The organism is Psychroflexus salis (genome assembly GCF_014640175.1).
Taxonomy (GTDB): domain Bacteria; phylum Bacteroidota; class Bacteroidia; order Flavobacteriales; family Flavobacteriaceae; genus Psychroflexus; species Psychroflexus salis.
In genome coordinates this window covers 1-57,671 of sequence record NZ_BMGL01000015.1, presented here as the reverse complement: position 1 = coordinate 57,671, position 57,671 = coordinate 1, and the positions used below count along the sequence as shown (strand labels likewise).

Sequence of the window (57,671 nt, the reverse complement as noted above, 5' to 3'; positions counted from 1 at the left end):
ACCTACGGACACCCATCTTTTGTTTTGTGGTTTACCGGTCTTTCGGGTTCTGGTAAATCGACCATTGCCAATCAAGTAGAAAAAGTACTTTTTGAAAGTGGAAAAAAATGCTATTCCTTAGATGGCGATAATATTCGAACGGGTTTAAACAAAGGCCTGGGTTTTACTGAAACCGATCGAAGAGAAAATTTACGTAGAATTGCAGAAGTGGCTAAATTATTTGTCAATGCAGGAAACATTTGTATTGCTGCATTTGTTTCTCCATTAATCGAAGACCGAAAACAGGTTGAAGAAATTATAGGTACAACAGATTTTTATGAAATATTTGTAGATACGCACTTAGAAGAATGTGAAAAACGCGACGTGAAAGGCTTATACAAAAAGGCTCGCGCTGGTGAAATTAGAAACTTTACAGGCATTTCCGCTCCATATGAAGCGCCAAAACATCCAGCATTACATATACAAACTAAAAACAAAAAAATAACCGAATCAGTTCAAGAAGTATTGAACTTTTTAAACGATAAACTACAATAATTATGAGTCAGTATTATTTAAATTACTTAGACGAATTAGAGTCTGAAGCCATTTATATTCTTAGAGAAGTTTGGGCACAGTTTCAAAACCCTGTGATTTTATTTTCAGGTGGAAAAGATTCTATTTTAGTAACCCATTTAGCGAAAAAGGCTTTTTATCCTTCTAAAATTCCTTTTGCATTAATGCATGTAGATACGGGCCATAACTTTCCTGAAGCACTTCAGTTTAGAGATGATTTAGCTAAAAAATTAGGAGTAAAATTAATTGTAGGTTCGGTTCAAAAATCAATCGACACAGGACGAGTTGCAGAAGAAAAAGGAAAAAATGCAACCCGAAATGCTTTGCAGATCACCACGCTTTTAGATGCCATTGAAGAACATAAAGTAGATTGTGCTATAGGCGGTGGTAGACGTGATGAAGAAAAAGCCAGAGCCAAAGAACGTTTCTTTTCGCATCGAGATGATTTTGGACAATGGGATCCAAAAAACCAACGCCCAGAATTATGGAATTTACTAAACGGAAAGCATTTTGAAGGCGAACACTTCCGTGCATTCCCTATTAGTAATTGGACCGAGATGGATGTTTGGAATTACTTAACTCGAGAAAAAATTGAAATCCCTTCTTTGTATTTAGCGCACGAACGAGAAGTAATTTGGCGAAACGATACTTGGATTCCAAATTCTGAATTTTTGAAGTTGGAGCCGAATGAAAAAATTGAAAGCAAAAAAATTCGCTTTAGAACTTTAGGAGATATTACCATTACTGGCGGAATCGAATCGGATGCCGATACCATGGAGAAAATTGTTGAAGAAGTTTCTACTATGCGTCAAACTGAACGCGGAAATCGCTCAGACGATAAACGTTCTGAAACCGCTATGGAAGACCGTAAAAAAGAAGGTTACTTCTAGGCTAAAATTCAATTTTAAAAATTTTCAATTACATTAAAAATCTAAAATTCATTATGCAAATCGATAAAAATCAATTATTAAGATTCACCACTGCAGGAAGTGTAGATGATGGAAAAAGTACTTTAATCGGTCGTTTACTATACGATTCTAAATCTATTTTTGATGATCAACTCTCTGCCGTAGAAAACACTAGCAAACAAAAAGGTATTGAAGGTGTAGATTTAGCCCTTTTTACAGATGGTTTAAAGGATGAACGCGAACAAGGTATCACCATTGATGTGGCTTACCGTTATTTTACTACACCCAAACGAAAGTTTATTATTGCAGATACGCCTGGTCATGTACAATATACAAGAAATATGGTTACAGGAGCTTCAACAGCTAATGCAGCCATTTTGCTTATCGATGCAAGAAATGGTGTAATCGAGCAAACTAAACGCCATGCGTATATTGCTTCACTACTTCAAATTCCACATATCATTGTATGCATTAACAAAATGGATTTAGTAGATTACAAAGAGGAAGTGTTTACTAGTATTATTTCTCAATTTGAAGAATTTTCTTCAAAATTATACATCAAAGATGTGCGTTATGTACCGATTAGCGCTTTAGAAGGCGACAATGTGGTAAACCGTTCAACAAATATGGATTGGTATCAAGGTGCGCCACTATTAAATTTATTAGAAACGCTTCATATTAGTAGTGATATCAATAAAATTGATGCACGTTTTCCTGTGCAAACCGTTTTACGACCTCAACGAGATGAGTTTAGAGATTACCGTGGCTATGCTGGCAGAATAGCCAGTGGAGTTTACCGCGTAGGTGACGAAGTTGTAGTTTTACCATCAGGATTTTCTTCTACAATTAAAAGTATAAATGCTGGTGAAAAACAAGTTGAAGAAGCTTTTGCTCCTATGTCTATTTCGATGACATTAGAAGATGACATCGATATTAGTCGTGGTGATATGATTTTACGCAAAAACAATCAACCCGATGCTAGCCAAGAATTTGATGTAATGATGTGTTGGTTAAACGACACGCCTGCTCAAGATCGAGCAAAATACACTATTATGCACACTAGCAACGAACAAAAAGCCATGATTAAAGAAGTGGTTTACAAGGTAGATATAAATACATACAGTCGTATTAAAGAAGATAAAATTCTAAAACGAAACGACATTTTTAGAGCCAAAATCAGAACCACAAAGCCTTTAATGATCGATTCTTACAAAACCAATAGAAATACAGGGAGTATAATCTTAATTAACGATCAAACCAAAGAAACAGTAGCTGCTGGTATGGTGATTTAAAATTTATGCTTTAATATTAGGAAAATAGTATCAATTTAAATTTTAAATGTGGATAATATATCTAAAACGGCCAATAATGCATGAATTGTAATTTGTATTTTCCTTCTACAAGCAGGTGTAATTGGTAGCTTTTGTATGTATTATCGAAGGATTTTTATTGAACACGACCAAGTTTAAAACTTCATAAGAGATTGAACTGCTGAAGTTTTTATTTTTTCTCGTCCGTTTAAAAATTCCAACTCGATTAAAAAATTGCTTTCAATCAAATTGCCACCCAATTTACGAATCAGTTTAATTGCTGCTTCTGCTGTTCCGCCAGTGGCTAATACATCATCGTGTAGCAACACATTTTCACCTGGTAAAATAGCATCTTGATGAATTTCTAATTGATTGGTACCATATTCTAAATCGTATGTTTCTGTATACACTTTATAAGGAAGCTTTCCCGGTTTACGAATAGGCACAAAACCTGCATTTAAACGTTCTGCTAACAATGTAGCCATAAAAAAACCACGAGACTCGATACCTACTACTTTGTCTATTTTTTGATGCTGAAGCCCTTCAAATAAAGCATCGGCAGCTGCTTTCATAACATCGATATTAGCTAAAAGTGGAGAAATATCTTTGTAAATAATTCCTTTTTTAGGAAAATCTTTTATGTCTCTAATGTAATTTTTAAAATCCATTTTATTCTGTTTTTTGTACTTCTTTAAGTTTCAGTAAATTTAAGGGATTTATACCCAATCCTTGTATATTTTTATGCGTAAACCGAACTACTTCATCGTAATACAAAACCACAAATGGCGCTTCTTCAATTAAAATTGAATCCATCTTTTGATACATATGAGTTCGTTTTTTAGTTTCAGAAATGGCTAAAGATTTTATGTACAAACTGTCGAAAGTAGCATTCTTAAAATGGGTGTAATTTGGTCCGTTGGGTGAAAAATTGCGGCTATAAAACAAGCTTAAGTAGTTTTCTGCATCAGGATAATCGGCAATCCAACTGCTTCTAAAAACAGGTAATTGTCCAGCAGAGCGCTGTTGCAATAAAGTAGATGGCGGCATTACATCTATAGCAACATCTACACCAAGTTGTTGCAATTCTTTTTGAACAAACTCCACTAAATCTAAATACGAAGCATTTGTAGCTAAAGTAATACTTGGCTTTTTTATACCCGATTCTTGCTTAAATTCTTGGATTAATTGCTTGGCTAATTCGGGTTGATAAGTATATTTTTTATGATTAGTAAAACCAGGCAAACCTTTAGGAATAAAGCCATTCTCTCCAGGTACACCAATATTATTTCGCAAATAAGCAATCATGTCTTTTCGGTTAATTCCGAAATTGATAGCTTGCCTGAACTTTTTAGATTGCAAGGCTGAATTTTTACCTTCTTTAAAAATACCTAAATACTCTGTATTCAAATAAGGAGATTTTTGCATCTGCAATCGATTTTCATACTTCGCATTCAGTTGTCCGTTTGGCGAAAGCAATTCATCTTTATACGAAGCATCTAAGCCACTTAAAAAATCTAAATTTCCTTGAGCAAATTGCATAAATTCGCTTTGTTTATCAGGTAAAAAAGTAATGGCTACTGCTTTTAAATAGGGTAATTGTACTCCGTTTTTGTCAGTTTCAAAATACAACGGATTTTTTCGAAGCACTAATTTTTCATTATCAATCCATCGCTTCATATAAAACGGACCACTTCCTATAGGTGAAGTTCTAAAATCGAGTTGTTCCATTTCAACAGGTATAATGGATGCATATTGCATAGAAAGCAAACTTAAGAAAGCAGGAAAAGCAGTTTTTAATTTAATTTGAACTACAAATTCATCAATGGCTTTTATCTGTTTTACTTTTTGCAAAACCCAGCTTCCGGGTGAAGCGACTTCTGGATTAGTTAGTCGATTTAAACTATAACTAACATCTGCAGCATTTAAAAGTCTGGTAGAATCCTTCCCAAAAACCTTATGTGAGTGAAAATAAATATCAGAACGCAATTGAAATGTATAAGTTAATCCATCTTCGCTTATAACCCAAGATTTTGCAGCATCGGCTTTTACGTCCAAATTTTGATCTAATTGAACCAAGGTATTGTAAATTTGATGGCAAGCCCAAATATTGCGTTGATCTTTTGCAAAAGCAGGATCTAAAGAAGTAATATTTGCATGTTCGTTATATCGAAATACCGTATGATTTGGAATTTCTGTTGAAGAAGTTGAGCAACCCCAAATAATAAGGAGTAGGAAGAAAATAAAACTAAAGCGGACTGTAAATTGCAAATTGTTCAATTTTAAGAAGCAAATATAAGTTAGTATCTTTGCAAATCTATTAAAGCTTATCTAAGTTAAATATTTTCAAATTAAAATATTAATTATTAGAAAAAAATATTATTGGAATGCCAAACCCTAAAGTAGCTTTTTACACCTTAGGTTGTAAACTAAATTTTTCTGAAACTTCGACCATTTCAAGAAGTTTTGAAAACGATGGTTATGAAAAAGTGGAGTTTCACGAAACAGCAGATGTTTACGTGATTAACACCTGTAGCGTTACAGAAAATGCAGACAAACGTTTTAAAAGTATTGTAAAACAAGCCCAAAAAACTAACGAAGATGCATTTGTTATCGGTATTGGTTGTTATGCCCAATTACAACCTGAAGAATTAGCTGCAGTTGATGGTGTAGACTTAGTTCTAGGTGCAACAGAAAAATTTAAGGTAACACAATACATCAACGATTTAAGCAAAAATGAAACAAGCGAGGTACATTCTTGCGAAATTGATGAAGCTAATTTTTATGTTGGCTCCTACTCTATTGGCGACCGTACTCGCGCATTTTTAAAAGTACAAGATGGTTGCGATTATAAATGTACCTATTGCACTATACCTTTGGCTCGTGGCATTTCTAGGTCGGATACATTAAAAAATGTATTAAAAAATGCTGCAGAAATAGCCGCTCAAGATATTAAAGAAATAGTACTTACTGGAGTAAACATTGGCGATTATGGAAAAGGTGAATTTGGCAACAAAAAACACGAACATACGTTTTTAGAATTGGTAAAAGCTCTAGATGAAGTGGAAGGAATTGAACGTCTTCGAATCTCATCGATAGAACCCAATTTACTAAAAAATGAAACCATTGATTTTGTAGGAGACAGCAAATGTTTTGTACCACATTTTCATATTCCTTTACAGAGTGGAAGCAACGAAATGTTGAAATTAATGCGTCGCCGTTATCAACGAGAATTGTACGTAGACCGTGTACAACAAATTAAAAAACAAATGCCAGATGCTTGCATTGGTGTAGATGTTATTGTTGGTTTTCCAGGTGAAACTGAAGCTCACTTTTTAGAAACTTACCAATTTTTAAATGAATTGAATATTTCTTATTTACACGTATTTACCTATTCAGAAAGACCAAATACGCTTGCTGCAGAAATGAATGGAGTAGTTTCTAAAAAACAACGTAAAAAACGTAGCAAATTACTACGTGGACTTTCAGCTAAAAAAAGAAGAGCTTTTTATGAAAGCCAATTAGGTAAAACTAAAACAGTTTTGTTTGAAGCAGAGAACAAAGAAGGATACATTCACGGTTTTACTAAGAATTACGTTAAAGTAATACATCCTTGGAATCCAAATTTTGTTAATCAACTACTAGATGTTAAGTTAGAAGAGATTGATGAAACTGGAATGGTGAAAGCAAAAATTTTATCTCAAGTAACTGAATTGGTTTAATTGTACTTTTAAAGTGCAATTCCTACAGGCAACATACTTTGATACAAAAATTTATTCCTTCTAATAAAACTTTTCACTTCTTTACAAGTAGGAACGACCTTTACTTCTTCTTCTTTTAAAAGATCAAGAACACTTTTAATCATTTTTTCTTTATAGCCATCTTCAATTAGGTGATCACTAATAACCATTTTAGTAAGAAACATTTTTCGCTCTTGTTCAGCAAATTCAATCGTAATTAATTCGTTATCTACTAAAGCTTCAAATTGTCTTAAAAATTCATTTTTCTTTATTTCGAGTAATTCTTCCATCATCTTCGTTCTTAAAATCATTAAACAAATACAAATTTACAACGCAATGATGTAGTTAATTATTACGTTTGCAAACATTTATTAAAATAGTATTAATAAGACTCCATTAAGTTGCTTTGGTTTAATCTATTTTTTGACTTAATATGAAACAAGATTCAGTACTTCATGTATATTTTATGCCAGGCATGGCTGCTAATCCAAGTATTTTTGAATACATCAACTTAACAGAAGATGAATTTAAAATTCACTTGCTCTCCTGGAAAATTCCACTTGCTAATGAAAGTTTATCTGCTTATGCTGAGCGAATGCTCAATGAAGTTAAACATACAGATTTTGCTTTAATAGGTGTTTCTTTTGGTGGTGTTTTGGTTCAAGAAATGGCGAAAATTAAAAAACCAAAAAAATTAATTATTATATCGAGTGTAAAATCTAGTGAAGAATTGCCCCCACATATGCGTTTTGCTTCCAAAACAAAAGCTTATAAAGTCTTACCTTTGGGTTTGTTGAATTATATGGATCAAATTGAAAAACTTCCTGTGGGTAATTTCATAAAAAAAAGAGTGCAATTATACAGGCAATATTTATCTGTAAATGAAAAAACATATTTAGAATGGGCAATTGAACATATGGTTTGCTGGAATCAAACAGAGGTTATACCAAATATCATTCATATTCATGGTACTGCAGATCAAGTTTTCCCAGCTAAATTAATCAAAGATTTCATACCTTTGAAAGACGGTACCCATATTATGATTTTAAACAAATATCGTTGGTTTAACAAACACTTACCCAACTTATTAAGAGAAGGAAAATTAGCAGATTAATTATGAAAAAAAATATTTTAGTTGTATCAAATTTGGTATTTATAGGTTTAAGCGTCTATTTATTACTTTCAGCATTTGGAATAAATACAGAAACCAAAAATAAGAATACTAACAAAAAAGAAAGTAACAACAGTAAAAGTATTGTTTATGCTTTAGATTTACCTAGCAATTTAAATTTTGCTGGTGAAGTGGTTCCATTAGGAGATCCAGAAGTAAAAGAAAGACTAGATCGTGAACTTTTAGTAAATAATTATTGGCAATCTAATGCCGTGTTACTCATTAAAAGAGCCCACAAGTACTTTCCTATTATTGAGCCTATACTAAAAGAAAATGGCGTTCCAGACGATTTTAAATATTTAGCTTTAGCAGAAAGTGGCTTTATGAATGTTGTTTCTCCAGCAGGAGCAACAGGCTTTTGGCAAATTATGAAAGCAACTGGACGCGAATATGGACTAGAAATTAACGACAATATAGACGAGCGCTATCATGTTGAAAAAGCAACACGAGTGGCTTGCCAGTATTTTTTAAATTCAAAAGAACGCTTTGGTAGTTGGACACTTGCAGCTGCAGCTTACAATGCTGGTAATGCTGGAATAAACAAACAATTAGAAAAACAAGAAGTTACAGATTACTACGATTTGTTGTTGGTAGAAGAAACCTCACGATATGTCTTTCGAATTTTAGCTCTTAAAGAAATTATTGGTAATTATGAAGCTTATGGTTTTAAAATAAACAAAACCCAAATGTACCAATTAGCTAAAACCAAATCTGTAGATATAGATACTAACATTACAAATTTAGCTCATTTTGCTCAAGATTTTGGTATTAGCTACAAAACTTTAAAACGCTACAATCCTTGGCTACGTGATAAGAATTTACAGAACAATTCGGGTAGATTGTATCAAATTAATGTTCCAGATTCGACAGCTTATATTTTTAAATCTAAACAAATCACAAAATAATGAATGTAGGTATTTTTGTAAGTTTAATACTTATTGGGCTTTTAGCTGGATTTTTAAGCGGAATGATGGGCGTTGGTGGCGGTGTAGTTATGGTTCCACTTATGGTTTTTTTATTGGGTTTTTCGCAACATGAAGCACAAGGCACAAGCCTTGGTGTGTTGGCTATTCCTGTAACTTTTTTTGCTGCTTACAACTACTATAAAGATGGTAGTTTAAATTGGAAGTTTGCCTTAATTATGGCTATATCATTTATTATTGGTGGTTATTTAGGCTCAAAATTAGCCATTAGTATAGATGAAAGATTACTAAAAAAAATATTTGGAATTTTAATGCTGGCTATTTCAGTAAAATTAATTTTTGAAAAATAAGTTTAATCCAAAGAAGTATCTGCAATAATTTTATCTTCAAAAAGCTGAATCTGCTCTACTAAACTATTAAATTCATCTATGCTATTTTTAATTGCTTCATCGTCTGCTAAATTCCAGTCGTTTTGTGGATTTGATTTAATTTGTAATATTTTTTTATTACTTCCCAGCACATAAATTGTTGGAAAGCCTAAGCTATGTTTTAGCATCTTTACTGTGTAAGCATCTTTATTTTTTAGTTCATCTACGTATAAAATCTCAATGTATTTATTATATATTTTTGCTGCTTCAATAGCATCTTTTTTTTCATCCCAAAAAATCACAGCAAAATCAACCTGATCTTTGTATTTCTTAGCCAAATTATTTAAAGCTGGAACTTCTCCTTTAGTGGGTACATTCCATGATGCGTAAGTAAGTAAAATTAAGGGTTTTTGAAAATCTTGGATTTGACAATTTGAATTCGATAAACAGGTAGCATTAAAATTATCCATATAGCTGCCTACTAAATGCTCATCTATTAACTGTTTGTAATAAAAATAAGCTTCTTGTCTTTTACCTAAACTAAATGCTCGATTGCTTTTTTCTTTAAACTCAGAATAGTATCGATAAATTTGTTCTGAAAAATACCGTTTCTCAGATTCTTCCACCCCAAAATTTTCATCTTGAGCAAAGGCATCAAAATGGGTTAATATCATAAAAAATATAATGAATAAAAATTTCATTAAAATATTTTTTATGAAATTACAAAAAAATTACATAATTAATTAAGACTAATATATTTTTTTAGGTATCAGGTAGTTTCACTTCTACAACTTTTAACAAAAAAAAGACTTCTCAAAAAATGAAAAGTCCTATAAATAAATGTGAGTAAGAGCAATTAAATCTTCTTCATTTGTTGCTTCATCATTCTAATTTGGTCTTTCAGCATGCCTTGCTTGTCTAAATCTTTTGCTTCTTTTAAAAGTTTCTGAGCTTCTCGCTTTCTTCTTTTGGTCATAGCAATTCCAGCCAAGTTTAATTTAGCCATCGCTATGTCTTGCTTCATCGATAAGCCTAACTGCAAAGCTTTTTTAAAATATTTTTCAGACTGATTCATGTTGGTTTGCGCCGTCATTAAACCGTGCAGGTAATTAAAATAACCCTGCTGTTTCTGAGTTAAGTTAGTTTTGGGATTTCCTATTTTATCTAACCATTTTTTGGCACCCTCAAAATCTTGTTTACGTAAATTCCAGAATGAAAGTAAAATCATTTCATTTTTAAAATACAATAAAACAAATATGCTCGAAAATAGAACAAGGGCAATTCCGTTACCAATGTGTCCGCCTGTAAATTGATAAACTGCAAATGCTACTATTAAGAAGGCAATTACTAGTTTTAAATTTTTATTAAACATGTATAAGTATTTAAGGTGGCAAATTTACATAAACTTGAATAAAAAACCTGTAGATTATTTGTTGCATTACTCAAAACTTATCGTATATTTGCACGCAATAAAAAATAGAAATTCAACGCATTAAATATACATTGAAATGAAAAGAACCTTTCAGCCTTCAAAAAGAAAAAGAAAAAACAAGCATGGCTTTAGAGACCGCATGTCTAGCGTAAACGGAAGAAAAGTTTTGGCTAGAAGAAGAGCCAAAGGAAGAAAGAAATTAAGTGTTTCATCTGAAGCAAGCTTAAGAAGAAAATAAATGATTAATTTTATATAACAACTCAAAGGTGTTACTTTTATTAGTAACACCTTTTTTTATATCTACCGCTTATGCCACTCAACAAAAACCTAAAATGCATCTTAATTATCGGCTCTGGCCCTATTGTAATTGGGCAAGCATGCGAATTTGATTACGCTGGTTCACAATCATTGCGATCACTTCGCGAAGAAGGAATTAAAACCATCCTAATTAACTCGAATCCTGCAACAATTATGACGGATCCTGTTATGGCAGACCATATTTACTTAAAACCACTAACCGCTAAATCTATTATCGATATACTAAAAAAGCATCCAGAAATTGATGCTGTTTTACCAACTATGGGTGGACAAACTGCTTTAAATCTTTGTATTGAAGCAGACGATAAAGGCATTTGGCAGGATTTTAATGTAGAGTTGATAGGTGTAGATATCGATGCAATAAATATTACTGAAGATCGAGAAAAATTTCGCTTATTAATGCAAAAAATTGGTGTTGCCGTTGCACCATCTAAAACGGTCACTTCCTTTTTAAAAGGAAAAGAAGTTGCCCAAGAATTTGGTTTTCCGCTGGTAATTCGAGCTTCGTTTACACTAGGTGGAACAGGTGCTTCAATTGTGTATAAAGAAGAAGATTTTGATGAATTGCTAACTCGTGGTTTAGAAGCATCACCTATTCACGAAGTCATTATCGATAAAGCTTTAATTGGGTGGAAAGAATACGAATTAGAGTTGTTGCGCGATGCGAACGATAATGTAACCATAATTTGTAGTATCGAAAATATGGATCCAATGGGAATTCATACTGGCGACTCGATTACTGTTGCTCCTGCTATGACGCTAAGCGATAGAACTTATCAACGCATGCGAGATATGGCCATTAAAATGATGCGTAGTATTGGAGATTTTGCTGGTGGCTGTAATGTACAATTTGCCGTAAGTCCAGATGAAAAAGAAGATATTATTGCTATTGAAATTAATCCACGGGTTTCGCGTTCTTCAGCTTTAGCATCTAAAGCAACTGGATATCCCATCGCCAAAATCGCAAGTAAATTGGCTATTGGTTACCATTTAACAGAACTAAAAAACCAAATAACTAAAACTACTTCGGCTTATTTTGAACCAACATTAGACTACGTTATTGTAAAAATTCCTCGTTGGAATTTCGATAAATTTGAAGGTTCAGATCGCACTTTAGGATTACAAATGAAGTCGGTTGGTGAAGTAATGGGAATTGGTCGTTCTTTTCAAGAAGCTTTACATAAAGCAACTCAATCTTTAGAAATTAAACGCAATGGATTGGGTGCAGATGGTAAAGGTTACACCAATTACGATCAAATTATACAAAAACTTACTTACGCAAGCTGGGATCGTGTATTTACTATTTACGATGCTATTCAAATGGGAATTCCATTAAGTAGAATTCATGAAATTACAAAAATAGACATGTGGTTTTTAAAACAATATGAAGAACTCCATTTCTTAGAAAAAGAAATTAGCAAGTTTACTATAGACACTATTCAAAAAGATTTACTATTAGAAGCTAAGCAAAAAGGATTTGCCGATCGACAAATTGCTCATATGCTATCTTGTTTAGAAAGCCAGGTTTACAACAAACGTATAGAGCTTTCTATAAATCGAGTGTATAAATTGGTAGATACCTGTGCAGCAGAATTTGAAGCAAAAACACCCTACTACTACTCTACTTTTGAAGCAGAACACCAATTAAAAGGTGAAAAACCAACTGTAAAAAACGAAAGTATTGTAACCAATAAAAAGAAAATTGTAGTTCTAGGTTCGGGGCCAAACCGCATTGGCCAAGGTATTGAATTTGATTATTGTTGTGTGCACGGTGTTATGGCTGCAGCCGAATGTGGTTACGAAACCATTATGATTAATTGCAACCCTGAAACAGTTTCTACAGATTTTGACACTGCCGATAAATTGTATTTTGAACCTGTATTTTGGGAACACATTTATGATATAATTCGCCATGAAAATCCTGAAGGTGTAATTGTTCAATTGGGTGGGCAAACTGCTTTAAAATTAGCTGAGAAATTAGATCGCTACGGTATCAAAATATTGGGTACAAGCTTTAAATCTTTAGATTTAGCTGAAGATCGAGGAAGTTTTTCAACTTTATTAAAAGATTTAGAAATTCCTTATCCCGATTTTGGTGTAGCTGAAACGGCAGATGAAGCTTTAGCTTTAGCAGATGAATTAGATTTTCCAATCTTGGTTAGACCATCTTATGTATTAGGTGGACAAGGAATGAAAATTGTAATTAACAAACAAGATTTAGAAGCTCACGTAATTGACCTACTCCGTAAAATACCAAACAACAAACTTTTATTGGACCACTATTTAGACGGCGCGATTGAAGCTGAAGCCGATGCAATTTGCGATGGCGAAAATGTATACATTATCGGAATAATGGAACACATTGAGCCTTGTGGAATTCATTCGGGAGATTCCAACGCTACTTTACCTCCATTTAATTTGGGCGATTTGGTAATTGAACAAATTAAAGACCATACTAAAAAAATTGCTTTAGCCTTAAATACGGTTGGGTTAATCAATATTCAATTTGCGATTAAAGACGACCAAGTTTATATTATTGAAGCTAATCCAAGGGCTTCACGAACCGTTCCATTTATAGCAAAAGCGTACGGAGAACCTTATGTTAATTATGCTACCAAAGTGATGCTTGGAGAAAATAAATTGACCGATTTCGAATTCAATCCGAAATTAGATGGATACGCTATTAAACAACCAGTATTTTCATTCGATAAGTTTCACAATGTAAACAAGCAGTTGGGACCAGAAATGAAAAGTACAGGAGAAAGTATTTTGTTCATAGACAGTCTTCGAGATGATGACTTTTATGAATTATACACCCGAAGAAAAATGTACTTGAGCAAATAACAGCTGCTTTAAAATTTATATATTAAAACTCGTTAGATGAATAAGTCTAACGAGTTTTTAGCTTAACAGGATTTGTTTAAAATCAATTAATAAACTAGGCAAAGCTATTTAATTTATCTGAAGGTGTGAGACTCTGCAAAAGCTTAATTTATAGTATAAATACATAATTAATGTCTTTAAAGCAGCAACATAAAAGTTTTATTTTCTTAAAATTTAAAAAAATAGTTAGCAGTATAATAATTGGTTTTGTTTTGATTTTTATGTGTGTAAAAGGCTTGGAATGGTGGATAGAAACCAATTTTCAATCTACACTAAATGCAGATCCTAAACGAGCATATAACATTACTTACAAAGAGTTAGATTTAAGTACTTTTTTTAATGGAATTCAGCTTGAAAATGTTGAAGTTATTCCCTTAGATTTACATAATCAAACAAGCATAAATGCCATATTAAACAATGCGCACTTAGAAGGCTTAAATCTATATGGGCTTTTATTTGAGAAGAGGTTAAGTATTAATAGCATTACATTTATTCAACCCAAGTTTAAAATTAGCCTAAGCCCTGATCGTGTACAAAAAGAAAGCCGAAGAAGTATTCAATCCATGTTTAGTGATGTCTTAACACGAGTAGATATTACAAATTTCAATCTTATCGATGGTTCTGTTTTACTGTCCGAATCTAATTCGAACAGCACAATAGGAAGCATAAGCAATATTAATATCAAAGCCAGTAAGATTAATACAAACTCCTTAAAATTTTCGAACATTATTCCTTTTGAAATGGATAACTTAACTATCAGTTTCGATAGTCTTCATTTTAGTTTGAATGAATTTTCAAACATACATGTAAGTCATTTTCATTATCAATTAAAAGAAAAGGAAGCAAGTTTAAAAGGTATTTCTTTTGAAAATTCTTTGGATTGGTTGAAAGTAAGCCAAGATATTCCATACCAGAAGGATATAATGCAATTTGGTGCAAAAGAAATCAGCATTCATCAATTTGAAACTTCTAGCGAATTTTATTCTCATTTAGATCTTGTTGCTCAAAAAGTTAGCATAGACCAATTCGATTTACAAATAGGAAAAAACAAAAACAGACCACCGCCACCAATCAAAATTAAACCAACATTTCAAGAAATGCTTAAGCTTATTCCATTTAAGATGAAAGTAGATACAATCAACATTTTGAATAGCTCATTAGCATACAGTGAATTAGGTGCCGGTAAAAATCAATATGGCACAATTGATATTCAAAAAATGAATGGTTTTGTTTATGGAGTTACAAACATGCTAGAAAAACAAAATAATTTTGAGCAAATGTTTGCTGAACTAAAAGGCAAATTAATGGGCCAAGCCGATATTGGTTTTAAATTGAATATTCCTTATCAGAGCAATAATTTTAGCGCTACTATAGAAGCTAAAGCCATCGAATTAAGTAAGCTAAACAATATAATTGAACCTTTAGTACATTTAGAAATCGATTCTGGAAAGGCAAATAGAATTCATTATACCATGAATTATAATGGATATTAATCGAACAACCAATTGATTTTAGATTACAAAAATTTACATTTAAAAATTGTAAATGAACATAAAGCAAAGAAAAACAAATTATTAAGCTTTATTCTTCAAGGAGCAATTGAAGAAAATAATTTACCACACGAAAAGAAATATGTTGTAGTAGAATACACCACAGAAAGAAACAATCATCGTTCAATATTCAATTATATTATACAAAGTTTAATTCAAGGTGCAAAAAGAATAATCCCGAAAAAAATTATTCAAAGTCAGCTTCTGTAAGCTTATGTGTTGCCTTAAAATAGTATATAAAAAAGCTACAAATGAATATGAACATTTGTAGCTTTTTTTATTATTCTAAATTCGTTGTGCCTAAATTATTTCACTAAAATTTGGTACCCCCAAGCTGGGTAAATAATAGTATTATCTTTATTAAAAGAATCGGCTTCACCACTCATGTAGTCTGTAAAATCTCCTTCTAATTCTACATTAAACTCAACTTCTGTGTCCGACATATTTGCGATAAAAATAATTTCTTTGTCTTCTTTTAATCGTTTAAAAGCCAATATTTTCTCATCTTCAGTTGTAGCTATTCGTATGTAGTCTGCTGCTTTTTTTGCTCCATTTAAAGCTGGATTTGAAGATTTTAACTGACCTAATTTTTCTAGTAATGGCCACATTTCTCCTTTCTCTTTAGGAATGCTGTCTTTTTCAAAAAACTTTAATCGGTGACTCATATCGTATTCTTGACCACTATAAATTAACGGCATCCCAGGAATGGTGTACGAAAATGCAGTCATTAATTCGGCTGCATCGCCCATGCGTTCTTCAATGGTACCGTTCCAAGAATTTTCGTCGTGGTTAGTAACAAAATTCATTAAGTAGTCGTCTTTTTGGTAAGTAGAATCTATTTTTACCATGTATTCATCCCAGGCTTTTACTGTTTTTTTACCTTGCGCTAGTTCATTTTTTAAATGATGTCCTTCCCAATTGTAACCCATATCGAATGCTTCATGAAACAAATCTTTTTTCTCACTTTCAGCCAACATAAAAACAGGTTTAATTTGCTTTAATTCCTTAACTGTATTTTCCCAAAAGACAGTAGGTACTTCGCCAGCTACATCGCATCGAAAACCGTCGATGTTTTTTTCTTCTACCCAAAATTTCATCTCGTTTTTCATGGCTTCATGCAAATCTGGATTATCGTACTCCAAGTGCGCTGTATCGGTCCAACCCCAAGTTTCACCTGTTTCTTTGTTCATCGGGTCGGTAATTTCTCCAGCTGCATTTTTTACGTAATATTCAGGATGTTCATCAATCCAATGATGATCCCACCCCGTGTGGTTGGCTACCCAATCTAAAATTACATACATATCGTTTTCATGCGCGGTTTCTACTAATTTCTCTAAATCTTGCATACTACCAAATTCTGGGTTTACCGCAGTATAATCTGAAATAGCGTAATAACTTCCTAAATATTTTTTCTTTTCTTCTTCGTCTTCAATATCTTCTACAGAAAGCTCTGGTGTTGCTTTTCGGTTGGTCATCGAAATGGGATAAATCGGCATCAACCAAATTACTTTTACACCTAATTCTTTCAGCTGCGGAATGTCCTTGGTAAAAGCTTCAAAAGTACCTTCAGGTGAATATTGGCGAATATTTGCTTCGTAAATTAGCGCCGATTCTAAAGCTTCATTAGTTACTATTAATTCTTTAGGCTGATCTTGATTTTTAAGTGGTTTTCGGGCTTCTTCTTTTTTCTCATTTGCACAAGATGCCAGTAGCATCATACAAATTGCTGAACTCACTAATTTTCTCATAATTTTCTATATTTAATGTCTAATTAATACTTGTGTTTTTTCTTCGCTAATGGAAATTTTTTTAAGGAATAGTGTATGATTTTCATATTCAAATGAAATAGTTTTTCCATTGACTTGAACAGAAATCGGTCTTTTTTTCCAATTGATAAATTCCAAATGAATTTCATCTAAATCGGTTGTATAATTTTTTTCAACTTGATGTTCAATTTGAAGCTCACTTATTTCGTTAAAATGTTCAATCTTAAAATGAAGCATTTCGTATGCATCATCTTCAAAAGACTTGGCAGTTTTTCCATCATCATTATAAAAACTCCGTTGTGAAGCTTCAACCTTTTCATCAAAATAATACTTAAAGGTAATATTGTTGAATTGATAATCTTCGGTAGTTTGATGAATTTCAGCTAAAGGAATAAATGCACCACCACGAACATATGTGGGAATGGATTCCTTTTGGGTTTGTACATAAGCAAATTGACCGCCTTCATATTTTTCGTGGGTATAAAAATCAAACCAATTGTTTGTTGAAGGAAAATAAACCTTTTTTAGCGTTTGCTTAGCTTCTAAAATAGGAGAAATTAAAAAATCATTTCCCCACAAATAGGTTTTACTAATGCCATACAACAGAAAATTATTAGGTTCTTCCATAAACAAAGGTCGCATAAGCGGTAAAGCTTTGGTTGAATTTTGAAATGCTAAGTGATAATTATAAGGCAGTAATTGATAACGCAACTCAATAGCCTTCTTAGCTAAGTTTTTAGCATCCTTACTTCTAAAAACAGGCTCAGCCGCTACATCTTCTTGTGCGTGTGGACGGTAAATGGGTTGAAAAACGCCATATTGTAACCAACGTACATATAATTCATCATCCAACAAATCGCCAGCAAAACCTCCTAAATCTGAATGCATATAAGCTAAACCTTGCATACCCATTTGCAACGAAATTTCAGGCTGGGATTGCAATCCGCCCCAGGATCGGTTTACATCTCCAGACCAAGGCATCATTCCGTATTTTTGTGCACCTGAGTAGCCTGCTCGCATCAAAATAAAAGGCCGTTCTTTCGGAAATTCATTTTGGTAATTTTCAAAAATTAATTTTGCCCATTCTGTTCCATAAATATTATGGACTTCGTAGGCTTTTTGGTTTCCATAATGCAGTAAATGTTCTGGATGTACTTCCGGTTCGCCTAAGTCGCCCCACCAACCAGTCGCGCCTTGCTTCTTTAATCCTTTATAAATATTCCAAAACCAATTTTTTGCTATCGGATTAAATACATCAATAAGTGCTGTATTTCCAAAAAAGAAATCGTAAGTAGCTGCATTTCCTGTGGAATCTTTTACTAAAACATCGGCTTGTACAGACTCATCCCACCGATTTGAACTGGTTAACATAAACGGTTCAGTAATTAAAACTGTTTTTATACCTTTATCTTTAAAACGCTTCATCATGCGTTCGGGATTGGGAAAAGAATCTTTTTCAAATTTTAAATTCCCCATGGTACCCATTACTTCGTTTCCAAACCAATACAAATCTAAAATTACCGCATCTAAAGGAATTTGCTCTTCCTTAAATTTAGCTACCGTCATTTCTGTTTCTTCTTGTGAATGATAGCCAAATCGACTAGCAAAATTTCCTAAAGTCCAACGGGCTGGCAAAGCTTGTTTTCCTGTTAAATCAGTGTAATTTTCAAGAATTGTTTCCCAATCATCAGCTGCAATTAGCTGAAAACGCTTGGCTCCAGAAGAAGCTTCATAAACAAGTGTATTGTTAAATTGCGAATCTAAATCTAAGCTTCCTGTTGTGGGATTATCAAAATGAAGCAAGTACTTTTTAGATGAAAAAACTATGGGTAAGGAAAAATTCATTTGTTCGGAACGGGTTTCATAACCATAGTGTGCACGGTTGTATAGTGGAAGTTTGTGCCCACGTCGATTCATTCCTAAAGCACGAGCTCCACCGCCCATTAAAATTTCATTTTCATCTACTTTAAAGTCTACTTTAACTTCATCTGTTGAAAATCCATTTTTATGTTTTAGTAATTCTTCTCCTTTATATAAATATCGGATTTCGAAAGGTTGTTTCTGCACCTTAACGCCAATTCCATAAGTAGAAAATTCAAGATTATTTGCAGTTACTTTTGGATCGATTGAAATATTTGATTTAGAAACTTCAACAGCATGCGAACTTTCTATATTCGCAGAAGCTTCTGCTAGAAAACTAACTTGCAAGCTTGCGCTATTTAAGAATTCGAATTGATAAAATCCATCGGATGTTTCAACTAAAACAGTTTGTGCATTTTTTTGTTCAAATGCTTTATATTCAACATTTTGTGCCTTAACTTTAATGAAGGATGAGCTTACTAAAACAAGAACAAATACTAATCTAATATAGATAAATCGCATATCATTTCAGGGTATAAAGCAAATTCTAATGGTACGTGTAATCGTTGATTCCAAGATTGTTCGCTGTGGTCTGTACCATTAAATTTTAGGTTTCTAAATGAACTTTTTTTATAGTTTTTTGAAGCAAATACTTTATTAACTTTATCTTCAAAAGGCGGATACAATTCGTCTAAGGTTTCCGTTCCAAAATCGAAATAAAATTTGTGGTTATTGGGTGCGGTAGGCAGTTTTTCTTCTATATAACTAAAAAATGCTTCAGGAATAGGATTGTTTTTTATAGGCTTTGCACCCGGCCAATGCGTAGACATACAAATCGCCGTGCTAAACAAATTTGGTTTTTCTAAAATAATGTACCAAGAAATTAATCCGCCCATACTAGAGCCCGCAACAGCCCTATCTTTCATATTTTGACTCACATTAAAATTCTTTTGTACTAAAGGCAAAACTTCTGTAGTAACAAAGGCTACGTATGAATCAGAATTAACTTCTTTTCTAAATAATGATTCACTTTTTTCTTGATTTTCTTTTATAACAGCCTGGCGAGTAGAATCTGAAAGCTTTTCCCAGGGTTTTTGCGGAAAATAATCGGTGTGTCGGTCTTCGGTTACACTCCATATACCAACAACAATGGTAGGTTTAATTTTACCTTCCTTCATTAAACGAGAAATCGTTTCATCTACTTTCCATTCTTGTTTGTTCCAAGTAGTTGTAGAGTCGAATAACATTTGTCCGTCGTGCATGTATAATGTGGCGTAAGCAATCGTATCTGAATAATTTTCGGGCAACCAAACGTCTATATTTCTTCGGCTTACAAAATCTGATTCAAAGTTTTCTATTCGAAATAATTTTCCTGAAGAAACAACCGCATTTTTAACTTCTTTAAATTCACTTTGAACTACAGTTGCATATTCAGTTCCTGTTTCAGTTGAAGCTTTTTTATCTTTCCAGGATACCAGCATTAATAACGAAAAGCAGCATAAATAAACGACTTTCATAAGCTTATTTTTTGGTGGTAAATATTGAAATTCCATGTTTGAGTTGCAGTTCTTCACTCCAAATAAAAGAATTATCGGTATGTAAGTTAATAAATTCTTTTCCATTTAAATCCAATTCCTTAAATCGATTTAAATCTACTGTTTTTGAAGTTTCATTTTTGTTTAAAACCAGCATTAAGGTTTCATTTTCATGTTGTCTAAACAAAACGTATAAACCTTCAAAAGGAGCAAAATGAATAGTTTTTCCATCGTGAATTGCTGTTGAATTTTTACGGTAATTGAGTATAGTTTTCAAAAAATCTTTAAAATCCATTTGCGTTTCAGTTAAAGCTTCATTCTTAAAAACATCAACTTCATCTCCAAGCCAACCACCAGGAAAATCGGTTCTTATTAAGCCATGATCGCCAGGTTTTTCTGTATCGTTCATCAAAATTTCTGTTCCATAATATACTTGTGGAATGCGTGGTAAAGTTAGCAACAAGCCCATAGCCATTTTGGTTTTTTCTACATCTTCATTCAATTGTGTGTAGATTCTGCTTTTATCGTGATTATCAGCAAAAATCATAATATCTTTAGGAGAATTGTAGGCAAAATCGTTTGCTAAACCTTCGTATATTTTAACCAATCCATTGTCCCAGGATTCGTCTTCATTTAAGGCATCAACAATATTTTGCTGCATCGGAAAATCCATAGTCGATTTTAAATACGAGCGATATCCATCGTAATTTTGATGTCCATCCTGCCAATAAGCAACTAATAACGGATTATAACTCCACTCTTCACCAACAATGCTAAAATTAGGATATTCCGTCATAATGGCTTTCGCCCAATCCGCCATAAAATGTTTATCGGGATACGGATAGGTATCTTGACGAATACCACCCAAGTGTAAAGTTTCTATCCACCAAATGGAATTTTGTATTATATAAGTTGCCATAAATGGATTTTGCTGATTTAAATCGGGCATGGTTTGCACAAACCACCCTTTTTGCATTTCAGCAGCATCGTATTTAGAAGCATAGCGGTCTTGATTGGTGGTTCTTCGGTGGTTAGAAGTGGGCATTTTTTCGCCAGCTTCAAATTCTTCTTGATAATTCAACCAATTTGAAAACGGTAAATCTTTCATCCACCAATGTTCACTTCCGCAGTGGTTGGCAACCATATCCATGATGAGCCTCATGTTTTTTTGTTGAAGCTTTTTAGCTAAATTCTTGTATTCGGAAAGTGTACCAAATCTAGGATCTACTTTATAGAAATCAGTAATGGCATAACCATGATATGAAGCACTTTTCATATTATTTTCTAACAACGGACTCGGCCAAACGGCAGTAAAACCCATATCCTGAATATAATCCAAATGTTGGGTAATTCCTTCAATATCGCCGCCATGTCGAGCATAATCGTCATTTCTATCAATTTTTGTTTCCAATAAGCTTTCTATCACATCATTTTTAGGATTAGCATTCGCAAATCGATCGGGTGTGATTAGATAAATGGCATCGCTGCTATTAAATCCTTGGATTTCTCTAGCTGGTTTTTCTCTCGACTTGATCTCATACTCAAAACGCAGATTTTTGGTTCCTTTCTTTTTAAAATTGATCTTGAATTTTCCTGCTTTTACTGCATTTGAAATTTGCAAATCGATAAATAAATAGTTGGGACTGTCGGCTTTATGAATTGTATTGATTTTTACCCCTTTGTACTTTATTTCAGGTTGATAGCTTGAAATATTTTCAGCGTACACCATTAATTGTATTTCGTTGAGTTCCATTCCAACCCACCAATTGGGTGGTTCTACTCGAAGCCCTTGGGCTTGAATGTTTGTTATAAAAAGAAAACAAACTATTAATTTATAATTTAATTTGATATTCATAATTTTAATTTTTCTCGCTAAGGCGCAAATTCCTATTTTAATTAATAATCTATGTGTCAAATCTGTTCGTACTTCGAATATGCTCAGCAGAACTATCGAGTGCTCATTGCGTCGGTTCTCGACTTTTTTTTTAGATTTTCTATTCTGAAAATCTAGGAAAACACTACCATTGATGTTTTAAAATTAAAAACAGATTATCAATACGTTGCTTTAAATTCAAGTCCTTCAACCAATGCTCAGGAAGAACTACAGTCGATAGCACTTTGCATCTCGACTCCGCTCGATGTTAAAACAAATTTAAAAACGTCACTTCCTATTAAATAAAATTTTCGTGGGCTCAAACTGTCTATATTTACACACTTACTGCTTCAGCCTTAACTGTTCTCGCTTTGCCATCAACAAAAACTTCGAATTGATCTGCACCTTCTAATTTAAAATCTACTCCAGATTTAGAAACTTGTATGGTTAGAATCTGATTTCTAAAGTTGACTTTAAATGAGTATGAATTCCATTGTGTTGGAATTTTAGGTGCAAAATGCAATTGATTATCTTTTACGCGCATTCCACCAAAACCTTCTACAATGCTCATCCAAGTCCCTGCCATACTCGTAATATGGCAACCTTCTTCTACTTCTTTGTTGTAATCGTCTAAATCTAATCTTGAAGTACGTAAATAAAAATCATAAGCCTGCTCCATTCTGTTTAACTTTGCTGCCTGGATGCTGTGTACACAAGGAGAAAGTGAAGATTCATGAACTGTAAAAGGTTCATAAAAATCGAAGTGTTTCTCCAATTCAGTTTCTGAAAAATGATCTTCAAAAAAGTAAAACCCTTGCAAAGTATCAGCTTGTTTGATGTAAGGTGAACGCAAAATTCTATCCCACGACCAATGTTGATTAATCGGACGTTGTTTAGGCTCTAAATCTTTTACGCGAATCATTTCTTTATCTAAAAAACCGTCTTGTTGCAAATACACATCGTGTTCTTCAGAATAAGGAAAATACATATTAGAGGCTACTAAATGCATCTGCTTTAATTCTTCATCTCTCAACTTTGTTTTTGAAAGTATTCTTTGATAATCTGATGGATAATCATGTTGAAGAATTTGCAGGTTTTCCAACATATATTCCATACACCATTTAGCCATGTAGTTGGTATACCAATTGTTATTTACGTTATTTTCATATTCATTAGGTCCAGTTACACCTAAAATAACCCATTTGTTTTTGTGGGTAGAAAACGTAGCTCGTTGCTGCCAAAAACGAGCAATACCTACTAAAACTTCCATTCCCATTTCTGGAATGTAAGTGTAATCTCCAGTAAAACGATGGTAATTATATATAGCAAATGCAATAGCGCCATTACGATGTATTTCTTCAAAGGTAATTTCCCATTCGTTATGCGATTCTTCACCATTCATAGTTACCATCGGGTACAACGCAGCTCTATTTGTAAAACCTAATTTTTCAGCGTTTTCAATGGCTTTTCCTAAGTGTTTATACCGATACGTTAATAAATTTCTAGCTACTTCTTGATCTTTGGTAGCCATGTAAAATGGAATGCAATAGGCTTCGGTATCCCAATAGGTACTACCTCCATATTTTTCTCCAGTAAATCCTTTAGGTCCGATGTTTAATCGAGCATCTTTCCCCAAATAAGTTTGGTTTAATTGAAATATATTAAAGCGAATGCCTTGTTGTGCTTTTACATCGCCTTCGATAGAAATATCACTCATAGACCAAATATTGGCCCAAGCTTCTTGCTGAAGCTGCAACAACCTATCATAACCTAATTGAGTTCCTTTTTCTAGAACTTTTTTTGCCGCTTCAATTAAATGGTTTTTTTCATGGTTTAATGAAGTAACATAACCTGCATATTTTTGAATACTTAGGGTTTGATTTTTTTCTACTATATGAGTATATTTTAAACTGCTTTGTTTATCTGTTGAAGATTTTTCTGCTGTTGCATCAACTTCTTTTCCATTTAACAAAACTATCGACTCCATAAACGTACAAACATGGTATAAAGTTTTATTGGTATGCGATTCTACGAAAGCTTGTTTGCCATCGTTTTGCACATTAGTGATTTCCCAAAACTTATCATCCCAGTTAGAATCTTGATTGGTAATTCCTGCGTCGATATAAGGTATAAAGCTTATTTCAGCTGATTGATTTAAAGGGGTAACACTAAAATTGATAACTCCTAATTCATCTTGTACTAATGAGAGAAAACGTTTTGCTACAACCTTCAGTTCTATTCCATTAGGAGTGATTGCTGTAAAGGTTCGTTTATGCCAACCTTCTTTCATATTGAGTTCGCGTTGGTAATTTTCTACTTTAGTACAGGTATTTAAATCGAATTCTTCGCCATTTACTAACACACGAATGCCAATCCAATTGGGTGCATTTAGCACTTTGGCAAAATATTCTGGATAACCGTTTTTCCACCAGCCCACTCTTGTTTTATCTGGGTAATAAACGCCAGCGATATAACTTCCTTGAAAGGTTTCGCCTGTATAGGTTTCTTCAAAATTTGCACGTTGTCCCATGGCTCCATTACCAAGACTAAAAAGACTCTCGGAAGACTTTACACGACTTTTGTCGAATCCGTCTTCAATAATAGACCATTCATTGGGAGTGATATAATCTTGATTCATAATAATCGAATTAATAAGTTTAGTTTACTATTTTGATATTTAGTTAATTCACTTATAAAAACCACTAATTAGTTGTTTTCATTGTGTTTAGAATTTCATTAAAGTGAGCATCAGTTATCTGAGAAAAGTCTTTAAAAATAAAATTGGCTTTTTGTAACACCTCTTGATCTCCTATACCAACGCTCACCATATTGGCATTATTTGCAGCATCTATTCCTGCAATAGAATCTTCAAAAACAACACAATTTTGGTATTCTACTCCTAATAAATTGGCTGCTTTTATAAAAACTTCAGGATTGGGTTTAGCTTTGCTTACTTCGTTACCATCTACAATAGCATCAAAATAAGAAAGTAGGTCTACACGCTCTAAAATAGTTTTAGCATTTTTACTTGCCGAACCTAAAGCAATAGGATATGCTTCCTTTTTTAGTATTTTTAAACGTTTTAAAACTCCTGGTAAAATTTCAGAATGATCCATTTGGTCTACAAAACCTAAATATTCTTTATTTTTTTGGTGAAGCAAACTCTCAAAGCGTTCTTCTGAAATGCTTTTCTTTCCCCAAGACAAAATCTTTTTTAAAGATTCAACTCGACTTACTCCTTTTAGCTGTTCATTTTGCTTTTTATTAAAATGAATATCTAAACTTTCGGCTAAATTTTTCCAAGCCAAAAAATGATATTTAGCTGTGTCGACAATTACACCGTCTAAGTCGAAAATAATTCCTTTGTTTTGCATTTAAATTGTTTGTTATGTTGTTTTTACGTCGTCTACATCTTTTACCTTCAAAACCAAAAAAGCAGCTATAATCATACTTACACCAGATAGCATGAGTGCAAAAATAGCTTGGTTTCCATAAGCGTATTTTACTAGTGGCCCACCAATTATTCCATTAAAAATTTGTGGAAGCACAATAAAAAAATTGAAAATCCCCATATACACACCAATTTTCTTTGGGTTTAAAGCTCCAGCAAGAATAGCATAAGGCATGGACAAAATACTTGCCCAAGCTATACCTATACCAATCATAGGAAGTAGTAACCAATACCGATCGGGCATGATATAAATGGATAAAAAACTAATTCCACCGATTAGTAACGCATATAAATGAGTCTTTTTTCTACCCAATTTATTGGCTACTTTATGTAAAGAAAGTGCTACAGGTATAGATACTAAATTGTACACTCCAAATAAAATACCTACCCAATCTCCAGCCTGATTAAACTGTTCACTAGAAGAGTCGGTGTGCGGAAGACCATAAAAATGCTGTGCCAAAGCTGGTGTAGAAAAAACCCACATTCCAAATAAAGCAAACCAAGAGAAAAATTGAACCCAGCTCAACTGCTTCATGGTTTCCGGCATTTTTAAAAAATCAGAAAAAATGTCCGTAAGTTTTGCTTTTTCTTTTGGTTCTGATACTTCAATTTGGTCTACTTCTTTCAATTTTGCTTTTTCAATAAGCGCTAATTCTTCTGGAGAATATTCTTTGGTATTAAAAATTGTTACTAAAATTGAAACAACCAATACTAAAGCGCCTATTATAAAAGACCACACTAAATTAAGTGGAACTGTTCCATCTTCTGCTCTATTACTAATTTCGAAATACTCAGAAAGTACGTAAGGCAACCATGAGCCCAAAACGGCTCCTATGCCAATTAAAATGGTTTGAGAGGTAAAGCCTAAAGTACGTTGTTCTTTGTTTAGCACATCAGCAACAAGTGCACGAAATGGCTCCATAGAAATGTTGAATGAAATATCCATAATCATCAACATTCCAGTCCCGACCCAAAGTGCAGGCAAAAAAGCTATAAAAAGATCGGCTTGCGGTAGGAGAATTAAACCCACTGATGCTAAAATTGCACCAGCTAAAAAAAAAGGTTTTCTTCTTCCTAATTTGGTCCAAGTGTTATCGCTGTAATGACCAACTATTGGCTGAACTATTAAACCTGTAATTGGGGCGATTAACCAAAACCAAGAAAGCTGGTGTACTTCGGCTCCAAATGTCTGTAAAATCCGGCTTGCAAAACCATTTTGCAAAGCAAAACCCATTTGTATACCGAGGAAGCCAAAACTCAAATAAATGATTTCGGATGTAGAAAGTCTACGTTTTTGCATATCGTTTAATTTACATGAATAAACGATAAGCTTTTCTATATAAAAAACTTATCAGGTGGAAGTAAGAGTATAAGTTTTTATATTTCAGTTACAAATATATTCGAATTTCTTAAATATTAATATGCTATGCTAATAAATTTTTAAGTTTTAGCAACTATTACGTTGTATGTTATTATTTTATAAAATACCTGATTTTAAAAACCCAATTTATAACTGGTAGGTACTGGTTGGTATTAAATATTTTTTATAACATTGTATTTCCTAAAATTATTTAGTTTATGAAACTATTCTTTCTAAATACAATTTTTTATGTATCAAGTATATTTACAATTGTAATGCTATCGGTTTCCTGTAGCGACTCTTCTAATAATATAGAAAACACTGTAGAGCAACCAGATATTCCTTTTTACAAAGGAGCTGATTTATCTTACCTAAACGAAATGCTAGATTGCGGAGCAGTGTATAAAGATTATGCAAATCAAATTAAAAATCCCTACACTATTTTTAAGGATGCTGGAGCTAATTTAGTGCGTTTTAGGTTGTGGCATAACCCCGAATGGACCAACTACTCCAACTTACAAGATGTAAAACTTGGAATAGAAAAAGCCAAACAAAATAATTTAAAAGTATTGTTAGATTTCCATTATTCCGATACTTGGGCCGACCCTGAACACCAACAAATACCATCTGCATGGCTGGAACATCTAAATAACACTGAAGTTCTTGGAGATTCGCTTTACAATTACACATTGTTTACTCTTCAAGATTTAGCCAGTGAAAATTTAACTCCCGATTTGGTGCAAGTAGGAAATGAGATTAATTCTATGATTTTACAGGATGGTGAACTAGAATGGCCTATAGATTGGGAACGCAATTCTTTTTTAATTAACAAAGGAATAAAGGCTGTTCGCGATTTTTCTGAAACTCAAAACCAAGACATTGAAGTAATGCTTCACATTGCGCAACCCGAAAATGCATTGTGGTGGTTTGAGCAAGCTACAAATAATGGAATAACCGATTATGATTGGATTGGACTTTCTTACTACCCAAAGTGGTCTACATACAATTTAAATAATGTTGGAGAAGTCTTCTCAACACTTATCAATTCCTACAATAAAAAATTAATGGTAGTTGAAACAGCCTATCCTTATACTTTAGAAGATGCTGATGAAGCTAGAAATATTCAAGGCAGTGATGCCTTAATTGAAGGTTATCCAGCAACAGAACAGGGACAATTAAATTACCTCAACGACTTAACTCAAAGCATATATAATGCAGGTGGCAAAGGGATTGTATATTGGGAACCAGCATGGATTTCTACTCCTTGTTTTACACTTTGGGGCCAAGGTTCGCATTGGGATAACGCCACTTTATTTGACCATGAAAATAAAGCGAATTTGGGGATGCAGTTTTACAGCTTAAATCTGAATAATTAATATGAAATTCTACTTTTTTACCCTTTCTGCTTTGTTTTTTTTAACAACGAGTTGTGTTGAAAAAACTGAGAGCTTTACCAGAGAAACTATTGTTTTAAAAAAAGACTGGAGATTTAGCAAAGGAAGTCATCCCGATGCAATTCATAAAAGTTTCGATGATAGCCAGTGGGAAAAAGTAAATATACCGCACGACTGGGCAATTTATGGACCATTTAATAAGGAAATCGATAAACAAGAAGTAGCTATTGCGCAAAACAATGAAACTACAGCTACTGAGAAAACAGGACGTACTGGAGCATTACCCTATATTGGTGAAGCTTGGTATCGAAATGAATTTACTTTACCTAATTTAAACAAAAACAAAAAAATACTCATTCAATTTGATGGTGCAATGAGTGAACCCGAAGTGTTTATTAACGGTGAAAAAGTTGGCGAATGGAAATATGGTTATGCCTATTTTTATTTTGACATAACCGAATATGTGCATAAAGAAAACAATACAATTAGTGTAAAAATTAACAATAGAGAAAAATCTTCTCGCTGGTATCCAGGTGCTGGCTTGTATAGAAATGTACACCTAATTGTAAAAGAAAAAGAAAGCATTGCCCACTGGGGAACATTTATAACCACACCATTAATAACTAAAGAAGAAGCCAAAATTAATATTAAAACTAAAGTTAATGGTGAACAAATAAAATTAGTTACTAAAATTTATGATGCTGATGGAATCGAAATTGCAAGACAAGAAGCAACTCAAATGTTCAGTAATGAATTCGATCAAAATATATCAGTTTCAGACCCTAACTTGTGGAGTCCAGATTCTCCTTATTTATATACTGCAAAGATTCAATTATACGCCAATAATGAACTGAAAGATGAAACTACATCTCGATTTGGTATTCGTAGCATTGATTTTAGTGCTGAAAATGGATTTAGGCTCAATGGCAAAAAAACAAAATTTAAAGGCGTTTGTTTACATCACGATTTAGGTCCTTTGGGTGCCGCTGTAAATAAATCTGCCTTACGCAGACAACTAAGAATTTTGAAAGATTTAGGTGTAAATGCTATTCGTAGTTCGCACAATATGCCATCTATAGAACAATTAGAATTATGTAATGAAATGGGTTTTCTTTTTTTAGCAGAAAGTTTTGATGAATGGAAAGTTCCAAAAGTAAAAAATGGATACAATTTATATTTTGATGATTATGCCGAAAAAGATATTGTAAATTTAGTGCACGCCACGCGAAATCATCCATCTATTGTTATGTGGAGTTCAGGTAACGAAGTTCCCGACCAATGGGGCAACGAAGGTGTAAAACGGGCTAAATGGCTACAAGATATTTTTCATCGTGAAGACCCTACTCGACCTGTAACTGTTGGTATGGATCAAGTTGAAGCTGTAATGCAGAATGGCTTTGGTGCCATTATGGATATTCCTGGCTTAAATTATCGAGTACACTTATATGAAGATGCTTACAAAAAATTTCCACAAGGATTTATTCTGGGTTCCGAAACCGCTTCAACCGTGAGTTCTCGTGGAATTTATAAATTTCCTGTAGAAAAAGCGAGTATGAAACAATACGAAGATTTTCAATCTTCTTCTTACGATATGGAATATTGCAGTTGGTCTAATTTACCCGATGAAGATTTTATACTGCAAGATGACAAAGACTGGGTTTTAGGCGAATTTGTTTGGACGGGATTTGATTATTTAGGCGAACCTACACCATACGATGAAGCTTGGCCAAGTAGAAGTTCGTATTTTGGAATTAGCGATTTAGCAGGCTTACCTAAAGACCGTTATTATTTATACCGAAGCCGATGGAACACCAAAGATGAAACCCTTCATATTTTACCCCATTGGAATTGGGAAGGACGCGAAGGCGAAACAACGCCTGTTTTTGTTTATACGAGTTACGACCAAGCCGAATTGTTTGTAAATGGAAAAAGCCAGGGCATTCGTAAAAAAACTAAAAATGGAACACCACAAGAACGCTACCGACTTATGTGGATGGATGTAAAATATGAGCCGGGCACATTAAAAGTAGTTGCCTTAGATGAAGCTGGAAATCCAGTTGCTGAAAAAGTGGTTAAAACTGCGGGAAAACCGCATCAATTGGCGTTAAGGCCAGAAACCATGAGTTTAAAAGCCAATGGAGAAGATTTAATGTTTGTTGAAGTTTCTGTAGTAGATAAAAATGGAATTCCCTGCCCAACAGCACAACATCAATTAAACTTTGAAGTAACTGGAAAAGGAAGTTTTAGAGCTGTATGCAACGGCAATCCAACATCGTTAGAATTATTTCACTTACCCAGCATGAAATTATTCAATGGAAAATTAGTGGTATTAATTCAATCTTCTGAAGAAGTTGGAGCAATTACACTAAAAGTAACTGGTGAAAACTTACTCAGCCAATCGGTTACTATAAATTCTATTCAAGAATAATTCACCTTCAAAAAAATGAGCAATAATAACTACTTTGTAGTATCGCGTTCAACAATAGCCGTATTTACTACTACCGTTTGATAACTTTCAGTTTCTTCATCTTGTTTTTCTAGACGTTCAATAAGTAAACGTGCAGCTTCTTCTCCCATTTCAAAACCGTGTTGACTAACGGTTGTAAGCGGCGGATAGGCGTGCTGAGATAAAACTCCATCGGTAAAACCAATAAATTGAATATCTTCAGGAATAGATTTACCCATTTTTCGTGCTATTTTCATAGCAGTAATGGCATAAATTTCATTAACCGCAAAAACACCATCTAAGTCAGGATTTGTTTTAAAGTAAGTTTGGATTTGTTTTTCAAGTGCTTCATGTTCGTTAGCCGCATGAAATTCATCATCAATTTTCAAAATAGCATTAAAATCGACACTAATATCGTTATGATTTAAAGCTTCCATATAGCCACGAGTTCTTAATTTACCAACACTAACATAGTCCATAGTGCTAATAATCCCTATTTTTTTACATCCTGAGTTAATCAATTGCTGAACAGCTTTTTTTGAAGTAGCTACATCATCAACAATTACTTTATCGCAGGGTATTTCATCAATAACACGATCGAACATAACAATAGGTATGCCCTGATCAATAGTTTCTGCAATATGGTGAAAGTCTTCTTTGGCAAGTGTTTCTTTAGCAACACTCAAAATAAAACCATCTATACTACCGTTAGCAAGCATATCAAGGTTTATTACTTCCTTATCAAAAGATTCATTCGAAAGTCCTACAATTACGTTGTAACCTTGCTCATTAGCAAATTTTTCAATACCTGAAATAACAGTTGTAAAAAAATGATGAACTATTTCAGGAATAATTACACCTAGTGTTTTTGTTTTTTTGTTCTTTAGGCTTAAAGCAATATTATTTGGTCTATAGTTATATAAACGTGCAAATGCCTTTACACGTTCTTTGGTTTTTTCACCGATTTCTTTACTATCTCTTAAAGCTTTTGAAACTGTAGAAACAGAAACGTCTAGTTCTTTGGCAATTACTTTTAAGGTGGGTTTTTGTTTCATAGGGTAAAAAATATCGTTAACAAATTTACTGAATTTAAAAGCAAATATCCTATAAATTCAAAATTTAGCAGTGTTTATTTAAAATTCAATTTTGTATTAAATATTTTTTCTGTCTGCAACAAAAATCGATACTTGTTTAAAGTTCCACGAAAATTTTACGAAAAACCGATAAAAAATAGCTTAATCTTGTTAAATAAAGAAACTTGTCAACACGAAAACGTTTTAGTAGTTCATATAATTATTATGTTAACAAAGCTTTGTATAATTTTACAAACGGAAGTAAAAGTATAACCAAAACGTAACATTAATTTATAATCTATGCAAACACTAAAACGATTAAGTCTGTTACTTATGTTATTACCGATAAGTATCTTTGCCCAAAACCAAGTTTCGGGAGTGGTTACAGACAATACTGGAATACCCATTCCAGGTGTTGAAGTAACTATTGTAGATACTGACCGTGGTACAAGTACAGATTTTGATGGAAAATTTACTTTAGAAGTAAATAATGGAGAAACCATTAAAATAGCTTACTTAGGCTATAAAACCCAACGTATTTCTTATACGAGTCAAACTAAATTAGAAATTACTCTTCAACCAGACCAAGACGTTTTAGAAGAAGTAGTACTAGTTGGTTATGGTTCTTCTCGAAAGAAAGATATCACCGGCTCTGTATCTTCTTTGAGTGAAAAAGATTTCACTAAAGGGAATATTATTAGTTCTACCGACTTATTACAAGGTAGAGCTGCTGGAGTAAATATTACTACTGGCGGTGGAGCACCTGGATCGCCAGCTGCTATACGAATTCGTGGTGGTGGTTCACTTGGTGCAAGTAACGATCCGCTTATTGTAATCGATGGATTACCCTTAGAAAATGTTGCTCCGGGTGGTGCGCGTTCAATTTTATCGACCATAAACCCTAGCGATATTGAGTCTTTTACCGTATTAAAAGATGCTTCAGCTGCTGCAATTTATGGTAACCGTGCTTCGGCTGGTGTAATTATTATCGAAACCAAAAAAGGTTCTAAAGAATTTCAAGTAGATTACAATTATGCTGCTGGTGTATATACTCGTTTTAACGAAGTAGATGTATTTAATGCTAGAGATTTCAGACAACTAATTACAGAAAGAAGACCTGATGATGTAAATAAACTTGGTAATGCAAATACCAATTGGCAAGATGAAATTTACAGAACAGCACTTTCAACAGACCACAACATCTCTATTCGTGGAAATATCTTAAATAGAATCCCCACAAGAGTTTCGGTTGGGTATTTAGAGCAAGATGGATTGCGTTTAACTTCAGAATATCAAAGAACAAACGCTTCAGTTGCTTTAAACCCTACATTTTTTAAAGATCATTTACGCATCAATTTAAACGCTAATTTTTCACAAGAAAAAAACCGTTTTGCACCTGCTGTAGAAGGAGCTGCTTTGCGTTTTGATCCTACAAGGCCTGTTAGAGACCCAAATTCTCCATTTGGTGGATTTTTTGAATACTTCGATGATGGTTCAGGTACTCCAGTACCCGAATTAACAGTTAGAAACCCTGTTGCAACCTTATTACAACGCAATGATCGTACAGAAACAAATCGCTATTATGGTAACCTAAATTTAGATTACAGATTTCATTTTTTACCCGAAATGAAAGCTGTTGTAAACTTAGGACTTGATGTAGCGGAAGGTTCAGGAAGAAATATATTATCTCCAGAAAGTGCACAAGGTTATAATTCAGAAAATGAATTAGTAGGTTCTGAAGGATTTTTTGAAAACACAAGAAGAAACTATTTAGCAGATGGTTACTTAAACTACAAAAAAGACTTATTTAAAGACTTTAATGCAGACTTTACGGTAGGTTATTCTTACCAACGTTTTGAAGACGATGGTTTTAGTGTAGCTAACTTAAGAGATCCACAATTTAACGACCGAGTTGAGACAGCTAGTATAGATTTAGTTTTAGTTGCATATTTTGCTAGAGCCGTATTTAATTATGAAGATAAATATGTGCTTACATCTACATACAGAAGAGATGGTTCTTCTCGATTTAGCGACGAAAACCGTTGGGGAGATTTCTTCTCAGGTGCTTTTGCTTGGAACATTATGGAAGAAGATTTTATGTCTAACCAAACCACTTTCGATAATTTAAAATTAAGAGCAGGTGTTGGACAAACGGGACAACAGGAAATTGGACCAAGAGGGATTTATTTAGCTAACTACGATGTAGCTAGAAATGTTGACCAATCTAATTATATGTTTGGCAATACACCAATTGTTCCTGGTTTACCTACAGGTAGAAACACAAAAGCACAATGGGAAACTGCTACTACATATAACGTAGGTATAGATTTCGCCTTTTTCAACAACAGATTATCAGGATCGGTTGATGTGTATCACAGAGAAACAGAAGACCTATATGTATTTGCAGGTGTTCCAGATGGGGCTAACTTTAGTAACTTCTTCGACCAAAACAATGGTACCCTAGAAACACAGGGTTTGGAAATTGAACTTGGTGGAATAATTTTTGATGCAGAAGGCAATAAAGATAAGTTTGATTGGAGTTTAAACTACAACATAACTTTTATGGATCAAGAAATTACATCCTTAGCCAATGGAGAATCGATAAGAACTGGAGGAATTGGTGGTGGCACTGGCGGAACTATACAGTTGCAACAAGTAGGTGCTGCTCCAAACGCTTTTCACGTTTTTAATCAAATCTACGATGCAAATGGCAACCCTATTGAAGGTGCTTATGCCGACTTGGACGGAGATAATGTAATTACAGAAAATGATCGTTATTTATACAGAAACCCTATGCCGGATATAACAATGGGGCTCCAATCTACTATGAGTTACAAAAATTTTGACTTTACATTTAACTTAAGAGCTAGTTTAGGAAACTATAACTACAATAATGTAAATTCTGCTAATGCACAATACAATTTATTACAACAGCAATCTACAATAGGCAATATTCCAAGAAGTGTGTTAGATACAAACTTTAATTTTACAGAAAACGTAATTTTTTCTGATATATATATAGAAGATGCATCCTTCTTACGAATGGACAATATTCAATTAGGTTACACTTTTGAAAACTTCTTTCAGAAAGGAAATAACTTTAGAGTTTATGCAGGTGTACAAAATGCGTTTATTATAACCGATTATTCTGGTTTAGATCCAGAAATATTTGGAGGAATCGATAATACCATCTATCCAAGACCAAGAACTTTCTTGGTGGGAGCAAATGTGAATTTTTAAAAATAAAACTATGAAAAAAACAATAAATAAACTCCTGAGCTTATCGCTTTTAGCAATAATGTTCATAGGTTTTACATCATGCGAAAGCGACATGGATGTGGAACCCAATGACCCTAATGCTTTTTTAGATGATGAATTTTATGCTCAACCTGGCGCCTATCAACAAGCAATTGCTGGTGTGTATGCTAACCTGGCATTAACAGGCATTAGAGGCCCTGGCTCATCTAATATTCAAGGATTAGATGCGGGAACAAGTCAGTACGGACGTGGTTTAATGAATTTACAGACCTTTAGTACAGATGAAGCTATCTGGACCTACGAAAATGATCCAGGAATTCGCGAAATACAACGTAATACTTGGTCTGCTGTAAATCCTATTTTGTTGGGTATGTTTAGTAGAATTATGGCTTCTGTGGCTTTCTCAAACGAATTTTTAAGACAGTCTACAGATGCACGACTAAATGAACGAAATATACCAGAAGGAGAACGAGCAGATATTGCTTTGTATCGTGCTGAAGCAAAATTTTTAAGAGCCTTGGCTTACTACCATTTGCTAGATATGTTTGGCAAAGCTCCATTATACGACGAGAGCATAACAGTAGGAAGTTTTGAAGGAGAAGAAATGAACCGTCAAGAATTATTTGAACATGTAGAAACTGAATTAATAGATGTACTTGATGATATGGCACCACCTAGAGGTGTAGACTTTGGTAGAGCTGATCAAGGTACTGCCATGATGGTTCTTGCTAAATTATACCTAAATGCAGAAGTATATACTGGCACACCAAGATACAACGATGCTATGAATTACATCGAACAAATATTAGGAGCTGGATACAGCTTAGCCAATGATTATCAAAATAATTTTAGAGGAGATAACAGTACCAATGAAGCTACCAACGAAATTATTTTTGGAATAACCGCTAATTTTGAAGAATCAAGATCATTTGGACCTGTAGTGGTAATGACCAATGGCGGTGTAGGGAGTGTTGAAGGTAACAACGAAGATTTTGGTTTATTTAATCCAGGTTGGGGTGGAGCAATTCGAATTACTCCACAATTTGCTGAAAAATTTGATGGACCTGAATTTGAAAATGATGCAAGAAATACTATTTTATCTGAAGGCAGGACACGGGAAATTAGTGATGTAGGTAATCCTAACCAAGGATTAGTTTTAGTTAAATACACCAATATTAGAAGTGATGGAACTAACCCAGAATACGATACATTTACAGACACAGCTTTTCCGATGTTTAGATTAGCCGATGTACACTTAATGTATGCAGAAGCTCATCTTCGTGGTGGTGGCGGTAGCCTTAGCCAAGCTGTAAGCTTAATTAACGATTTAAGAACAAGAGCAAATGGAGCAAGTATAAATGAAAGTCAATTAACATTAGACTTTATTCTAGATGAACGTGCAAGAGAGTTGTATTGGGAGTCGCACAGAAGACAAGATTTAATCCGTTTTGGAAAATTTTCTGGCGGGCAATATATTTGGTCTTTTAAAGGCGGATCTGCAAGCGGAATACCGATCAACTCAATTCGCGATTTATACCCTATTCCAGCACAAAGCCTTTCTACAAATAGAAATTTAAGTCAAAACCCAGGATATTAAAAAATTATAATTATGAAGATGAAAAATAAAATTTCAGTATTGATAGCTGCATTCATTGTAAGCTTAAGCTTTAATGCATGTACAGACGATGATAATCTACGTTTTCAAACCGTAGAAAATCCAGAGCAAATTACTTTTCTAAATAATTTCTTACCCGAATATGTTTTAAGTGAAGAAACTGAAAATAATAATGCAGAACGTTTTTTGTGGGCTAGCCCAGACTTTGGTGCTCCCACAGCAGTGAATTATTTTCTAGAAACTTCAGCTGATGGAACGTTTACAGAAGAAAATACACAAGTAATAACTAGCACAAGCGAAACCCAAGTTTCTGTAAGTGTAAGCCAAATGATGGATTTAGCAGAAGCTAAAGGACTAAGCAACAATCAAGTTGAAGATGAAAATGGTGAACTTGTTTTTGATGAAAACGGAGACCCAGTTTACAACAACGTAGGTGAATTATTTTTTAGAGTACGAGCAGACTTAGGAGACAATGCTGAGAATTCTCCAGAAACAACATCTGCAGTACAAGTTATTAATGTACGTATTTTGTTAGCCCCTGTAGATGGTGGTGATGAAGGACCAACTGGCGACTGCGAACTAGACCAACTTTGGTTAGTTGGAGCTGGTGTTCCTGATGCAGGTTGGGGCTGGGGAAGCCCAGTCCAACTGCTTTGTACTGGAGATAATGTATATTCTGGAAATGTAAACTTTAGTCCAGAAAATGATGGCAACTTCAGATTTTTCACCGAAGAAGGAAACTGGGATTCTGGAATTAATTTCCCAGGATTTGTAGACGAAGGATTTACTGTTGATGAAGTATTTCAAGATGCTCAAGATGGTGATAACAACTTTCAATTTATTGGAGATGCTGGTATATATTTCTTAACGGTAGATTATAACAATATGACTATTAGCGTTGGTCCTGAACAAACTGTAGGAGTTTGCGATTTAGATCAATACTGGTTAGTTGGTGCAGGAGTTCCAGATGCTGGATGGGGTTGGGGATCTCCAGTTTCAGTTGCATGTACAGGAGATAATGTATATTCTGGAAATGTAAACTTTAGTCCAGATAACGATGGTAACTTTAGATTTTTCACCGAAGAAGGAAACTGGGACTCAGGTCAAAATTTCCCTTATTTTGTTGAAGAAGGCTTTACAATCGATCCTTTATTCCAAGACGCACAAGATGGCGATAACAACTTCCAATTTATTGGAGAAGCTGGTACCTATTTCTTAACAGTAGATATGGGAAATAAAGTAATTACGTTAGAATAAAAATTATTTAATAAATGGCTACTCAAATTACGGGTAGCCATTATTATATAAAAACTTAACTAAAATGTATAAATTAAAACTATTTTTAAGCTTTGTGTTATTTACAACATTAGCTTTTGCACAACTAAGTATTTCTCCTGAAACTTTTGAAGTGGACGAAGAAATTACCATTACTGTAGATTTATCACAAGACCAATGCAACGGAATTCCTGAAACAGCCACAAAAGTATATATGCACTCGGGTATTGGAACTGAAACCAACGCTTTTGGATTTAGTGTTATTGGAAACTGGGGTCAAGATGACGGTATTGGAGAAATGACCAACTTAGGTAATGGTATTTTCAGTATTACCATTACTCCAAACGTTTATTATGGACTAACTGCTAATCAAGCCAGTAATGCAACTAGAATGGGACTTGTTTTCCGAAATGCTTCAGGAAACCAAGAAATGAAGAATCCAGTTGGAAATAGCTGTGAAGATTTTATTGTTAATGTAGGATCTTTTCAATTAGAACTAACAAATCCTACAACTTCAGCTATTATTCTAGACTTTGGTGAGCAATTTAATATTAATGCTAACACAAGTTTAAATGCAGATTTTAGCTTAACCGCTAATGGCACAGTAATAGACTCACAAATTAATACGCAAAATTACAGCTATACATTAACAGCTAATGCTGATATTGCTTTTGAATTGGTAGCTACAGAAACTGGCGGAAGTGAAACTAAATCTGAAAATTTTAATTTATTGCTAACACCAGATCCAAGTTTATTGCCCGTTCCTGCTGGTATGGAAAATGGAATAAATTTTAATCCATCTAATCCTGACGAGATTACATTAGTGCTGTATGCTCCAAATAAAGATTTTATTCATGTAGCTAACAATTTACCAGATAGTGATTATGCTATAAGTAATACCTATTTAATGAACATCGATCCAATTCAAAACAAACATTGGATTACAATAGATTTAAGTAACAGAACAGACCAAAACAACTTTTTTTACGAATATGTTATCGAAAATGAATTTAGAGTACCGGATCCATTTTCAAGATTAAGCTTAAATCAATTTAACGATCCTTTTATAATGTCTGAAGGAGTTTTCCCAGGATTACCTAGTTTCCCTACCGATAAAACTTCAAATATTTTAACTTGGGTACGACTTAATCAAGCAGAATACGATTGGCAAATTGAAAATTTTGAACGCCCAGATCAAGAAGATTTGGTGGTATATGAATTACTAATCCGAGATTTTGACGAAAACCATAGTTACCAAGATGTTATTGATCGCCTAGATTATTTAGAAGAATTAGGCATTAACGCTATAGAATTAATGCCAATTAGCGAATTCGACAACAACGATTCTTGGGGTTATAATCCATCATTACATATGTCTATCGATAAGTATTACGGTACTCCAGAAAAATTTAAAGAGCTAGTAGATGAAGCACACGCTCGAGGCATGGCCGTAATTTTAGATGTTGTTTACAACCACGGAACTGGACAAAGTCCTTATTTTAGAATGTATAACGATTGTAATGGTTGTTTTGGAGGAAATGCAACAGCAGAAAATCCAATTTTTGCTGAATTTGATCCTAACCCTACTTTTTCGTTTTTTGAAAAAATAAATCACAATAAACCATTTACACATGAATGGTTAGATATGATGAATCAATATTGGCTTGAAGAATATAATATTGATGGATTTCGATTTGACTTTACAAAAGGCTTTACCATGACACCAGGCGATGGTGGTAGTTACGACCAATCGCGTATTGACAACCTTACAAGAATGTATAATGAAATACGTCAGTACGATGAAGAAGCCTATGTAATATTAGAACATTTTGCTCCCGATAGTGAAGAACAAAATTTAATAAACCATAGATTTAATGGATCAAACCCTAATGAAAATGGAATGCTAATGTGGGGCAATGTTAATTTTCAATATGGACAAGCTTCTATGAGTTACGATAACTCTAACTTCAACAGGGTTTCTTACAAAGGAAGATCTAACAGCCAAAACTGGAGTCCACACTCTATAGTTGGTTACATGGAAAGCCACGATGAAGAACGCCAAATGTACAGAAACATAAACTTTGGAAATGGAAGTGGGAATTATCAAATTACCAACTTAAATACAGGCTTAGAGCGATTAGAATTAATCGGCGCATTCTTTTTTACCGTTCCAGGACCAAAAATGATTTGGCAATTTGGTGAGATTGGTTTCGATTATAGCATCAACCATTGCCCTGATGGCAGCATAAATAACGACTGTAGAACGGCTCAGAAACCCTTAGTATGGGACTATTTAAACAATCCAAACCGCATGCAAGTTTACGATACTTGGAAAAAACTAATACAATTTAAATTACAAGACCCAATTTTTAAAACCACTAATTTCACTTTGGAAACTGGTAATGATGTTGAAAAGAAAATTTTTCTTGTAAATGATGATGCTGCAAATGGTGAAATTAGATATGTAACGGTAATCGGTAATTTTGGAGTAAATACAATAACTTCGCAAGCCTTTTTTCAAGAAGCTGGAACATGGTACGATGTATTAACCGAAACTCCTTATAATGTAACGGATACAGCTATGAGCTTTACACTCGAACCAGGCGAATTTTTAGTGTTTGCTAACGAATTACCCGAAGAAACTTTATCTATCGATGAAGTTGAAAAACCAAGGATTAGCCTGTACCCTAACCCAACTTCAAATCAATTTGCAATTAATTCTATTGCACGTAAAATCGAAATTATTAATCTTACAGGTAAAAAAGTAGCAGAATTTAATGGTGAATTTGTTGCCAATCATAAATTTGATATCTCCAACCTAAATACTGGTTTATATTTAGTAAGAATAGAAAGTGAAAATGCAACAACAACTACCAAACTTTTAGTTGAATAAATGTATTTTTTTTAATTGTCTGAATTATCCAAAAAAATCCGTCTCAGTTTGAATTGAGACGGATTATTATTTTTAGGCATTATAACGGTCAAACCAAGAGTTAAAGAATATCTTGATTTTAAAAGCTAAAACTTCAAATCAAATTTGTAAGATTAATCTTTTTTATAGTGATCTTGTATTACGCTTTCTAAGTAGCCAATTTTTTGTACTCCACCACCGTAAGGTCCATATATATACCAAATACTTGGCTTTGCACATAATTTTAATTCATGTTTTTCAAAATCTATAAAAATTATTTCTGTTAAAAAAATAGAATATGGAATAATAAGTTGCATCCTATTTTGATCAATTTCGGTTAAGTTACAATTATTTAAAATATCATCTTTTTCAATTTCTTTTCTAAATTCATCTTTATTTAAAAGTGGTGGTGTAACATTTCGAACCACAGAAACAATGTAATTTTTGTAATTAATTTCTTGCACTCCGTTTCTTTTAATTCTTGTAATCATAGATTTTACAAGTAACAAACTAACAAATACGCTAAAAATAACAGGTACCCAAAAAATCATAAATCGGGTTGGGTTATTAGTTGTACTTATGGTTTCGAAAATAAAAAAAACCAAAGCATAAAGAATAGATTGAACAACTATAACATTAAAATACATTTTATAAATTGGCTTAATCATATTATATTTTATTAATTTTTTTTAAAACAAACAGTAGTAAAATGGGTATGGCTAATAAAACTACCATAAGTAAATTCTGAGAAAAAAGTTGGGGTTGTAAAGCTAATGTAATAAAAAAACCACCCATAGCACCCCCAAAATGTGCATCGTGTCCTATGCTATCGTTTTGTTTTTTCATGGCGTAAATAGAATACAATAAGTAACCTATTCCAAAAACATAAGCAGGTATAGGTATTATAAAGAATAAGCCAAGCATCATATCAGGTTGAAGCAAAATTGCACTATATAAAACCCCAACCACTGCTCCACTTGCTCCCACAGCAGCATATGCATTGTTATTTTTATGAAAAAAATAGGATAAATAATTTCCCAGTATCAAGCTTCCAAAATAAATAGCTAAAAACCCAATTACACCTAGATTAAATAACACGGTATTAGCAAAAAAATAAAGCGTTAACATATTTACCAGTAAGTGAGTTGTATCTACATGTAAAAACCCAGAAGTAAGTAAAATTTTATAATTTTGGTTCTTAAGTTGAGCTATGTTGAATTTATATTGATGAAAAAAACTGTAATCTTTAAAACCCTTAAATGAAACAATTACATTTGCAGCTATTATAAGTAAAGTAATAAGTTGTATGCTCGAATTCATAAGATGTATACCTAAAAAGTCAAATATAACATATATTTGAACAAAATTTTCATAAGCTTGAAAGCACTTGTTTTTTATTTAACGTATCCCGTATTATGGTTTATTTCCATATTACCTTTTCCTGTTATTTATGCCTTATCTAATATGCTGTTTTATATAGTATATCACCTTATAGGCTATCGCAAAAATGTTGTTCGAAAAAATTTAAACCTTTGCTTTCCCCATAAAAACAAAACAGAATTACTAAAAATTGAAAAGAAATTTTATAGGCATTTTTGCGATTTGTATCTTGAAATGATCAAGAGCTTAAGCATGAATGCAGAAACCATGAAAAATAGATTTAAATTTACAAATCCTGAAATTATAGCGGATATAGAAAAACACCAAAAAAGCATAGTTTACTTAGCTGGCCATCATGCTAATTTTGAATGGATGACATCTTTTCAGCTCTGCCCAACCCAACGTGAAGGATTTGGAATTTATAAACGCATTAGAAATCCATACTTCGATCAATTAGCAAAAGATATTCGCGGTAAGTTTTTTATTGAACTAATCGATAAAAATGAAATTGCTAATTTAATAAAGCAACATAGCAAAAACAACCAATTAGTAAACTATGGAATGATTGCTGACCAAGCCCCCAGGCATACAAAAAATGCATATTGGGGTAAATTTATGGGGCTGGATTCACCCATGTTTGTGGGTACCGAAATTTTTGCTAAAAAGCACGACTTAGCACTGGCGTTTATTCATGTAAAAAAAGTAAAACGCGGTTATTACGAAGCTGAGATAAAACAAATTACAAGCGAACCAAAATCTTTCAAGAATTTTGAAATTACAGATCGTTACTTCCAATTAGTTGAAGAAGAAATTAAAGAAACACCAGAATTGTATTTTTGGACCCATAAACGTTGGAAACACTTGTAAATAAGAACATCGAACTTACTTAAAATGAAAAAAATAGTTGCAGTTGCCATGGGTGGATATTCTACCGAAGCCCAAATTTCACTTAAAAGTGGCGAAGTAGTTTACCAACATTTACCCACAAATAAATATGAAGTTTACCGAGCTCATTTACTAAAAAACAATTGGTTTATAGTAGATTCAAAAGGAAATAAACACAATATAGATCGGTCGGATTTTTCATTTAATATAGACGGGGAAAAAATTAAATTTGATGTAGTTTTTAATACCATTCACGGTACACCAGGAGAAGACGGTTTACTGCAGGCTTATTTAAATATGCTTGGAATTGCTCAAACCACTTGCAATTACTATCAAGCAGCCTTAACCTTCAACAAAAGAGATTGTATTTCTGTTTTAAAACCACATGGAATTCCTACAGCAAATAACTATTTCATTAATAAAGGTGATAAAATTAATGTAGATGAAATTATACAAAAAGTAGGCTTACCCTGTTTTGTGAAAGCCAATCGAGCTGGAAGTAGCTTTGGTATTTCAAAAGTTAAGAAAAAATCAGACATAATTGAAGCAATTGAATTTTCATTTCAAGAAGACGATGAAGTTTTAGTTGAATCTTTTTTAGATGGTGTAGAAGTTTCAGTTGGTGTTATAAATTATAAAAATGAAGTTTTAGCTCTTCCGGTAACGCAAATTATTTCAGAAAATGAATTTTTCGATTACGACGCCAAATACCTTGGAAAATCTCAAGAAATTACTCCTGCACTAATTTCAGAACAACAAACTCAAGAAGTTCAAAATCTAGCTAAAAAAGTATTTAAAGTACTTAAATTGAAAGGTTTTACTCGTTCTGAATTTATTTTTCATAATAACAAAGCTCACTTTTTAGAAGTAAACACTTGCCCGGGCTTAACTGAAGCAAGTCTGCTTCCACAACAAGCTAAAGCAGCTGGAATCTCGCTAACTAACTTGTTTGATGAAGCAATAATAGAAGCTTTAAAAACAGAAGATTAAATTTCAAAAAAGTACATTTATTACCGTAAAGCTCAACATGTTGGTAAAGCATGGATAATTTTTGTATTTTCGAATAATAACTTGAAGTATGAAACGAGCAGTTTTTCCAGGATCTTTCGATCCAATAACCAATGGTCATGTAGATATTATCTTGCGTGGTTTAACCTTATTTGATGAATTGATTTTGGCGATTGGCGTAAATGCAAACAAAAAATACATGTTTAGTTTAGATGAACGAAAAGCTTTTTTACAAAACACATTTCAAAATGAACCTAAAATTAAAATTGAAACTTACCAAGGTTTAACAGTAGATTACTGCAAAAAGAAAAATGCGGATTTTATTTTACGTGGGTTAAGAAATCCAGCCGACTTCGAATTTGAAAAAGCCATTGCGCATACCAACCGAAAACTTGAAAAAATTGAAACGGTTTTCTTGCTAACTTCTAGCGGAAAAAGCTACATCTCCTCTTCTATTGTTCGCGATGTAATTCGAAATAATGGTGACTATACGCAGTTAGTACCCGATTCGGTTCGCGTAAAAAAGTAGTCATGCTACACCAGTACGACCAATTAAGTACAAAAGCAAAAAAACAAAGATTATATGGAGAAGCTTAAAGAAAAAATAAAAAAAGCAGACCTATAAGCCGGATTCTGTATTCCGATATTTATCGGAATCCTTATCATTTATCTAGACGCACAATTACTCATACGTTCAAGCTACCTACCCTCCAAGTTAACCGCATAAGTCTCAAGCCTTGGTTTACATGGTATTTCACCGCATAGAGTTTACCTGATTTCACTACAGCATTACCTGTACATCCTTTCTGTTGCACTTGTCCTATCTTAAAAATTAAGATGACGGGCGTTACCCGCTATGCCATGCTTTGGTGTCCGGACTTTCCTCTTTTCATCGAAAATAAAATTTAGATGAACAGCGATAAGGCGGTCTGCTGCGCAAAAGTAGGTATTACTTGGCAATAAATAATCAAATACAAACAATAAGAAGCAGTAAAAAATAGATTTGTACAAGCAAAAAATCAGAAAAAACATTAGTATAAAACTAGTAATTTCTTAAAAATTAGTATCTAATTATTGAAACTAAAAAAGAATGCTACCTTTGTGAGAAATCAAAAATATATGCTTAAAATTGGCGTCTTAGGCGCGGGACATCTTGGAAAAATACACCTGCGTTTACTAAATGAATCTACTAAATATCAATTAATTGGCTTTTACGATGTAAATCCTGAATATGCTCAAAAAGTACAAACTGAATTTGGTTACTCTTATTATTCAGATTATCAGCAATTACTTGAGGAAGTAGATGTTATAGATATTGTAACACCAACACTTTCTCATTTTGAGATGGCCAAAAAAGCTATAGAAAAAGGGAAGCATGTATTCTTAGAAAAACCCATTACTAATACAGTAGCAGAAGCAAATCAATTAATTACACTTGCTAAAAAGCACAAGGTTCTGGGACAAGTAGGACATGTAGAGCGTTTTAATCCAGCATTTAGGGCAGCGATTTCTAAAATTGAAAACCCTATGTTTATAGAAACGCATCGCCTAGCAGAATTTAACCCACGTGGTACAGATGTACCGGTAGTTTTGGATTTAATGATTCATGACATCGATGCCATTTTAAGTGTTGTAAAATCGGAGGTAAAGCAAGTTAATGCTTCTGGAGTTTCGGTAATTTCTGACACTCCAGATATCGCTAATGCCCGAATTCAATTCGAGAATGGCTGTGTTGCCAATTTAACAGCAAGTCGAATTTCTTTAAAAAATATGCGGAAGTCTAGATTTTTTCAAAAAGACGCTTACATTTCTGTAGATTTTCTTGAAAAGCAAATTGAAGTGGTTAAAATGAAAGATGCCCCAGAAAATCCAGGAGACTTCGACATGGTTTTGCAAAACGCAGAAGGTGTTAAAAAGCAAATTTATTTCGACAATCCTGATGTAGGCAGCAACAATGCTATTTTAGATGAATTAGAAACTTTTGCTGATGCCATTGAACATAAAACACGACCCATCGTAAACTTAGAAGATGGTACAAAAGCACTAAAAGTGGCTATGCAAGTAATTGATGCTTTTGGGAAATAATTTTTAGTGTGAGTAGTGAATAGTTAGTAAAATATTGTCTTCTTTCCTTTGGAAAGAGTTAGAGATAGGAAGATAGAAACTAAAATAAAAAAGTAATGAAAAATATAACCGTAATCGGTGCAGGAACAATGGGAAATGGAATTGCCCACACCTTTGCACAATTTGGATACAAAGTAAATTTGGTAGACCTTAGCCAAGAAAGTTTAGAACGTGGTATTGCAACCATCACCAAAAATTTAGACCGAATGCTGGCTAAAGAAAAAATAAGTGAATACGATAAAACTTCAACTTTAAATAATATTACAACTTATACCCAGCTTGAAGAAGGTGCAAAAACAGCAGATTTAGTTGTTGAAGCAGCTTCAGAAAATGAAAATATCAAACTAGACATTTTTAAAACTTTAGATAAGGTTTGTCCTGAAAATTGCATTTTATCAACCAACACATCTTCTATTCCGATTACTAAAATTGCTGCTGTAACACAACGGCCTGATCGAGTAATTGGAATGCACTTTATGAATCCTGTTCCGATTATGAAATTGGTTGAAATTATTCGTGGATATAATACTTCCAACGAAACCAACGATAAAGTGGTAGCCATGGCAAAAAACTTAAAAAAAGTACCTACAGAAGTGAATGATTATCCTGGCTTTGTAGCTAACCGAATTTTAATGCCCATGATCAATGAAGCCATAGAAACATTATATACAGGTGTAGCTGGAGTTGAAGAAATTGATACGGTTATGAAGTTAGGAATGGCACACCCAATGGGACCACTGCAATTAGCAGATTTTATTGGTTTAGATGTTTGTCTTTCCATTTTAGAAGTAATGTACGATGGATTTAAAAACCCAAAATATGCTCCCTGTCCATTATTAGTAAACATGGTACGTGCTGGTAAAATGGGTGTAAAATCGGGTGAAGGGTTTTACGATTATAGCGAAAGCAAAAAAGCAGAAATAGTTTCTAGTCAATTTACCAACTAAAATGCCAAAATTCTGCGCATTTAAGGCAACAAGACCAACCCGAACGAAAATAAGTTTAATGGCTTCACGCCCTTACGAAAGTTATACTAAAAAGGAGCGTGAAGCAAGATTGGAGCATAATCCATTTTCGTTTTTGCATATTGTAAATCCAGGTTACAAATACAAAAAGGAAATTTCAGGAAAACAACGCTTTAGTTTAGTAAAAAATCGCTTTTTAGAGTTTAAAGAAGACGAAATTTTTAAAACTGAAGAGCAAGCGGTATTTTTGTTACACCAAATTCATTACCGAAATGGAGATATTTTTTCTGGTTTTGTAGGCTGTTGCCACGCAGAAGACTATAATCAGAATAAAATAAAACGCCACGAAGAAACATTATCTAAAAGAGTTTCGCTTTTTACAAACTATTTAAAAACTGTAAGATTTAATACCGATCCGGTTTTGTTGACTTATCCGAAGCAAAATGCTTTAGATGAAATTACAGCCGAAGTTATTCAAAATCGTGCAGAATATGAATTTACAACTACCTCACGAGAAACACATTATGTATGGATTATTAAAGATTTAGCACAAATTGAAGCAATTGAAACTGCTATTGCAAAAATTTCACATTTATATATTGCAGATGGTCATCATCGCATTTCTTCTTCGGTAATGTTAAGTAATGAAATGGCTCTCGAAAACGATAAACATACTGGAAATGAAGCTTACAATTTCATTTTAAGCTACTTAATACCAGAGAATCAATTAAAAATAAGAGAGTTTAATAGGTTAGTGAAAGATTTAAACGGCTTAAGTAAAGAAGAGTTTTTAATACGATTAGATGAATTTTTCAGGATAGAAAACCGCAAACAAGATTATTATAAACCTACCTACAAGCATCATTTTAGCATGTATTTAGATGGTGAGTTTTATTCTTTATACCTTCGGAAAAATCATCAAATATTTCAAAATGCTTTAGATGAATTAGATGCACAAATTTTAAATAACTTCATTTTAAAACCCATTTTAGGAATAGCCGATTTTAAAAATAACAAACGTGTAACCTACGCACCAGCTCAAAAAGATATGGCATATGTAAAAGGAAAAGTAGATGCCAAAAAATATGCTGTTGGTTTTGGCATGTTACCTGTACAAATACAAGAAGTAAAACAAATAGCCGATGAAGGCTTAAGTATGCCGCCAAAAAGCACATATATAGATCCTAAGTTAAGAAGCGGAATTTGCATACACGAATTTTAAAGAAAATAAAATGCCAATAAATATATCTAAAAACATCAAGACATTTAAGTCTACAATTCCAGAAGAAGTAGCATTAGTAGCAGTTTCGAAAACTAAACCCAACGAAGATTTAATGGAAGCCTACCAAACGGGACAACGCATTTTTGGAGAAAATAAAATCCAAGAAATGACAGATAAGTGGGAAGCTTTGCCTAAAGATATTGAATGGCATATGATTGGCCATGTGCAAACCAACAAAGTAAAGTACATGGCACCTTATGTTAGTTTAGTTCACGCTGTAGACAAGATGAAATTACTAAAAGAAATTAACAAAAGAGCCAAACAAAATGAACGGGAAATCCGCTGCTTGCTTCAATTAAAAATAGCAGAAGAAGAATCTAAATTTGGCATGAGTAAAGAAGATTTAATCGCTTTATTACAAGACGAAAGAATTCCTCATTTTAATCATGTAAAAATCGTTGGTTTAATGGGAATGGCTACGTTTACAGAAGATAAAGATCAAATTGAACGTGAGTTTGCCTTCTTAAAGAAAACTTTCGATGAATTAAAAACAGAACACCAAAATTTAAAAATATTATCGATGGGAATGAGCGGCGATTATAAATTGGGAATAAAACACGGAAGCAATATGATTCGTATTGGAAGTGCTATCTTTGGCGAACGAAATTAAAAAATAGTATTTGTTTGCCATATTAGACATAGAATCTACTGGAGGAAAGTACAATGAAGAAGGCATTACCGAAATTGCTATCTATAAATTTGATGGTGAAAAAGTAGTAGATCAATTTATTAGTTTAATTAATCCTGAACGCAAAATACAATCGTTTGTAGTTGGACTTACAGGAATTAATAATGAAATGCTCCGAAATGCACCTAAGTTTTACGAAGTAGCTAAACGCATTGTAGAAATTACAGAAAATTGTGTCTTGGTAGCACACAATGCCAAATTTGATTATCGAATTTTACGAACTGAATTTAGCAGACTAGGATTCGAATTTGAACGAAAATCAATTTGTACTGTAGATTTGTCTCAAAAACTAGTGCCCGACTTACCTTCGTATTCTTTAGGGAAATTAGTAAAAAACTTAGGAATACCCATTACCAATCGGCATCGGGCTTCGGGAGATGCTTTAGCAACTGTAGAATTATTCAAGTTACTCTTACAAAAAGACACTTCTAAAACCGTAATTTCAGAAAGCATTAGCATAAAGCCAAAAAAAAGAAAAGACCAAAAGCTAATTCGTTTAATTGAAGAGTTACCTGCAAGAACCGGCGTATATTATTTTTACAACACAGATGGCAAAATAATTTATGTTGGCAAAAGTAAAAATATAAAAAAACGTGCCAATCAACATTTTACCAACGACAGCCCTAAATCCAGGCAAATTCAGTTAGAAACTGAACAAATTAATGTAGAAGTTACCGGAAGCGAACTTATAGCTTTATTAAAGGAGAACCAGGAAATTAAAAAAATTCAGCCGAAATACAACCGTGCATTAAAAAAGAAGCTGTTTACTCATGCTCTTTATAGCAAAGTTAATGCGGACGGATATATAGAATTTAAAATTGGTTCTGCTAAACAAAAAGACGAACCTATTACGACTTTTACCAACATAATGCAAGCCAAAGCTATACTTAACTTTATTGTTGAAGAATACAATTTATGCCAGCGATTATGTGGCTTGCATAAAACCAAAGCTGCCTGTTTTAACTATACAATTAAAGAATGTAAAGGAGCTTGCGTAGGCGAAGAATCTGTAGATAGTTACAATAAACGAGCTCAGCAAGTTATAGAACGCTACAGCTTCAATCAAAAAAACATGTTGGTTATTGACCGAGGCAGAAATGCTTCAGAAAAATCAGTGGTTTGGATAGCTAAGGGCGAATTAAAAGGAATGGGGTTTTTCAACTTAAATTATCAGTTCCAAAACCAAGAAATTCTTCAACAAGTTATTACTCCATTAGATGATAATCGTGATGCAAGGCATATTGTGCAAGCCTATATCAGAAAAAATGAAAAACGAATAAAATTAATTCATCTAAAATGATTTCAGTAATTTTGAAAGTATGACTTGGAAAGAAAAGCTCCACGAGGTAATTTACGAAGCAGACACCAAAGCAGGAAAACTTTTTGATGTTGTGTTACTCATCGTAATATTAATCAGTCTTGTATTAGTTATGCTAGACTCGGTTGGCTATATCTACGAAGTATATCACGATTGGCTTTATATTGCGGAATGGATCATTACTGTTTTTTTTACAATAGAATATATCTTACGAGTTATTAGTATAAAACAAGCCAAAAAATATATTTTTAGTTTTTACGGAATAGTCGATTTTCTTTCTACAATTCCCTTATACATATCATTAATATTTGCTGGTTCTGGAGCATTACTTTCTATAAGAGCTTTGCGTTTATTGCGTGTTTTTAGAATTTTAAAATTGGCTAGGTTAAGTGGTGAAGGCGAAAGAATTGGAACTGCCATTAAAAGGTCTTTGCCTAAAATATCTACATTTTTATTTAGTGTAATTGTGGTTTCTTTTATTGCTGGAACTATAATGTATTTAGTTGAAGGACCTGAGCATGGCTACACCTCAATTCCAAGAAGTATTTATTGGACTATTGTTACCTTTACAACTGTTGGCTATGGAGATATTCATCCTGTTACTCCTTTGGGACAATTTATTGCTACACTAATAATGATTATGGGTTACGGAGTAATTGCAGTGCCTACAGGAATTGTATCTGCCGAAATGGTCAAGCAAGACCGACAACACCAAAACACACAAGTTTGTTTTAATTGTGGAGAAAGCACGCATGATAATTCTGCTAAATTTTGTAGTAAGTGTGGGTACTCGTTAAACAGATCACATGAAAAATAATCAAGCTAAGCTAATTTGTGTTTTAGGGCCCACTGCCATTGGTAAAACTGCCTTAGGAATTCAATTAGCTAAATATTATAATACAGAAATAATTTCTGCAGATTCTAGGCAATTTTATAAAGAAATGCAAATTGGTACTGCTGTTCCTTCAGCTAAAGAGTTAGCAGCAGCAAAACATCATTTTATCCAGCATATTTCTATTGAAGAAGCCTATAGCGTTGGTCAATTTGAGCAAGATGCTAACGAAAAATTAAAAACATTATGTAAACAAAAAGACAAAGTAATTTTAGTTGGGGGTAGCGGCTTATATGTAAAATCAGTAACCGAAGGTTTAGACGAATTTCCTAAAGTAAATGAAGAAATTAGGGAACAATTAAATAAAGAACTAGAAAACAAAGGTTTAGCATATTTACAAACCGAATTAAAAAAAGTAGACCCTAAAGCTTATCAAGCTATTGCAATTGCCAATCCTAAACGAGTAATTCGTGCTTTGGCTGTTTATCGTGCCTCTGCTAAGACTTATTCTTCATTCTTAGGACAAAAGAAGAAAGACAAAAATTTTAGTGTATTAAAAATAGGCTTAACTGCTCCCAGAGAAATTATCTATAACAGAATTGAACAACGCGTAGATATAATGATGGAAAATGGTTTACTCGATGAAGCTAAAACACTATTCGATAAAAGAAACTTGAATGCTTTAAACACCGTTGGATATAAAGAATTATTTGCTTACCTAGAAGGAAGTATTTCTTTAGAAAAAGCTATTGCGGAGATTAAAAAAAATACAAGGCGTTTTGCCAAACGGCAATTAACTTGGTTTACTAATCAGGAAGATGCTCTTTGGTTAGACTACCAAACTCCATTTAAAGAGATAATTAGTATTGTGGAAAAGAAGATTACACAGGCAAATAATATGCCCGTGTAATTTGAAACTGAAAAGCTAATTTGCTTTTTTATTTGTTTTCTTCTTTATGCAGATTTTCCGTCTGATCCTTTAACTACCAATCGGAATCCTTCTCCGTGAATATTTAAAATTTCAACAGAATCGTCTACTTTTAAGTATTTTCTTAATTTAGCAATATACACATCCATACTTCTTGATGTGAAATAGTTATCGTCTCTCCAAATTTTAGTTAGAGCTAACTCACGTGGCATCAAATCGTTTTCATGAAGCGCTAACAAGCGTAATAACTCATTTTCTTTTGGAGACAATTTAATAGGCTCATCTTCTTTAAAAGTCAAAAAACGAAGTTTAGAGTTAAGATGAAAATTGCCAATATTAAATTCAAATTGTTTGCTATCTGCAACACTGTCGCTAGCTTTACGTTGCATTATAGCTTTTATTTTCATCAATAATACTTCGCTATCAAAAGGTTTGTTTAAGTAATCGTCTGCTCCTACTTTGTAGCCTTTCAATACGTCTTCTTTCATGCTTTTAGCAGTTAGAAAAATAATAGGGATGTCTTCATTTTTCTCTCTAATTTCTTTTGCTAAAGTAAATCCATCTTTGTAAGGCATCATTACATCTAAAATACATAAATCGTAATCGCCTTTTTTAAATTTTTCAAAACCTTCCATTCCATTTTTGGCGTGTGTTACGTCAAAATCGTTCATGGTTAAATAATCTTTTAAAACAATTCCAAAATTTGGATCGTCTTCTACTAGTAAAATCTTTTTGTTCTCAGTTTCCATATGTTTATGATATTAATGGTAATTTAATAATGAAGGAGCTTCCAACCCCTTTTTCGCTCTCCACGGATATTTCGCCGTGGTGGTCTTCTACAATACGTTTAACGTAAGCTAAGCCAAGGCCATGGCCTTTAACATTATGAACGTCTCCAGTATGTTCTCTATAAAATTTATCAAAAATTTTCTTCTGTACAGGTTTGTTCATACCAGCACCTTTATCGTTAATTTTTAAGATAACGTAATTTTTTACATTTTCGGTATATACATCAATCTTAGGCGCGTTGGGTGAATATTTTATAGCATTATCGAGTATGTTTACAATTACATTAGTAAAGTGCGATTCGTTAGCTAATATGGATGATTTATTAGCATTAAAATGAGTTTTAATGTAGCCACTTCTATTTTTCACAATTAAATCTACATGACTAATAGCTATATTAACTAAGTCTTGTAGTTTTTGACGATCTTTATCAATATTCAATTCATTACGTTCTAATTTAGAAATACGCAATACATTTTCAACCTGTGCATGCATTCGTTTGTTTTCGTCACGAATCATTTTCAAATACCGATTCACCATTTCTTTATTTTCTCCGACTTTAGGATTATTCATTGAATCCAAAGCGAGATTTATGGTAGCTATAGGAGTTTTAAATTCATGCGTCATGTTATTTATAAAATCTGTTTTAATTTCAGAAATTTGCCGTTGTTTAAATAATTGACTAATAGCAGATGAAAATGTTAATATAATGATGATTGTAAAGATAATAGATATAATCGCCATCCTAGAAATTGAAGAAAGTATTTCTTTTTTCTTATCTGTAAAATTTATGAAGAGTTTGTATTGGTGCTTGCTGTTTTTTGCACCAAAAATAGGCACACCATAGGTAGAAGGGCTTTTTAGAACAAAATTATCTGAACGAACTTTAGTAGGGAGTTCGTCGCTATAAATACCAAACTCAAAATCTGAATTTAAGTTGCGTTGTTTTACTTGGTCTTGTATTAATTCTTTAAGTCGGCTAGCGTCAACTCGTTTATGAATAGGCAACATGCTTGCTCCTTCTTGAATAGCATCGCGCATTAAATAGCGTTCTTCTCTATCCATTTTTTGAATTTTTTCATACCGATCCATCGCAGATAATTTTTTATTATCTAGACCTTCTTTTCTAACTACCCGCGTCACTTTTTTGTTAATAAGCTTCCTAAACTCTATGCTGTCTTTATCTCCATACAAAAAAGGAGATGAAACTTTATAATCTTCCTGTAAAATTGAGTTTGAGTAAACATAATATTCGCTTGATTCGTCTTTGTCTTTTAAATGAAAAAGTTCACTCAATTGAGTTTCAAGGGCATCAGAAGTGTTGGCTAAAGCTGCTACTTCAAAATAATATTTATCTAACTCTTCATTTTCAACTGTTCTAGCAACATTAATAAGCACTTGTTTTGCTGAAATTGAAAACTGCTCTTCACTACTTTCAACTGAGTTTTTAATCCAGTATCCTTGGACGAAAATAATTCCTATTAAAGAAATACTCATCAATAAAATAAGTAAACGGAAAAGCTTTTTATTCATGCTTCAAATGTAAAATTTAAGCGTTTTAACATTTGTAGCTTTAAGAAAAAATTAACTGCAAGATTATTTAAAAATTATGTATATTTTTTAAATATTTATAAATTTCTTGCACTTTTTGTTCTGTTTTTATTAATTCTTCATTATTTATGATAAAATCTGCTAATTTTTTTTTTCGATTATCATCCCATTGATGTTGCATTCTAGCTTCAATTTGTGCATAACTTGTGTTATCCCTTTTTTGTATTCGTTCAATTTTTTCGTCTTTAGGAGCAGTTACCAAAGCTGTATAATCAAATTGGTTTTGTTTGTTTTTTTCAAAAATTATAGCAGCTTCATAAATAAGCAATGGGCTAGTTTGTTTGGTTTTCCATTCTGAAAATGCATTTGCTACAACAGGATGAACTAATTGATTTAAAAGGTTTAGCTTTTCAGGCTTAGAAAAGACTTGTTCAGATAAATAGGCTTTGTTTAATTTTCCATTTAAGTATGTTTGTTCTCCAAAGGATTTAACTATTGCTTGTTTTAAGTTTTTTGAAGTGTTCATTAATTTTTTAGCTTCAATGTCTGCTATAAACACAGGACAACCTAAAGATTTAAAATAGTTAACTACGGTAGTTTTACCACTACCAATTCCTCCTGTAATTGCCAAAGTAATCATCTGCTATTTTCTTAAAACATATTCAACTTGATTCGGTTCAATGGAAACTCGTATAGCCTTAGCTGAAGATTTTTGCAATTTAGGTACTAACGTATAAGCTTTTTTTAAAGCACGATTAAAATCTACAACAACAGCAAAATCATCTTCAGTTATTAACTGGGCATTAATAATACTTGTTTGGAAGCTTAATTTAACATGCTCAGGTATTAATTCAACTAAATAATCTTCTGGCGAATTTTTTAACTGCAAAGGAATAGTAAAACTAATTTCTGTAAATTTTTCAACTCGAATCTGAAAATTCATCAATTTAGTTTCTAATGAAATTAGATTTGGATTTGGATTAATAAGCTCAAATTCACCTTTATGATTAGCTTTCAGCTCTTGTAATGCTATTTTTTTAGTTTTAATGGATTTTATTGAACTGATTATTTGTTTTGGTCCGGCAATTTCAATAGAATCCTTTGATAACTGAATTCCTTTATAGCTTGAAAAAGATTTAGCATAACTTACATTAGCATTAAAATGAATGGGGACTTTTTTAGTTGCTTTTAGTGCGTATGGCAAATTATACTGCACATCTTCAATATTTATATTTGTAGGTGAAACATCTACTTGATTGGCAACTTGAGATAAAAACATGCTGCTTTTAAAGGTATAAAAATATTCATTTTTCTCTAATGAAGAAATTGGAATTAGAATTGTATTCTTCGAGAGCTCTTTCTTAAATATTTTAAACCCAGTCTCAGTTAAGCTTGTATTTAATAGTATTTGATTTTTATCAAGTATTTCATTAACAGGAACATCTACAAATTGAACCTTTAATTCTAAATCAATTTTATGTTCTTTTGAAAACTGAAGAATTAACCATAGCAAAAAAGTAAATGAAGTAAAAAACAAAATGGCCTTCCAATTTGCTGTTTCAAATGCATTTGAAAATATGTTTGTTTTTTTGGTCATATTTAAAATTGTTTTTCTCCTTTAAAGAATAAAAAAGGAAACTTGCTTCTTGGATTTTTATTGAGTAAATGTATAAAAAAGAAACTGTTTATAAATCCAAATCCATACCCAGAAAATTGAATTAAGGTTGATATAATTACATAAAAAGATATTGTAATTGATTTCAATTTAATAAACGATACTAAACTTACTACAAACAAGTAAACTAAACATAAAACTAGTGGGTAGTAAAAATCAAATAGACTAAAAAGTACGGCTAATACTAAAAACAAACTAAATATACTTGGAAAAAAGAAAGATACTTTTTTTGTTTCAGGATGTTTTTTCATTAAAATCGGACGTACTAACCCAAATTTATAAACTTGATTGATGAACTTTTTCCAAGAAATTCTTCTTTTATGAAATACTCCAGCTTCAGCTAAATAAAAGGTTTTATAACCTAATTTTTGAATTCGGATAGACAAATCTGGATCTTCTCCTGGATGAATATTAGCAAAACCAGCTGTTTTTAAAAAAACTTCTTTAGAAATCCCCATATTAAAACTTCTTGGTTCGTAAGTTTGAATTTGCTTTTTACCCCCCCGAATTCCACCTGTTGTAATAAAAGAAGTCATTGTAAAATCTATAGCTTTCTGCAAATTGGTAAAGCCATCATGAGCTAAATCTGGGCCTCCAAAGCAATGCACATTGTTTGTACATATAAATAAAAGGACTTGATTTATATAATTTTTGGGTAAAATTATATCGGAATCTAAGATAACAAAGAAATTTCCACTTGCGTGTTGCATCCCATAATTTCTAGAGTCGCCAGGGCCTGTATTTGCTTTTTTAAGATACTTAATGTTTAATTTCGGTATAAATTCTTCTACAACAGAAAAACATGATATACGCGAACCATCTTCGATTATAACAATTTCAAATAGATGTTGTGTTTGTTGCTTATAAAAGCTATCTAAAAGCTCCTTTATCTCATCAGGTCTATTAAAAACAGGAATAATAAATGAAACCGATAAATCCATACAGCAAATATACTTCATAAAAAAATCCCAGCACTTTCGTACTGGGATTTTGATTAATTAACCTGTAAAAAGGCTTTACTCTTTTATAACCTGGAATGTTTTGCTCGCACCGTTGATGCTTACTTTCATTAAATATACTCCAGCTTCTAAATTACCCATCTCTAATCTTGGATTAGTTTGATTAGGGCGTTGTGTAATTACACGTTGTCCTAGCATATTAAACACTTCTATTTCTTCTACATTATTTGTAGCATCTATAGTTATACTGGTCTTTACAGGGTTTGGATAATAACTGAAATTAGCAGAATCGAAATCGATGGTTGAAACCACTGCGTCTGA

48 protein-coding genes and 1 other RNA gene (1 of these 49 running past the window's edge) are annotated in these 57,671 nt (G+C 33.0%); 27 read left to right on the top strand and 22 right to left on the bottom strand.

Annotation, left to right across the window (positions count from 1 at the left end):
* The 3 genes in view from cysC to IEV63_RS12220 are tightly spaced (at most 53 nt apart) and all read left to right on the top strand, a layout consistent with a single transcriptional unit that may run on beyond the window.
* Nucleotides 1-534: the 3' portion of an adenylyl-sulfate kinase gene (gene cysC, locus IEV63_RS12230; RefSeq protein ID WP_188407102.1), read on the top strand. 57 nt of this gene lie to the left of the window's left edge; the window shows 534 of its 591 coding nt (coding positions 58-591); its start codon lies beyond the left edge, outside the window; its stop codon occupies nucleotides 532-534.
* Nucleotides 535-536: 2 nt separating this feature from the next.
* Nucleotides 537-1,442 carry a sulfate adenylyltransferase subunit CysD gene (gene cysD, locus IEV63_RS12225; RefSeq protein WP_188407101.1) on the top strand — a complete coding sequence of 302 codons (906 nt, stop codon included), beginning with the start codon at nucleotides 537-539 and terminating at the stop codon, nucleotides 1,440-1,442.
* 53 nt (nucleotides 1,443-1,495) lie between these two features.
* Complete coding sequence (locus IEV63_RS12220) at nucleotides 1,496-2,752, top strand: sulfate adenylyltransferase subunit 1 (protein WP_188407100.1); 1,257 nt, start codon at nucleotides 1,496-1,498, stop codon at nucleotides 2,750-2,752.
* A 173-nt stretch (nucleotides 2,753-2,925) separates the two neighbouring features.
* Here IEV63_RS12220 and IEV63_RS12215 read toward each other — a convergent pair whose 3' ends face one another.
* Nucleotides 2,926-3,438 (bottom strand): adenine phosphoribosyltransferase, encoded by a 513-nt coding sequence (locus IEV63_RS12215; protein ID WP_188407099.1) that lies wholly within the window; start codon nucleotides 3,436-3,438, stop codon nucleotides 2,926-2,928.
* A 1-nt stretch (nucleotide 3,439) separates the two neighbouring features.
* Complete coding sequence (locus IEV63_RS12210) at nucleotides 3,440-5,038, bottom strand: ABC transporter substrate-binding protein (RefSeq protein WP_188407098.1); 1,599 nt, start codon at nucleotides 5,036-5,038, stop codon at nucleotides 3,440-3,442.
* Between the two features lie 116 nt (nucleotides 5,039-5,154).
* On the opposite strand from IEV63_RS12210, the gene mtaB reads away from it, so the two are divergent.
* A complete protein-coding gene (gene mtaB, locus IEV63_RS12205) occupies nucleotides 5,155-6,489 on the top strand; it encodes a tRNA (N(6)-L-threonylcarbamoyladenosine(37)-C(2))-methylthiotransferase MtaB (protein ID WP_188407097.1) in 1,335 nt (444 codons plus the stop codon).
* 8 nt (nucleotides 6,490-6,497) lie between these two features.
* Here mtaB and IEV63_RS12200 read toward each other — a convergent pair whose 3' ends face one another.
* Nucleotides 6,498-6,800, bottom strand: a complete 303-nt coding sequence (locus IEV63_RS12200; protein ID WP_229737254.1) for a GNAT family N-acetyltransferase — start codon at nucleotides 6,798-6,800, stop codon at nucleotides 6,498-6,500.
* A gap of 140 nt (nucleotides 6,801-6,940) precedes the next feature.
* Between IEV63_RS12200 and IEV63_RS12195 the strand changes: the two genes are divergently transcribed.
* The 3 genes from IEV63_RS12195 to IEV63_RS12185 are packed head-to-tail and all read left to right on the top strand — an operon-like array spanning nucleotide 6,941 to nucleotide 8,951.
* Nucleotides 6,941-7,621: an alpha/beta hydrolase gene (locus tag IEV63_RS12195; RefSeq protein ID WP_188407096.1), complete on the top strand. Its 681-nt coding sequence runs from the start codon at nucleotides 6,941-6,943 to the stop codon at nucleotides 7,619-7,621.
* Nucleotides 7,622-7,623: 2 nt separating this feature from the next.
* Entirely contained in the window at nucleotides 7,624-8,583 is a 960-nt protein-coding gene (locus IEV63_RS12190) for a lytic transglycosylase domain-containing protein (protein ID WP_188407095.1), read from the top strand.
* Nucleotides 8,583-8,951 carry a sulfite exporter TauE/SafE family protein gene (locus IEV63_RS12185; RefSeq protein ID WP_188407094.1) on the top strand — a complete coding sequence of 123 codons (369 nt, stop codon included), beginning with the start codon at nucleotides 8,583-8,585 and terminating at the stop codon, nucleotides 8,949-8,951. Before IEV63_RS12190 ends, IEV63_RS12185 begins: the two co-directional genes overlap by 1 nt.
* A gap of 2 nt (nucleotides 8,952-8,953) precedes the next feature.
* Here IEV63_RS12185 and IEV63_RS12180 read toward each other — a convergent pair whose 3' ends face one another.
* Nucleotides 8,954-9,670, bottom strand: a complete 717-nt coding sequence (locus tag IEV63_RS12180; protein WP_188407093.1) for a TlpA family protein disulfide reductase — start codon at nucleotides 9,668-9,670, stop codon at nucleotides 8,954-8,956.
* Nucleotides 9,671-9,825: 155 nt separating this feature from the next.
* Nucleotides 9,826-10,341, bottom strand: a complete 516-nt coding sequence (locus IEV63_RS12175; protein WP_188407092.1) for a DUF2892 domain-containing protein — start codon at nucleotides 10,339-10,341, stop codon at nucleotides 9,826-9,828.
* Between the two features lie 136 nt (nucleotides 10,342-10,477).
* Here IEV63_RS12175 and rpmH point away from each other — a divergent pair, with 136 nt between their 5' ends.
* The 4 genes from rpmH to IEV63_RS12155 all read left to right on the top strand — a co-directional run bounded on the left by rpmH (nucleotide 10,478) and on the right by IEV63_RS12155 (nucleotide 15,362).
* On the top strand, nucleotides 10,478-10,639 hold the full coding sequence (rpmH, locus tag IEV63_RS12170; RefSeq protein ID WP_188407091.1) for a 50S ribosomal protein L34: 162 nt from the start codon (nucleotides 10,478-10,480) through the stop codon (nucleotides 10,637-10,639).
* A 71-nt stretch (nucleotides 10,640-10,710) separates the two neighbouring features.
* Nucleotides 10,711-13,563 carry a carbamoyl-phosphate synthase large subunit gene (gene carB / locus IEV63_RS12165; protein ID WP_188407090.1) on the top strand — a complete coding sequence of 951 codons (2,853 nt, stop codon included), beginning with the start codon at nucleotides 10,711-10,713 and terminating at the stop codon, nucleotides 13,561-13,563.
* Between the two features lie 170 nt (nucleotides 13,564-13,733).
* Nucleotides 13,734-15,095 (top strand): hypothetical protein, encoded by a 1,362-nt coding sequence (locus tag IEV63_RS12160; protein WP_188407089.1) that lies wholly within the window; start codon nucleotides 13,734-13,736, stop codon nucleotides 15,093-15,095.
* A gap of 12 nt (nucleotides 15,096-15,107) precedes the next feature.
* Nucleotides 15,108-15,362, top strand: coding sequence for a hypothetical protein (locus IEV63_RS12155; RefSeq protein ID WP_188407088.1), 255 nt, complete (start codon nucleotides 15,108-15,110; stop codon nucleotides 15,360-15,362).
* A gap of 95 nt (nucleotides 15,363-15,457) precedes the next feature.
* Here IEV63_RS12155 and IEV63_RS12150 read toward each other — a convergent pair whose 3' ends face one another.
* From IEV63_RS12150 to IEV63_RS12120, 7 genes are all read right to left on the bottom strand, one after another.
* On the bottom strand, nucleotides 15,458-16,900 hold the full coding sequence (locus tag IEV63_RS12150; protein WP_188407087.1) for an alpha-amylase family glycosyl hydrolase: 1,443 nt from the start codon (nucleotides 16,898-16,900) through the stop codon (nucleotides 15,458-15,460).
* 12 nt (nucleotides 16,901-16,912) lie between these two features.
* Nucleotides 16,913-19,300 (bottom strand): TIM-barrel domain-containing protein, encoded by a 2,388-nt coding sequence (locus tag IEV63_RS12145; protein WP_188407086.1) that lies wholly within the window; start codon nucleotides 19,298-19,300, stop codon nucleotides 16,913-16,915.
* A complete protein-coding gene (locus IEV63_RS12140) occupies nucleotides 19,276-20,295 on the bottom strand; it encodes an alpha/beta hydrolase (protein ID WP_188407085.1) in 1,020 nt (339 codons plus the stop codon). The genes IEV63_RS12145 and IEV63_RS12140 overlap by 25 nt, the downstream gene beginning before the upstream one ends.
* Before the next feature lie 4 nt (nucleotides 20,296-20,299).
* Entirely contained in the window at nucleotides 20,300-22,168 is a 1,869-nt protein-coding gene (locus IEV63_RS12135; protein ID WP_188407084.1) for a glycoside hydrolase family 13 protein, read from the bottom strand.
* 352 nt (nucleotides 22,169-22,520) lie between these two features.
* Nucleotides 22,521-24,824 (bottom strand): maltose phosphorylase MdxK, encoded by a 2,304-nt coding sequence (gene mdxK, locus IEV63_RS12130; RefSeq protein WP_188407083.1) that lies wholly within the window; start codon nucleotides 24,822-24,824, stop codon nucleotides 22,521-22,523.
* A gap of 64 nt (nucleotides 24,825-24,888) precedes the next feature.
* A complete protein-coding gene (gene pgmB, locus IEV63_RS12125) occupies nucleotides 24,889-25,560 on the bottom strand; it encodes a beta-phosphoglucomutase (RefSeq protein WP_188407082.1) in 672 nt (223 codons plus the stop codon).
* Nucleotides 25,561-25,572: 12 nt separating this feature from the next.
* Nucleotides 25,573-26,937, bottom strand: coding sequence for an MFS transporter (locus IEV63_RS12120; protein WP_188407081.1), 1,365 nt, complete (start codon nucleotides 26,935-26,937; stop codon nucleotides 25,573-25,575).
* A 278-nt stretch (nucleotides 26,938-27,215) separates the two neighbouring features.
* Between IEV63_RS12120 and IEV63_RS12115 the strand changes: the two genes are divergently transcribed.
* On the top strand, nucleotides 27,216-28,373 hold the full coding sequence (locus IEV63_RS12115) for a glycoside hydrolase family 53 protein (protein ID WP_188407080.1): 1,158 nt from the start codon (nucleotides 27,216-27,218) through the stop codon (nucleotides 28,371-28,373).
* 1 nt (nucleotide 28,374) lies between these two features.
* Complete coding sequence (locus IEV63_RS12110; protein WP_188407079.1) at nucleotides 28,375-30,819, top strand: glycoside hydrolase family 2 TIM barrel-domain containing protein; 2,445 nt, start codon at nucleotides 28,375-28,377, stop codon at nucleotides 30,817-30,819.
* A gap of 29 nt (nucleotides 30,820-30,848) precedes the next feature.
* Here IEV63_RS12110 and IEV63_RS12105 read toward each other — a convergent pair whose 3' ends face one another.
* The gene (locus tag IEV63_RS12105; protein ID WP_188407078.1) at nucleotides 30,849-31,892 is read right to left on the bottom strand and encodes a LacI family DNA-binding transcriptional regulator; all 1,044 of its coding nucleotides are present in this window, start codon (nucleotides 31,890-31,892) and stop codon (nucleotides 30,849-30,851) included.
* A gap of 318 nt (nucleotides 31,893-32,210) precedes the next feature.
* On the opposite strand from IEV63_RS12105, the gene IEV63_RS12100 reads away from it, so the two are divergent.
* The 4 genes from IEV63_RS12100 to IEV63_RS12085 all read left to right on the top strand — a co-directional run bounded on the left by IEV63_RS12100 (nucleotide 32,211) and on the right by IEV63_RS12085 (nucleotide 40,951).
* Nucleotides 32,211-35,150: a SusC/RagA family TonB-linked outer membrane protein gene (locus tag IEV63_RS12100; protein ID WP_188407077.1), complete on the top strand. Its 2,940-nt coding sequence runs from the start codon at nucleotides 32,211-32,213 to the stop codon at nucleotides 35,148-35,150.
* Nucleotides 35,151-35,160: 10 nt separating this feature from the next.
* Entirely contained in the window at nucleotides 35,161-36,765 is a 1,605-nt protein-coding gene (locus IEV63_RS12095) for a RagB/SusD family nutrient uptake outer membrane protein (RefSeq protein WP_188407076.1), read from the top strand.
* A gap of 12 nt (nucleotides 36,766-36,777) precedes the next feature.
* Nucleotides 36,778-38,040, top strand: coding sequence for a SusE domain-containing protein (locus tag IEV63_RS12090; RefSeq protein WP_188407075.1), 1,263 nt, complete (start codon nucleotides 36,778-36,780; stop codon nucleotides 38,038-38,040).
* Nucleotides 38,041-38,104: 64 nt separating this feature from the next.
* Nucleotides 38,105-40,951: an alpha-amylase family glycosyl hydrolase gene (locus IEV63_RS12085; RefSeq protein WP_188407074.1), complete on the top strand. Its 2,847-nt coding sequence runs from the start codon at nucleotides 38,105-38,107 to the stop codon at nucleotides 40,949-40,951.
* 152 nt (nucleotides 40,952-41,103) lie between these two features.
* On the opposite strand, the gene IEV63_RS12080 is transcribed toward IEV63_RS12085, so the two are convergent.
* Nucleotides 41,104-41,637 (bottom strand): hypothetical protein, encoded by a 534-nt coding sequence (locus IEV63_RS12080; protein WP_188407073.1) that lies wholly within the window; start codon nucleotides 41,635-41,637, stop codon nucleotides 41,104-41,106.
* A 1-nt stretch (nucleotide 41,638) separates the two neighbouring features.
* Complete coding sequence (locus tag IEV63_RS12075; protein ID WP_188407072.1) at nucleotides 41,639-42,289, bottom strand: rhomboid family intramembrane serine protease; 651 nt, start codon at nucleotides 42,287-42,289, stop codon at nucleotides 41,639-41,641.
* A 36-nt stretch (nucleotides 42,290-42,325) separates the two neighbouring features.
* On the opposite strand from IEV63_RS12075, the gene IEV63_RS12070 reads away from it, so the two are divergent.
* The 3 genes from IEV63_RS12070 to coaD all read left to right on the top strand — a co-directional run bounded on the left by IEV63_RS12070 (nucleotide 42,326) and on the right by coaD (nucleotide 44,771).
* Nucleotides 42,326-43,216 carry a lysophospholipid acyltransferase family protein gene (locus tag IEV63_RS12070; RefSeq protein ID WP_308419941.1) on the top strand — a complete coding sequence of 297 codons (891 nt, stop codon included), beginning with the start codon at nucleotides 42,326-42,328 and terminating at the stop codon, nucleotides 43,214-43,216.
* Between the two features lie 24 nt (nucleotides 43,217-43,240).
* The gene (locus tag IEV63_RS12065) at nucleotides 43,241-44,224 is read left to right on the top strand and encodes a D-alanine--D-alanine ligase (RefSeq protein ID WP_188407070.1); all 984 of its coding nucleotides are present in this window, start codon (nucleotides 43,241-43,243) and stop codon (nucleotides 44,222-44,224) included.
* Nucleotides 44,225-44,312: 88 nt separating this feature from the next.
* Nucleotides 44,313-44,771, top strand: coding sequence for a pantetheine-phosphate adenylyltransferase (gene coaD / locus IEV63_RS12060; RefSeq protein ID WP_188407069.1), 459 nt, complete (start codon nucleotides 44,313-44,315; stop codon nucleotides 44,769-44,771).
* A 77-nt stretch (nucleotides 44,772-44,848) separates the two neighbouring features.
* Here coaD and rnpB read toward each other — a convergent pair.
* Nucleotides 44,849-45,178: RNase P RNA component class A (gene rnpB / locus IEV63_RS12055), an RNA gene on the bottom strand.
* Nucleotides 45,179-45,361: 183 nt separating this feature from the next.
* Between rnpB and IEV63_RS12050 the strand changes: the two genes are divergently transcribed.
* The 7 genes from IEV63_RS12050 to miaA all read left to right on the top strand — a co-directional run bounded on the left by IEV63_RS12050 (nucleotide 45,362) and on the right by miaA (nucleotide 52,361).
* Nucleotides 45,362-46,327: a Gfo/Idh/MocA family protein gene (locus IEV63_RS12050; protein WP_188407068.1), complete on the top strand. Its 966-nt coding sequence runs from the start codon at nucleotides 45,362-45,364 to the stop codon at nucleotides 46,325-46,327.
* A 95-nt stretch (nucleotides 46,328-46,422) separates the two neighbouring features.
* Nucleotides 46,423-47,313 carry a 3-hydroxybutyryl-CoA dehydrogenase gene (locus IEV63_RS12045; protein WP_188407067.1) on the top strand — a complete coding sequence of 297 codons (891 nt, stop codon included), beginning with the start codon at nucleotides 46,423-46,425 and terminating at the stop codon, nucleotides 47,311-47,313.
* Between the two features lies 1 nt (nucleotide 47,314).
* A complete protein-coding gene (locus tag IEV63_RS12040) occupies nucleotides 47,315-48,553 on the top strand; it encodes a DUF1015 domain-containing protein (RefSeq protein ID WP_188407066.1) in 1,239 nt (412 codons plus the stop codon).
* A gap of 10 nt (nucleotides 48,554-48,563) precedes the next feature.
* Entirely contained in the window at nucleotides 48,564-49,223 is a 660-nt protein-coding gene (locus IEV63_RS12035; RefSeq protein WP_188407065.1) for a YggS family pyridoxal phosphate-dependent enzyme, read from the top strand.
* 10 nt (nucleotides 49,224-49,233) lie between these two features.
* A complete protein-coding gene (locus IEV63_RS12030; RefSeq protein ID WP_188407064.1) occupies nucleotides 49,234-50,601 on the top strand; it encodes an exonuclease domain-containing protein in 1,368 nt (455 codons plus the stop codon).
* A gap of 19 nt (nucleotides 50,602-50,620) precedes the next feature.
* Nucleotides 50,621-51,436 carry an ion transporter gene (locus IEV63_RS12025; RefSeq protein WP_188407063.1) on the top strand — a complete coding sequence of 272 codons (816 nt, stop codon included), beginning with the start codon at nucleotides 50,621-50,623 and terminating at the stop codon, nucleotides 51,434-51,436.
* The gene (gene miaA / locus IEV63_RS12020; RefSeq protein ID WP_188407062.1) at nucleotides 51,426-52,361 is read left to right on the top strand and encodes a tRNA (adenosine(37)-N6)-dimethylallyltransferase MiaA; all 936 of its coding nucleotides are present in this window, start codon (nucleotides 51,426-51,428) and stop codon (nucleotides 52,359-52,361) included. The genes IEV63_RS12025 and miaA overlap by 11 nt, the downstream gene beginning before the upstream one ends.
* A 44-nt stretch (nucleotides 52,362-52,405) precedes the next feature.
* Here miaA and IEV63_RS12015 read toward each other — a convergent pair whose 3' ends face one another.
* The 6 genes from IEV63_RS12015 to IEV63_RS11990 all read right to left on the bottom strand — a co-directional run.
* Nucleotides 52,406-53,128 (bottom strand): response regulator transcription factor, encoded by a 723-nt coding sequence (locus IEV63_RS12015; protein ID WP_188407061.1) that lies wholly within the window; start codon nucleotides 53,126-53,128, stop codon nucleotides 52,406-52,408.
* Between the two features lie 4 nt (nucleotides 53,129-53,132).
* Nucleotides 53,133-54,698, bottom strand: coding sequence for a sensor histidine kinase (locus IEV63_RS12010; RefSeq protein ID WP_188407060.1), 1,566 nt, complete (start codon nucleotides 54,696-54,698; stop codon nucleotides 53,133-53,135).
* 67 nt (nucleotides 54,699-54,765) lie between these two features.
* Nucleotides 54,766-55,356 carry a dephospho-CoA kinase gene (gene coaE, locus IEV63_RS12005; protein WP_188407059.1) on the bottom strand — a complete coding sequence of 197 codons (591 nt, stop codon included), beginning with the start codon at nucleotides 55,354-55,356 and terminating at the stop codon, nucleotides 54,766-54,768.
* Nucleotides 55,357-55,359: 3 nt separating this feature from the next.
* Nucleotides 55,360-56,313 carry a YbbR-like domain-containing protein gene (locus IEV63_RS12000; protein ID WP_188407058.1) on the bottom strand — a complete coding sequence of 318 codons (954 nt, stop codon included), beginning with the start codon at nucleotides 56,311-56,313 and terminating at the stop codon, nucleotides 55,360-55,362.
* A 2-nt stretch (nucleotides 56,314-56,315) separates the two neighbouring features.
* A complete protein-coding gene (locus tag IEV63_RS11995; RefSeq protein ID WP_229737252.1) occupies nucleotides 56,316-57,350 on the bottom strand; it encodes a glycosyltransferase family 2 protein in 1,035 nt (344 codons plus the stop codon).
* Between the two features lie 57 nt (nucleotides 57,351-57,407).
* Nucleotides 57,408-57,671, bottom strand: a 264-nt coding sequence (locus tag IEV63_RS11990; protein WP_188405813.1) for a T9SS type A sorting domain-containing protein, incomplete at its 5' end; no start/stop codon positions are given.

Excerpts from the sequence above, each read along its gene's own strand:
- IEV63_RS12100 (WP_188407077.1), top strand. The coding sequence starts at position 32,211 with ATGCAAACACTAAAACGATTAAGTCTGTTACTTATGTTATTACCGATA.
- IEV63_RS12045 (WP_188407067.1), top strand. The coding sequence starts at position 46,423 with ATGAAAAATATAACCGTAATCGGTGCAGGAACAATGGGAAATGGAATT.
- IEV63_RS12040 (WP_188407066.1), top strand. The coding sequence starts at position 47,315 with ATGCCAAAATTCTGCGCATTTAAGGCAACAAGACCAACCCGAACGAAA.
- IEV63_RS12080 (WP_188407073.1), bottom strand. The coding sequence starts at position 41,637 with ATGATTAAGCCAATTTATAAAATGTATTTTAATGTTATAGTTGTTCAA.
- IEV63_RS12120 (WP_188407081.1), bottom strand. The coding sequence starts at position 26,937 with ATGCAAAAACGTAGACTTTCTACATCCGAAATCATTTATTTGAGTTTT.
- IEV63_RS12115 (WP_188407080.1), top strand. The coding sequence starts at position 27,216 with ATGAAACTATTCTTTCTAAATACAATTTTTTATGTATCAAGTATATTT.
- IEV63_RS12160 (WP_188407089.1), top strand. The coding sequence starts at position 13,734 with ATGTCTTTAAAGCAGCAACATAAAAGTTTTATTTTCTTAAAATTTAAA.
- mtaB (WP_188407097.1), top strand. The coding sequence starts at position 5,155 with ATGCCAAACCCTAAAGTAGCTTTTTACACCTTAGGTTGTAAACTAAAT.
- coaD (WP_188407069.1), top strand. The coding sequence starts at position 44,313 with ATGAAACGAGCAGTTTTTCCAGGATCTTTCGATCCAATAACCAATGGT.
- IEV63_RS12190 (WP_188407095.1), top strand. The coding sequence starts at position 7,624 with ATGAAAAAAAATATTTTAGTTGTATCAAATTTGGTATTTATAGGTTTA.
- IEV63_RS12180 (WP_188407093.1), bottom strand. The coding sequence starts at position 9,670 with ATGAAATTTTTATTCATTATATTTTTTATGATATTAACCCATTTTGAT.
- IEV63_RS12000 (WP_188407058.1), bottom strand. The coding sequence starts at position 56,313 with ATGACCAAAAAAACAAACATATTTTCAAATGCATTTGAAACAGCAAAT.
- IEV63_RS12110 (WP_188407079.1), top strand. The coding sequence starts at position 28,375 with ATGAAATTCTACTTTTTTACCCTTTCTGCTTTGTTTTTTTTAACAACG.
- IEV63_RS12090 (WP_188407075.1), top strand. The coding sequence starts at position 36,778 with ATGAAGATGAAAAATAAAATTTCAGTATTGATAGCTGCATTCATTGTA.
- coaE (WP_188407059.1), bottom strand. The coding sequence starts at position 55,356 with ATGATTACTTTGGCAATTACAGGAGGAATTGGTAGTGGTAAAACTACC.
- IEV63_RS12145 (WP_188407086.1), bottom strand. The coding sequence starts at position 19,300 with ATGCGATTTATCTATATTAGATTAGTATTTGTTCTTGTTTTAGTAAGC.
- IEV63_RS12065 (WP_188407070.1), top strand. The coding sequence starts at position 43,241 with ATGAAAAAAATAGTTGCAGTTGCCATGGGTGGATATTCTACCGAAGCC.
- mdxK (WP_188407083.1), bottom strand. The coding sequence starts at position 24,824 with ATGAATCAAGATTATATCACTCCCAATGAATGGTCTATTATTGAAGAC.
- IEV63_RS12185 (WP_188407094.1), top strand. The coding sequence starts at position 8,583 with ATGAATGTAGGTATTTTTGTAAGTTTAATACTTATTGGGCTTTTAGCT.
- IEV63_RS12195 (WP_188407096.1), top strand. The coding sequence starts at position 6,941 with ATGAAACAAGATTCAGTACTTCATGTATATTTTATGCCAGGCATGGCT.
- IEV63_RS12135 (WP_188407084.1), bottom strand. The coding sequence starts at position 22,168 with ATGAATATCAAATTAAATTATAAATTAATAGTTTGTTTTCTTTTTATA.
- IEV63_RS12200 (WP_229737254.1), bottom strand. The coding sequence starts at position 6,800 with ATGATGGAAGAATTACTCGAAATAAAGAAAAATGAATTTTTAAGACAA.
- IEV63_RS12175 (WP_188407092.1), bottom strand. The coding sequence starts at position 10,341 with ATGTTTAATAAAAATTTAAAACTAGTAATTGCCTTCTTAATAGTAGCA.
- IEV63_RS12050 (WP_188407068.1), top strand. The coding sequence starts at position 45,362 with ATGCTTAAAATTGGCGTCTTAGGCGCGGGACATCTTGGAAAAATACAC.
- pgmB (WP_188407082.1), bottom strand. The coding sequence starts at position 25,560 with ATGCAAAACAAAGGAATTATTTTCGACTTAGACGGTGTAATTGTCGAC.
- IEV63_RS12015 (WP_188407061.1), bottom strand. The coding sequence starts at position 53,128 with ATGGAAACTGAGAACAAAAAGATTTTACTAGTAGAAGACGATCCAAAT.
- IEV63_RS12035 (WP_188407065.1), top strand. The coding sequence starts at position 48,564 with ATGCCAATAAATATATCTAAAAACATCAAGACATTTAAGTCTACAATT.
- carB (WP_188407090.1), top strand. The coding sequence starts at position 10,711 with ATGCCACTCAACAAAAACCTAAAATGCATCTTAATTATCGGCTCTGGC.
- IEV63_RS12105 (WP_188407078.1), bottom strand. The coding sequence starts at position 31,892 with ATGAAACAAAAACCCACCTTAAAAGTAATTGCCAAAGAACTAGACGTT.
- IEV63_RS12025 (WP_188407063.1), top strand. The coding sequence starts at position 50,621 with ATGACTTGGAAAGAAAAGCTCCACGAGGTAATTTACGAAGCAGACACC.
- IEV63_RS12010 (WP_188407060.1), bottom strand. The coding sequence starts at position 54,698 with ATGAATAAAAAGCTTTTCCGTTTACTTATTTTATTGATGAGTATTTCT.
- IEV63_RS12075 (WP_188407072.1), bottom strand. The coding sequence starts at position 42,289 with ATGAATTCGAGCATACAACTTATTACTTTACTTATAATAGCTGCAAAT.
- IEV63_RS12085 (WP_188407074.1), top strand. The coding sequence starts at position 38,105 with ATGTATAAATTAAAACTATTTTTAAGCTTTGTGTTATTTACAACATTA.
- IEV63_RS12215 (WP_188407099.1), bottom strand. The coding sequence starts at position 3,438 with ATGGATTTTAAAAATTACATTAGAGACATAAAAGATTTTCCTAAAAAA.
- cysD (WP_188407101.1), top strand. The coding sequence starts at position 537 with ATGAGTCAGTATTATTTAAATTACTTAGACGAATTAGAGTCTGAAGCC.
- miaA (WP_188407062.1), top strand. The coding sequence starts at position 51,426 with ATGAAAAATAATCAAGCTAAGCTAATTTGTGTTTTAGGGCCCACTGCC.
- IEV63_RS11995 (WP_229737252.1), bottom strand. The coding sequence starts at position 57,350 with ATGAAGTATATTTGCTGTATGGATTTATCGGTTTCATTTATTATTCCT.
- IEV63_RS12095 (WP_188407076.1), top strand. The coding sequence starts at position 35,161 with ATGAAAAAAACAATAAATAAACTCCTGAGCTTATCGCTTTTAGCAATA.
- IEV63_RS12220 (WP_188407100.1), top strand. The coding sequence starts at position 1,496 with ATGCAAATCGATAAAAATCAATTATTAAGATTCACCACTGCAGGAAGT.
- IEV63_RS12150 (WP_188407087.1), bottom strand. The coding sequence starts at position 16,900 with ATGAGAAAATTAGTGAGTTCAGCAATTTGTATGATGCTACTGGCATCT.
- IEV63_RS12140 (WP_188407085.1), bottom strand. The coding sequence starts at position 20,295 with ATGAAAGTCGTTTATTTATGCTGCTTTTCGTTATTAATGCTGGTATCC.
- rpmH (WP_188407091.1), top strand. The coding sequence starts at position 10,478 with ATGAAAAGAACCTTTCAGCCTTCAAAAAGAAAAAGAAAAAACAAGCAT.